This is a genomic window from Azospirillum brasilense, assembly GCF_007827815.1.
GTDB lineage: Bacteria > Pseudomonadota > Alphaproteobacteria > Azospirillales > Azospirillaceae > Azospirillum > Azospirillum brasilense_C.
The window spans coordinates 172,236-228,349 of record NZ_VITH01000006.1 but is presented as its reverse complement, the minus strand read 5'-3'; the positions used below and the strand labels follow the sequence as shown (position 1 = coordinate 228,349).

General features: G+C 69.0%; 53 protein-coding genes (2 of these 53 cut by a window edge). 38 read left to right on the top strand and 15 right to left on the bottom strand.

The window, feature by feature from the left end:
* The 4 genes from FBZ83_RS14200 to FBZ83_RS14180 form a co-directional block, all read left to right on the top strand.
* On the top strand, positions 1-1,429 hold the 3' portion of the coding sequence (locus tag FBZ83_RS14200) for a DUF4347 domain-containing protein (RefSeq protein ID WP_145683883.1). Its footprint begins 6,677 nt before the window's first position; the window shows 1,429 of its 8,106 coding nt (coding positions 6,678-8,106); its start codon lies beyond the left edge, outside the window; the stop codon is at positions 1,427-1,429.
* 520 nt (positions 1,430-1,949) lie between these two features.
* Positions 1,950-2,888: a hypothetical protein gene (locus FBZ83_RS14190; RefSeq protein ID WP_145683879.1), complete on the top strand. Its 939-nt coding sequence runs from the start codon at positions 1,950-1,952 to the stop codon at positions 2,886-2,888.
* Between the two features lie 114 nt (positions 2,889-3,002).
* Positions 3,003-4,229, top strand: coding sequence for a LysR family transcriptional regulator (locus FBZ83_RS14185; protein WP_145683877.1), 1,227 nt, complete (start codon positions 3,003-3,005; stop codon positions 4,227-4,229).
* A gap of 142 nt (positions 4,230-4,371) precedes the next feature.
* Positions 4,372-5,292 (top strand): NAD(P)-dependent oxidoreductase, encoded by a 921-nt coding sequence (locus FBZ83_RS14180; RefSeq protein ID WP_145683875.1) that lies wholly within the window; start codon positions 4,372-4,374, stop codon positions 5,290-5,292.
* 13 nt (positions 5,293-5,305) lie between these two features.
* On the opposite strand, the gene FBZ83_RS14175 is transcribed toward FBZ83_RS14180, so the two are convergent.
* Positions 5,306-6,223 carry a helix-turn-helix domain-containing protein gene (locus FBZ83_RS14175; protein ID WP_145683873.1) on the bottom strand — a complete coding sequence of 306 codons (918 nt, stop codon included), beginning with the start codon at positions 6,221-6,223 and terminating at the stop codon, positions 5,306-5,308.
* Between the two features lie 181 nt (positions 6,224-6,404).
* Here FBZ83_RS14175 and FBZ83_RS14170 point away from each other — a divergent pair, with 181 nt between their 5' ends.
* The 3 genes from FBZ83_RS14170 (at position 6,405) to FBZ83_RS14160 (ending at position 9,220) form a co-directional block, all read left to right on the top strand.
* Entirely contained in the window at positions 6,405-7,568 is a 1,164-nt protein-coding gene (locus FBZ83_RS14170) for a cytochrome P450 (RefSeq protein ID WP_145683871.1), read from the top strand.
* A gap of 84 nt (positions 7,569-7,652) precedes the next feature.
* On the top strand, positions 7,653-7,976 hold the full coding sequence (locus FBZ83_RS14165; RefSeq protein WP_145683869.1) for a 2Fe-2S iron-sulfur cluster-binding protein: 324 nt from the start codon (positions 7,653-7,655) through the stop codon (positions 7,974-7,976).
* 38 nt (positions 7,977-8,014) lie between these two features.
* Positions 8,015-9,220, top strand: coding sequence for an NAD(P)/FAD-dependent oxidoreductase (locus FBZ83_RS14160; protein WP_145683867.1), 1,206 nt, complete (start codon positions 8,015-8,017; stop codon positions 9,218-9,220).
* Between the two features lie 118 nt (positions 9,221-9,338).
* Here FBZ83_RS14160 and FBZ83_RS14155 read toward each other — a convergent pair whose 3' ends face one another.
* The 6 genes from FBZ83_RS14155 to FBZ83_RS14130 are packed head-to-tail and all read right to left on the bottom strand — an operon-like array spanning position 9,339 to position 13,931.
* Positions 9,339-10,181: a class III extradiol dioxygenase family protein gene (locus FBZ83_RS14155; protein WP_145683865.1), complete on the bottom strand. Its 843-nt coding sequence runs from the start codon at positions 10,179-10,181 to the stop codon at positions 9,339-9,341.
* 4 nt (positions 10,182-10,185) lie between these two features.
* Positions 10,186-10,533 carry a protocatechuate 4,5-dioxygenase subunit alpha gene (locus FBZ83_RS14150; protein WP_114857163.1) on the bottom strand — a complete coding sequence of 116 codons (348 nt, stop codon included), beginning with the start codon at positions 10,531-10,533 and terminating at the stop codon, positions 10,186-10,188.
* A 41-nt stretch (positions 10,534-10,574) separates the two neighbouring features.
* Positions 10,575-11,450 (bottom strand): amidohydrolase family protein, encoded by an 876-nt coding sequence (locus tag FBZ83_RS14145; RefSeq protein WP_145683863.1) that lies wholly within the window; start codon positions 11,448-11,450, stop codon positions 10,575-10,577.
* 24 nt (positions 11,451-11,474) lie between these two features.
* Positions 11,475-12,533, bottom strand: coding sequence for a 4-oxalomesaconate tautomerase (locus FBZ83_RS14140; RefSeq protein WP_145683861.1), 1,059 nt, complete (start codon positions 12,531-12,533; stop codon positions 11,475-11,477).
* Entirely contained in the window at positions 12,526-13,197 is a 672-nt protein-coding gene (locus FBZ83_RS14135; RefSeq protein ID WP_145683859.1) for a 4-carboxy-4-hydroxy-2-oxoadipate aldolase/oxaloacetate decarboxylase, read from the bottom strand. Before FBZ83_RS14135 ends, FBZ83_RS14140 begins: the two co-directional genes overlap by 8 nt.
* Positions 13,197-13,931, bottom strand: a complete 735-nt coding sequence (locus FBZ83_RS14130) for a PIG-L deacetylase family protein (protein WP_145683857.1) — start codon at positions 13,929-13,931, stop codon at positions 13,197-13,199. Before FBZ83_RS14130 ends, FBZ83_RS14135 begins: the two co-directional genes overlap by 1 nt.
* Positions 13,932-14,404: 473 nt before the next feature.
* Between FBZ83_RS14130 and FBZ83_RS14125 the strand changes: the two genes are divergently transcribed.
* The 7 genes from FBZ83_RS14125 (at position 14,405) to FBZ83_RS14090 (ending at position 21,693) form a co-directional block, all read left to right on the top strand.
* A complete protein-coding gene (locus FBZ83_RS14125; RefSeq protein WP_145683855.1) occupies positions 14,405-15,352 on the top strand; it encodes a Gfo/Idh/MocA family oxidoreductase in 948 nt (315 codons plus the stop codon).
* A gap of 94 nt (positions 15,353-15,446) precedes the next feature.
* On the top strand, positions 15,447-16,811 hold the full coding sequence (locus tag FBZ83_RS14120) for an MFS transporter (RefSeq protein ID WP_145683852.1): 1,365 nt from the start codon (positions 15,447-15,449) through the stop codon (positions 16,809-16,811).
* Between the two features lie 293 nt (positions 16,812-17,104).
* A complete protein-coding gene (locus FBZ83_RS14110; RefSeq protein WP_145683850.1) occupies positions 17,105-18,301 on the top strand; it encodes an ABC transporter substrate-binding protein in 1,197 nt (398 codons plus the stop codon).
* Between the two features lie 57 nt (positions 18,302-18,358).
* A complete protein-coding gene (locus FBZ83_RS14105) occupies positions 18,359-19,228 on the top strand; it encodes a branched-chain amino acid ABC transporter permease (protein WP_014198978.1) in 870 nt (289 codons plus the stop codon).
* Positions 19,228-20,241, top strand: coding sequence for a branched-chain amino acid ABC transporter permease (locus tag FBZ83_RS14100; RefSeq protein ID WP_145683848.1), 1,014 nt, complete (start codon positions 19,228-19,230; stop codon positions 20,239-20,241). Before FBZ83_RS14105 ends, FBZ83_RS14100 begins: the two co-directional genes overlap by 1 nt.
* A complete protein-coding gene (locus FBZ83_RS14095; RefSeq protein WP_145683846.1) occupies positions 20,238-20,996 on the top strand; it encodes an ABC transporter ATP-binding protein in 759 nt (252 codons plus the stop codon). The genes FBZ83_RS14100 and FBZ83_RS14095 overlap by 4 nt, the downstream gene beginning before the upstream one ends.
* A complete protein-coding gene (locus tag FBZ83_RS14090; protein WP_145683844.1) occupies positions 20,983-21,693 on the top strand; it encodes an ABC transporter ATP-binding protein in 711 nt (236 codons plus the stop codon). Before FBZ83_RS14095 ends, FBZ83_RS14090 begins: the two co-directional genes overlap by 14 nt.
* A 13-nt stretch (positions 21,694-21,706) precedes the next feature.
* Here the strand turns inward: FBZ83_RS14090 and FBZ83_RS32330 are convergent, their stop codons facing one another.
* Both FBZ83_RS32330 and FBZ83_RS14080 read right to left on the bottom strand, forming a co-directional pair.
* Positions 21,707-22,774, bottom strand: coding sequence for a metal-dependent hydrolase (locus FBZ83_RS32330; protein WP_145683843.1), 1,068 nt, complete (start codon positions 22,772-22,774; stop codon positions 21,707-21,709).
* 31 nt (positions 22,775-22,805) lie between these two features.
* Positions 22,806-23,192, bottom strand: coding sequence for a response regulator (locus FBZ83_RS14080; protein WP_145683841.1), 387 nt, complete (start codon positions 23,190-23,192; stop codon positions 22,806-22,808).
* Between the two features lie 164 nt (positions 23,193-23,356).
* Here FBZ83_RS14080 and FBZ83_RS14075 point away from each other — a divergent pair, with 164 nt between their 5' ends.
* From FBZ83_RS14075 to FBZ83_RS14055, 6 genes are all read left to right on the top strand, one after another.
* A complete protein-coding gene (locus tag FBZ83_RS14075) occupies positions 23,357-25,165 on the top strand; it encodes a sensor histidine kinase (RefSeq protein WP_247888300.1) in 1,809 nt (602 codons plus the stop codon).
* Between the two features lie 313 nt (positions 25,166-25,478).
* On the top strand, positions 25,479-25,631 hold the full coding sequence (locus FBZ83_RS31440; protein WP_186464827.1) for a hypothetical protein: 153 nt from the start codon (positions 25,479-25,481) through the stop codon (positions 25,629-25,631).
* Between the two features lie 57 nt (positions 25,632-25,688).
* Complete coding sequence (gene rpsU / locus FBZ83_RS14070) at positions 25,689-25,892, top strand: 30S ribosomal protein S21 (RefSeq protein WP_035673681.1); 204 nt, start codon at positions 25,689-25,691, stop codon at positions 25,890-25,892.
* 92 nt (positions 25,893-25,984) lie between these two features.
* Positions 25,985-26,518: a translation initiation factor IF-3 gene (gene infC, locus FBZ83_RS14065; RefSeq protein ID WP_145675403.1), complete on the top strand. Its 534-nt coding sequence runs from the start codon at positions 25,985-25,987 to the stop codon at positions 26,516-26,518.
* A gap of 228 nt (positions 26,519-26,746) precedes the next feature.
* Positions 26,747-27,889, top strand: coding sequence for an efflux RND transporter periplasmic adaptor subunit (locus tag FBZ83_RS14060; protein ID WP_145683839.1), 1,143 nt, complete (start codon positions 26,747-26,749; stop codon positions 27,887-27,889).
* Between the two features lie 6 nt (positions 27,890-27,895).
* Positions 27,896-31,039 carry an efflux RND transporter permease subunit gene (locus tag FBZ83_RS14055; RefSeq protein WP_145683836.1) on the top strand — a complete coding sequence of 1,048 codons (3,144 nt, stop codon included), beginning with the start codon at positions 27,896-27,898 and terminating at the stop codon, positions 31,037-31,039.
* A gap of 28 nt (positions 31,040-31,067) precedes the next feature.
* Here the strand turns inward: FBZ83_RS14055 and FBZ83_RS14050 are convergent, their stop codons facing one another.
* Complete coding sequence (locus FBZ83_RS14050) at positions 31,068-32,495, bottom strand: sigma-54 interaction domain-containing protein (RefSeq protein WP_145683834.1); 1,428 nt, start codon at positions 32,493-32,495, stop codon at positions 31,068-31,070.
* A gap of 275 nt (positions 32,496-32,770) precedes the next feature.
* On the opposite strand from FBZ83_RS14050, the gene FBZ83_RS14045 reads away from it, so the two are divergent.
* From FBZ83_RS14045 to FBZ83_RS14010, 8 genes are all read left to right on the top strand, one after another.
* On the top strand, positions 32,771-33,682 hold the full coding sequence (locus tag FBZ83_RS14045) for a 3-hydroxyacyl-CoA dehydrogenase family protein (protein ID WP_145683832.1): 912 nt from the start codon (positions 32,771-32,773) through the stop codon (positions 33,680-33,682).
* 57 nt (positions 33,683-33,739) lie between these two features.
* Positions 33,740-34,690, top strand: a complete 951-nt coding sequence (locus FBZ83_RS14040; protein ID WP_145683829.1) for a 3-keto-5-aminohexanoate cleavage protein — start codon at positions 33,740-33,742, stop codon at positions 34,688-34,690.
* 46 nt (positions 34,691-34,736) lie between these two features.
* Positions 34,737-35,531, top strand: coding sequence for a 3-hydroxybutyrate dehydrogenase (locus tag FBZ83_RS14035; protein WP_145683827.1), 795 nt, complete (start codon positions 34,737-34,739; stop codon positions 35,529-35,531).
* A 41-nt stretch (positions 35,532-35,572) separates the two neighbouring features.
* Entirely contained in the window at positions 35,573-36,787 is a 1,215-nt protein-coding gene (locus FBZ83_RS14030) for an ABC transporter substrate-binding protein (RefSeq protein ID WP_145683825.1), read from the top strand.
* A gap of 365 nt (positions 36,788-37,152) precedes the next feature.
* Positions 37,153-38,439, top strand: a complete 1,287-nt coding sequence (locus FBZ83_RS14025; RefSeq protein ID WP_145683823.1) for an ABC transporter substrate-binding protein — start codon at positions 37,153-37,155, stop codon at positions 38,437-38,439.
* A 3-nt stretch (positions 38,440-38,442) separates the two neighbouring features.
* Positions 38,443-39,876, top strand: a complete 1,434-nt coding sequence (locus FBZ83_RS14020; RefSeq protein ID WP_145683821.1) for a di-heme oxidoredictase family protein — start codon at positions 38,443-38,445, stop codon at positions 39,874-39,876.
* Positions 39,877-39,915: 39 nt separating this feature from the next.
* The gene (locus FBZ83_RS14015; protein WP_247888299.1) at positions 39,916-42,009 is read left to right on the top strand and encodes a TonB-dependent receptor plug domain-containing protein; all 2,094 of its coding nucleotides are present in this window, start codon (positions 39,916-39,918) and stop codon (positions 42,007-42,009) included.
* A 35-nt stretch (positions 42,010-42,044) separates the two neighbouring features.
* On the top strand, positions 42,045-42,911 hold the full coding sequence (locus FBZ83_RS14010; protein ID WP_145683819.1) for a TonB family protein: 867 nt from the start codon (positions 42,045-42,047) through the stop codon (positions 42,909-42,911).
* Here FBZ83_RS14010 and FBZ83_RS14005 read toward each other — a convergent pair.
* From FBZ83_RS14005 to FBZ83_RS13990, 4 genes are read right to left on the bottom strand one after another with little or no spacing between them, the layout of a single operon-like run.
* Positions 42,904-43,272, bottom strand: coding sequence for a helix-turn-helix domain-containing protein (locus FBZ83_RS14005; protein WP_145683817.1), 369 nt, complete (start codon positions 43,270-43,272; stop codon positions 42,904-42,906). The two genes, FBZ83_RS14010 and FBZ83_RS14005, sit on opposite strands and share 8 nt — an antisense overlap.
* Positions 43,265-43,519, bottom strand: coding sequence for a type II toxin-antitoxin system RelE family toxin (locus FBZ83_RS14000; protein ID WP_145683815.1), 255 nt, complete (start codon positions 43,517-43,519; stop codon positions 43,265-43,267). The genes FBZ83_RS14005 and FBZ83_RS14000 overlap by 8 nt, the downstream gene beginning before the upstream one ends.
* A 50-nt stretch (positions 43,520-43,569) precedes the next feature.
* Positions 43,570-44,262 (bottom strand): helix-turn-helix domain-containing protein, encoded by a 693-nt coding sequence (locus FBZ83_RS13995; protein WP_145683812.1) that lies wholly within the window; start codon positions 44,260-44,262, stop codon positions 43,570-43,572.
* A complete protein-coding gene (locus FBZ83_RS13990; RefSeq protein ID WP_145683810.1) occupies positions 44,259-45,695 on the bottom strand; it encodes an FAD-binding oxidoreductase in 1,437 nt (478 codons plus the stop codon). The genes FBZ83_RS13995 and FBZ83_RS13990 overlap by 4 nt, the downstream gene beginning before the upstream one ends.
* Positions 45,696-45,947: 252 nt before the next feature.
* Between FBZ83_RS13990 and FBZ83_RS13985 the strand changes: the two genes are divergently transcribed.
* The 5 genes from FBZ83_RS13985 to FBZ83_RS13965 all read left to right on the top strand — a co-directional run bounded on the left by FBZ83_RS13985 (position 45,948) and on the right by FBZ83_RS13965 (position 50,977).
* A complete protein-coding gene (locus FBZ83_RS13985; protein ID WP_211101661.1) occupies positions 45,948-47,096 on the top strand; it encodes an alpha-hydroxy acid oxidase in 1,149 nt (382 codons plus the stop codon).
* 393 nt (positions 47,097-47,489) lie between these two features.
* Positions 47,490-48,389 carry a 4-hydroxy-tetrahydrodipicolinate synthase gene (gene dapA / locus FBZ83_RS13980; RefSeq protein ID WP_145683808.1) on the top strand — a complete coding sequence of 300 codons (900 nt, stop codon included), beginning with the start codon at positions 47,490-47,492 and terminating at the stop codon, positions 48,387-48,389.
* A 145-nt stretch (positions 48,390-48,534) separates the two neighbouring features.
* Positions 48,535-49,389 (top strand): transporter substrate-binding domain-containing protein, encoded by an 855-nt coding sequence (locus FBZ83_RS13975; protein WP_145683806.1) that lies wholly within the window; start codon positions 48,535-48,537, stop codon positions 49,387-49,389.
* A gap of 108 nt (positions 49,390-49,497) precedes the next feature.
* On the top strand, positions 49,498-50,160 hold the full coding sequence (locus FBZ83_RS13970; RefSeq protein WP_137106964.1) for an amino acid ABC transporter permease: 663 nt from the start codon (positions 49,498-49,500) through the stop codon (positions 50,158-50,160).
* A 52-nt stretch (positions 50,161-50,212) separates the two neighbouring features.
* Positions 50,213-50,977, top strand: coding sequence for an amino acid ABC transporter ATP-binding protein (locus FBZ83_RS13965; protein WP_145683805.1), 765 nt, complete (start codon positions 50,213-50,215; stop codon positions 50,975-50,977).
* 20 nt (positions 50,978-50,997) lie between these two features.
* On the opposite strand, the gene FBZ83_RS13960 is transcribed toward FBZ83_RS13965, so the two are convergent.
* Positions 50,998-51,903: a LysR substrate-binding domain-containing protein gene (locus FBZ83_RS13960; RefSeq protein ID WP_114857196.1), complete on the bottom strand. Its 906-nt coding sequence runs from the start codon at positions 51,901-51,903 to the stop codon at positions 50,998-51,000.
* A 167-nt stretch (positions 51,904-52,070) separates the two neighbouring features.
* Here FBZ83_RS13960 and FBZ83_RS13955 point away from each other — a divergent pair, with 167 nt between their 5' ends.
* From FBZ83_RS13955 to FBZ83_RS13935, 5 genes are all read left to right on the top strand, one after another.
* The gene (locus FBZ83_RS13955; RefSeq protein ID WP_145683803.1) at positions 52,071-53,105 is read left to right on the top strand and encodes an ABC transporter substrate-binding protein; all 1,035 of its coding nucleotides are present in this window, start codon (positions 52,071-52,073) and stop codon (positions 53,103-53,105) included.
* 67 nt (positions 53,106-53,172) lie between these two features.
* Positions 53,173-54,216: an ABC transporter ATP-binding protein gene (locus FBZ83_RS13950; protein ID WP_145683801.1), complete on the top strand. Its 1,044-nt coding sequence runs from the start codon at positions 53,173-53,175 to the stop codon at positions 54,214-54,216.
* Positions 54,213-55,145, top strand: a complete 933-nt coding sequence (locus FBZ83_RS13945) for an ABC transporter permease (protein WP_145683799.1) — start codon at positions 54,213-54,215, stop codon at positions 55,143-55,145. Before FBZ83_RS13950 ends, FBZ83_RS13945 begins: the two co-directional genes overlap by 4 nt.
* Positions 55,142-55,942: an ABC transporter permease gene (locus tag FBZ83_RS13940; protein WP_040137502.1), complete on the top strand. Its 801-nt coding sequence runs from the start codon at positions 55,142-55,144 to the stop codon at positions 55,940-55,942. The genes FBZ83_RS13945 and FBZ83_RS13940 overlap by 4 nt, the downstream gene beginning before the upstream one ends.
* Before the next feature lie 8 nt (positions 55,943-55,950).
* A protein-coding gene (locus FBZ83_RS13935; protein WP_145683797.1) for an NAD(P)/FAD-dependent oxidoreductase crosses the window boundary here: on the top strand, positions 55,951-56,114 show its 5' end (the start). Its footprint extends 970 nt past the window's final position; 164 of the gene's 1,134 nt are visible here — the first part of the coding sequence; its start codon is at positions 55,951-55,953; its stop codon lies off the right edge, out of view.

The window sequence follows — 56,114 nt, the reverse complement described above, 5'->3', positions numbered from 1 at the left end:
CGGCAACGAGCGGGTGGACGTCGAGGCGGTGTCGGAACAGGCCGGTGGGTTCGCCGAGGTGGTGCTGACCGACCAGACCGAGGACGACGGCGAACCCATGCTGACGGCCAGCGTGTCGGCGGGCACCCGGCTGGTCGCCAGCGGCCCGGCGGCGCAGCAGAGCAGCGCGGTGGCCGGCCAGACGCTCAGCAGCAGCCTGCTGACGCTCGCCGCCGGCGCCGACGAGACCGAAAAGGCCGCGCTGCAGCAGCTCGCCTCGCGGATGCCGGCGGCCACCAGCGCTCTCGGCTCTGCGACGCCGGTCACGGTGCGCCAGATCGTGGTGACCGCCAGCTCCGGCGGCGCGACCACCGGTCCGGTGACCATCCGCGGCACGGCGGACCAGGGCGACGGCGTCGCGGCGGTCGTGCTGGACACCCGGCAGGCCGCGGGACGCACCGAGGTCAACCTGGACAACGTCAGCGTCGCGGTCATCTTGGGCGAGGCGCGGATCGGCGGCGGCGCGGGCAACAACGCGGCCTACGGCGACTCCAGCGCCCAGTTCATGCGGATGGGGCCCGGCGATGACACACTGTCGGGCGGCGGCGGCAACGACACCATCGCCTCCACCACCGGCAACGACCTGCTGTCCGGCGACGACGGCGACGACCTGGTGCATGGCGGCGAGGACAACGACACCGTGCTCGGCGGTGCCGGCAACGACACGGTCGGCGGTGGCACCGGCGACGACTATGTGTTCGGCGGCACCGGCGACGACCTGCTGTTCGGCGAGGACGGCGACGACTGGGTGATCGGCGGTGATGGCCGTGACATCCTGTCCGGCGGAGCCGGCAACGACCTGCTGTTCGGCGAGGACGGCAACGACACCGTCTTCGGCGGGGCCGGCAACGACGTCGCCTTCGGTCAGGAGGGGGACGACATCCTGTCGCTGGAGGCCGGCAACGACATTGCGGACGGCGGCGACGGCAGCGACACCCTGTTCGGCGGCGATGGCGACGATACCCTCTTCGGCGGGGCCGGTGCGGACCTGCTGTCGCTGGATGCCGGCAACGACATCGCGGACGGCGGGGAGGGCAACGACACGCTGTTCGGCGGGGCCGGCAACGACACTCTCTTCGGCGGGGCCGGTGCGGATCTCATCGACGGCGGGGAGGGCAACGACGTGATCTTCCTCATCGACGGGGCCGACACCGTGTGGGGCGGAGCCGGAAGCGATCTCTTCGCGCTCGGCACCGGGGGCGGCGGATCGGTGGTGATGGACTTCACCGCGGGCACCGACCGGTTGGCCCTGACCGACGCCTCGATCAATCTTGCTGGTGTGATCGCCTCGGCGCGGGTCGTCGGCGGCAGCACGGTGCTTGACCTGCGGCCCGGCAGCAGCGTCACCATCCAGGGCCAGACCGGGGATGTCGCGCGCTGGTTTGCCTGATCGGACGGTTGCGCGGCCCCCGCACCCCGGGGGTCGTCCACCTGTAAGCCGGAGACCGTCGCAAACCTGGGGGAGAATGATACGGCGGGCTCGTGTTGCGGCGAGCCGGGGGCACGATGAAGCGGCGGGTCATGGTGGAGGTGACGGGCGAGGACGGCGCGGCGTTGCGGCACCTGATTTCCGAGGTGGAACGCACCGGAGAAGGCCACGTCGGTCGGTACCGCTCGTTGGTCTTGGGCGAGTGGCAGTGCGGGCAGCGCATCGGTCACCTCTGGCACGGAGGCGATCCTCTACGGCCCCGCCGTACCGCCGGCAGGATGGTGCGAAACCTGCCGGAACCCACCTGACGGCGGGGAGCGGTCGAGCACGATGGTTGCTTGACCTGCGGCCCGGCAACGGCGTTACCTTGACCGGGATAGGACCGGGCGCGGACCAGATCAGGGATGCCGCGCTCCGGTCCGCCCGAGTTGGCCTTGCGGACCGAATGGACGGTTGCCGCTTTCCCGGAGACCGCCCACCCGTGAGTCACACCGCTTCCGTCCGTCCGCCGATTGGCACCGAGACCCCGTTGGACCGCCAGTTGCGGCTCTGGCAGGCCCACCGCCGGCTGGTTCCGCCCGACGAGGGGATGCGCGCCCTGACGGAGCGGTGGCTCGGCCCCCATCTTGCGGCCCTGGAATCGCTGATGCTGGAGCTGCGCCACGGCGTCGACCGGGATCGGGACGAGGGCCGGCTGACCTTCCCGAAGCGCCGCAATCCTTACCCCAAGGGGTTCTGCCGCGAGATCAGCGACGCCGTCTTCGAGCGGTTGCGCCGCCGGATCGCCGCGCCGGACACGCCGGTCGCGCAGGCCCTGGCGGCTTTCGTCCGCGAGGGCGGCCACCTGTCGCCGATCTGGGGGGCGCTGCGCGGCAGCTACTTCCAGAACGCCATGCAGATCGGCGCGCTGTATGTCGATGCGGCCAACGACACCGTGACCGTCACCAAGCCCAAGGTCGAGATTTTGCCGCTGGAGGCGAGCGGGCTCGAAGCCGTCGTCGAGGTGGCCCATTTCGCCCGGATCGCCCAGGTCTACTGGGGTGGCACCCTGTGGGCAAACACGCTGTTTCCGCGGCTCGCGCCGGTCTTTCCCATCCTCTACATCGACCCGGATGGACGTCCCCGCCTGCATCCGGACAGCCTCGGGGTCTTCGCCGAGAACATGGCCGGCGGCTGCCGGTCGGCCCTGGCCTTCCTGGAGCAGGAACGCGACGGCGGGCGCGTTCTGCCGGCCGACGTCGCGGCGGCGCTCGCCCCATGGCGGAGCCATGGCCCCTGGTTCGAGGAGATGTGCCCGACGCCGGACTGGAACCGGCTCCACGCCTGTTTCGCCCAGGCGGCCGATCCACAGGGGCCGTACCGCACGCCCCAGGGCTTTCAGGGGATGATGGAGGCGGTCAAGCGTGCGGCGGCGGTGTAACCAACACTCTCCACGCCCCGGCCTCTTTACGGAGCGGTGCCCCGACGATAAGCTGGAGCCATTGAGTTTTGCTATGGCCGCTCCGGCAGCGGTGCTGTGGAGCAGGACGGTCCGATGAACGGCATTCCCAACATCCGGCATTTGCGGGCCTTCCGCGAGGTGGCGCGGCGCGGCAGCATCAGTCAGGCGGCGGAGCATGTGCATCTGTCCCAGCCGGCCATCACCCAGGCCATCGCCAAGCTGGAGGAGGAGGTCGGCACCCCTCTGTTCGAGCGGCGGCCGGACGGCATGGCGGTGTCCGCCATGGGCGTGCTGTTCCTCGACCGGGTAGAGCGCGCGCTGGACCGCCTGCGCACCGGCACGCGCGAGGCCGTCCGCATCGGCGGGCGCAAGGGCGGCCTGCGCGGTGTGGCGGATTTCGACCAGCTGCTGACCGCGGCGCAGATCCGCGCGCTGGCCGCGGTCGCCGACGCCGGCAATTTCAGCCTCGCAGCGCGCACCGTCGGCATCTCGCAACCGACCCTGCACCGCGCCGCCCGCGATCTGGAACGGCTGTCGGGCATGCCGCTGTTCGCGCGGACCGCCGCCGGCATCGCGCTGACCCCGGCCGCCAAGGCGCTGGTCCAGCATGTCAAGCTGGCGATCACCGAGCTGGAGCAGGGCTTTGCCGAGGTCGGCGAGGGGCTGGGCGGCGACACCGCCCGCATCGTCGTCGGCAGCATGCCGCTGTCGCGCCCCTTCATCCTGCCGACCGCCGTCAACGCGCTGGTGCGCGAGCGTCCGGACGTCCAGTTCGACGTGCTCGACGGCCCGTACGACGACCTGTTGCACGGGCTGCGCCACGGCGAGATCGACGTGCTGATCGGCGCGCTGCGCGACCCGCTGCCCATCGACGACGTCGTGCAGGAGCCCTTGTTCGAGGACCCGCTGGTCGTGGTGGCGCGCGCCTTCCATCCGCTGTCCCGCCGGCCCAGGCTGACGCTGGAGGAGCTGGCGGGGTGCCAATGGGTGGTTCCGCGCCGTGGCACGCCGACCCGCGACCGGTTCGAGGCGCTGTTCGCCGACGCCCCGCCACGCGGGCTGGTCGAGACCAGCTCCCAGATCCTGGTGCGCGGCCTGCTGCTGGGCAGCGACCGGTTGACGCTGATCTCGGCGCACCAGATCCGGCATGAGCACGAGCTGGGCCTGCTGGTCATCCTCCCGGTGGAGCTGGCCAACACCGAGCGCACCATCGGCCTCACCGTGCGCCGGGGGTGGCGCCCGACCGCGACGCAGGCGCATTTCCTCGACCTGCTGCGCGCGGCCGGGACGCAGGCCGTCTCGCCGGTTCCCCGCCCGTGACCGGCCATTCAAAACACCGTCGAGACGCTATTCAAAAATTGGATAGGAAGGTCCGTCATTGAATGGCGCCGGGGGTGTGTCGGCGTGTTAGTCCTGCCCAGTCGAGGGGAGGTGGACTCCCGGCGCACGGACGGAGGCGGCGATGACGGTGCAGGATCGGCGGACGGCCAAGGTGGCCTTCATCGGGTTCGGGGAGGCGGCGTCGGCCTTCTGCTCCGGCTGGCGGGGCGCCGGGCTGGCCGACACGGTCGCCGCCTTCGACGTCAAGACCGGGTCCGCCGACGCTGTGGTGCGCGCCCGCAAATGGGCGGACTATGTGGCGGCGGGTGTGACCGGCGCCGAGCGGGCAGAGGACGCCTTGGCCGGGGCCGCGCTGGTCTTCTCGCTGGTCACCGCCGATCAGGCGCAGGCCGCCGCCCGCGACGCCGCCGCCCATCTCGCGCCCGGCGCGCTGTTCTTCGACGGCAACTCCTGCGCGCCCGGCACCAAACGGGAGGCGGCGCAGGCGGTCGAGGCGGCGGGCGGGCGCTACGTCGATCTGGCGGTGATGGCGCCGGTCCATCCGAAGCTCCACAAGACGCCGCTTCTGGTCGCCGGCCCGCACGCCGCCGAGGCCCTGGCCGCCCTGTCGGCCCTGGAGATGAACGCCAAAGAGGCGGCGGGACCGGTGGGCACCGCCTCCTCGATCAAGATGATCCGCAGCGTCATGATGAAGGGGCTGGAGGCGCTGTTCCTCGAATGCGTTCTGGCCGGGCGCAAGGCCGGGGTGGACAAGGTGGTGCTGGAGTCCCTGGACGTCACCTATCCCGGTTTCGGCTTCAAGGAGCGCGCCGCCTACATGCAGGAGCGCGTCATGACCCACGGCGTCCGCCGCGCCGCCGAGATGCGCGAGGTCGCGCGCACCGTCGATGAACTGGGTTTGGCCGGCGGCATGGTCCGCGCCGCCGTCGACTGGCAGCAGCGCGTCGGCGACCTCAAACTGGACGCCCGCGCCATCGGGGAGGGCGATTACCGGGCGCTCGCCGACGCCATTCTGGCGCGGCTCGATCCGGTCGAGCGCTGAGAAGCAGCCCCCGTTACCCGGCCCGCGCCGCGCGCCGGAAGGCGGCTGGCGTCTTCCCGGTCAGCCTCTTGAAGACGCGGTTGAAATATCCAGGGTCCTGGAAGCCCAGCTCGTAGGCGATCATCGCCACCGGTGCGGCGATGTAGACCAGACGGCGCTTCGCTTCGAGCAGCAGGCGGTCCTGCACCACCTCGAAGGCGGAGCGGCCGGCGAGATGCCGGCACAAGCGGTTCAGCCGCGATTCCGTGATCCCCAGCGCGTCCGCGTAGCGCGGGATCGTCCAATGTTCGGTGAAATGGTCCTCGACCAGCGCGCGGAAGCGGGCGAACAGCTCGGTGCGCACGCGCTCCGCCGGGTCGGCGCCGGCCGCCGCCGCGCGCTGGCGCTCCAGCAGCAACAGGACGCCGCGCAGCAGCCACTCGCACATCGCCGACCGGCCGAGCTGCGGCCAGCGGAACTCCGTCATCAGTTGATCGAGCAGCGCGGCGACGCGCCCCGCCGCCGCCGGGGCGTCGGTGAAATCGATCAGGCAGGGGCGCAGGAACAGCGCCTCGAACAGCGGCCGGCTCTGCGCGCTGGCCCCGTCGAACAGCATCACCTCGGCCACCGTCAGCACATAGCCGTGGCTGCCCGGCTGGAACTGGAAGGAATGCACCACCGCCGGCGGAACGACGATCACGCAGGGCGCCGCGACCTCCGCCACCCGGTCGTCGATCTGCACGCGCGCCCCGCCGTCGAGCACCGCCACCAGCTGGAACAGCCCGCGGTGGGTGTGGGAGCCGATGCCCCAGTCGTAGAGGCGGCTGCGGCTTTCGATGTCCTCGATGTGGATGAATTCGGCGTCGGTGAGCCGGGCCTCCTCGCCGTAGAGCGCGAACAGCGGCACCGCGTCGGAGCGTGTCTGCGCCATCCCCTCCGCCGCCGGTTCCATGCCGTCCTCCCGCGCCACCGTTTGTCGGAAAAGTACAATTTTCCTTCGGCTTCGTCCATTCCGCGGAAAGGGGAAACCCGTTTAGGATGCAATTGTTCGCGACCAGAACGGTTCGCGTCAATCCAAACCAAAAACCGCCAATTGGCCGCCCGCCGCCGCGGGCGTCGGAGGACTGCGCCCGATGTTTCGCTTCGATCCCTACTCACCGGCCGTCGATGCCGACCCGTTTCCTTTCTACAAGACCTTGCGCGATGATCATCCCTGCTTCTGGAGCGAGGAAGCCAACATGTGGGTGCTGTCGCGTTACGACGACATCGTCACCGCGCTGAACGACTGGGAAACCTATTCTTCGGCCAAGGGCAATCTGATGGACGAGATGCCCAACCGCGCCGGCAACACGCTGGGCACCACCGATCCGCCCCGCCACGACCGCCTGCGCAGCATCGTCCAGTTCGCCTTCACCAAGAAGGCGGTGGAAGGATTGACCGAGCCGGTGCGCGCCTCGGCCAACCGGGCGCTCGATGCCGTTCAAGGGGAGAAGACCTTCGACTTCGTCAGCGACGTCTCCAGCAAGGTCACGGTGGACGTGCTGTTCGGCCTGTTCAACCTGCCGCGCGAGAACGAGCGGATGGTGCGTGACAAGGCCGTGCTGATGGTGCAGTCCGATCCCCGCACCCGCCAGAAGGGGCCGGAGCACCTCGCCGCCTTCCAGTGGATGAGCGAATACGCCAAGGAGCTGGTGGAGCTGCGCAAGCGCGAACCCGGCGACGACCTGATCACCGCCCTGATCCAGGCCGAGGTCGCCGGCGAGAAGTTGGCCGACCGCGAGGTGCAGATGACCATCACCACGCTGATCATGGCCGGCATCGAATCCCTGTCGGGCTTCCTCGCGATGTTCGCCCTGAACCTCGCCGACCATGCCGACGCGCGCCGGCGGCTCGCCGCCAACCCGGCGCTGATCCCCGACGCCATTGAGGAATCGCTGCGCTTCAACACCTCGGCCCAGCGCTTCCGCCGCTGCCTGCAGAAGGACGTCGAGCTGCACGGCCAGACGATGCGCGCCGGCGATTTCGTCTGCCTCGCCTACGGGTCGGGGAACCGCGACGAGCGGCGCTTCGCCAACGCGCATCTCTACGACATCGACCGCAAGCCGAAGGGCCATCTCGGCTTTGGCGGCGGTGTCCACGCCTGCCTCGGCACGGCCTTCGCCCGTCTGGCCGCCCGCGTCGCCTGCGAGGAGTTCCTGAAGCGCGTGCCGGAGTTCGTCCGGGTGCAGGACCAACTGCCCTGGATGCCCTCCACCACCTTCCGCAGCCCGACCCGCCTCGAACTGGCGGTCGGCTGAACATCTGGGACGACGGCGCGGCCGGGGGAGACTTCGGCCGCGCCGTCGTCCCGGAACACGCTTTTTTAAAAGGAAGTTTCGGTCATGGCGAAGGTCACCTTCATCGAGCACGACGGCCTGGAGCAGGTTGTGGACATCCCGACGGGCTGGACCCTGATGCAGGGCGCGGTGCAAAGCGGCGTCGCCGGCATCGAGGGCGAATGCGGCGGTTCCTGCGCCTGCGCGACCTGCCACTGCTACGTGGACGAGGCGCTCGTCGACTCCCTGCCGCCGCCCAGCGAGACGGAGGAGGAAATGCTCGGCTGCACGGCGTCGGAGCGGCGCAGCAACAGCCGCCTGTCCTGCCAGATCCGGGTGAGCGACGCGCTGGACGGCATCGTCGTGCGCCTGCCGGAGACCCAGAGCTGATGGGCGGCCCGGCGCAAGCGGAGCCCACGGATGCCGGAATGGTCATCGTCGGGGCGGGGCAGGGCGGTTTGCAGGTCGCCGAATCCCTGCGCGCCGAGGGCTATGACGGTCCCGTCACGCTGATCGGGGAGGAGGCGTCGGCCCCCTATCACCGGCCGCCGCTGTCCAAGGCGATTCTCGCCGGCACGATGGAGGAGGCGCAACTCGCCATCCGCGGCGCCGAAGTCTTCGAACGGCAGCGCATCGCCCTGCTGACCGGCACCCGCGTCGCCGCCATCGACCGCTCCGCCCGCCACGTACGCCTGGAGGACGGGCGCCGCCTGGACTATCGCGGGCTGGCGCTCGCCACGGGTGCGCGGGTGCGCCGTCTGCCGATCACCGGTGACGGGTTGGACGGCGTTCTGGGCCTGCGGTCGCTGGACGACGCGCGGCGGATTCGCGCGGCGCTCGACCGGGCGGCGCGGGTGGTGGTGATCGGCGGCGGCTACATCGGGCTGGAGGTCGCGGCGGCGGCGCGCAAGCGCGGCCTGGAGGTGACCATCCTGGAGGCGGCCGACCGGCTGCTCGCCCGCTCGGCGACGCCGTTCCTGGCCGGCTTCTACGCCGACCTGCACCGCGGGCAGGGCGTGATGGTCGAGCTGGGGGCCAAGGTGATCGGGCTGGACGGGCAGGGGGGCCGCGTCACCGCCGTGCGCACCGCCGACGGGCGCTCGCACCCGGCGGATCTGGTGGTGGTCGGTGTCGGAATCGTCCCCGACACGGCGTTGGCCGAGGGCTGCGGGCTGGCGTGCGACGGCGGCGTCCTGGTGGACGATTGCGCCCGCACCGACGATCCGTCCATCGTTGCGGTCGGCGACTGCACGGCCCGGCGCACCGGCATGGGGACCCTGCTGCGGCTGGAGTCGGTGCAGAACGCCGTCGAGCAGGGCAAGTCGGCCGCCGCCGCGCTGCTGGGGCGGGAGCGTCCCTTCACGGCGGCGCCCTGGTTCTGGTCCGATCAATATGACGTAAAGCTGCAGATCGTCGGCCTGTCGGCCGACCGTGACCGGATGGTGCTGCGCGGCGCGCCGGAGGACCGCCGCTTCTCGGCCTTCTATTTCCGGGAGGGCGCCCTGGTCGCCATCGACTCCGTCAACCGCCCGGCGGACCACATGGTCGGCCGCAAGCTGCTGGACCGCAAGGCCGCGCTGACGCCGGACCAAGCCGCCGACGAGACCTTCCCGCTGGCATCGCTGACGCGGTAATCGTTGGATCGTGACGCAAAGAAACAGGCCGGTGCAGCGCGCGCTGCACCGGCCTGTTCTGCATGATCCCCGTCCGCCGGGAAACGCGGCGGCGGATGGGGACCAACGGGAGGCCCGATCAGGCCGCGCTTTCCAGGACCAGCAGGCCGGCCCCGGTGTTGGAGATCGGGATGTGGTAGTTGCTGTGGACCTTCGAGACCTTCCGGCCCAGCGCACCGCGCATGATCAGCCAGAGGATCAGCTCTGCCCCCTGGGCGCCGGCCAGCCGGACCAGATCGTGGATGGAGTATTTCGCCAGCGCCTCCGGCTCGTCGACGATCTTCTCAAGGCACATCAGGTCGAAGTCCTTGTTGATGAAGCCCGCCCGCTCGCCGTCGAGCTGGTGCGACAGGCCGCCGGTGCCCAGCACGACCACCTTCAAATCCTTGGGGTAGGACGCCACCGCGCGGCCGATGGCCTCGCCCAGCTTCAGACAGCGCGCCGGGGTCGGTAGGGGGTGCTGCACCGTGTTGACGGCTACCGGGATGGTGTGGACGGGCCGCTGGGTCTGGTCGGGCCACAGCAGGGCCATCGGCACGGTGAAGCCATGGTCCACCGCCATCTCCTGGCAGGAGCAGATGTCGAACTCGTCGTTCACCAGCGATTCGATGATGTGCCAGGACAGCTCCGGATCGCCGGGGTAGGGCGGCAGCGGCTTCAGACCCCAGCCCTCGTCCTTGTTCTGGTACTCGGGAGCCGCGCCGATGGAGAAGGTCGGCATCTTGTCGAGGAAGAAGTTCAGCCCGTGGTCGTTGTAGACCACGATGGCTACGTCCGGCTTGACCTCGGCCAGCCACTCGCGGGCCTTGGGATAGCCGTCGAAGAACGGCTTCCAATAGGGGTCCTCGAAGAGTTCGTTGGCGATGGCGTTGCCGATCGCGGGAATGTGGGAGGTGGTGACGCCACCGACGATCTTGGCCATGGTCTCAGTTCCCCGCCGCCTTGAGCTTTGCCTTGAATTCCTCGACCGTCATGCCGGTCTGCTGCGCGCCGATGTCCTGGACGTTCAGGCCGAGCATGCCGATGAACTTGGCGAGGTAGTAGATGTTGCCGCCGGCCGCGAGCAGGGCCAGCGCGTTGCGCTCCCGGATGGCCGTCTTCTGCTCGTCGGTCAGGCCGAACTTGGCGCAGTAGGCGTCCTCGTCGGCCAGGAACTCCTGCCGGGCCGCCGCCTCGTTGAACGAGTAGCACATCTTGTTGAGCGGATAGCCCTTCATGGCCATCCGGCCGTCGAAGATGGTGGTGCCGGGGATCGGCTCGTGGGGTGCGGTCACGGGTGTTTCCTCCTTTTCGTTTCTGTCGCTCGTTTTTGGGCTTATTCGGACCAGTAAAGCCGCATCGGGTTGTCGACGAGAAGCGCCGTCCGCTTGGCCTCGTCGGTGGCGATGCGGGGGATGACGTCGACCAGATGCCCGTCGTCGGGCATGTGCGAGGTCATGTTCGGGTGCGGCCAGTCGGTGCCCCACAGCACGCGGTCGGTGAAGCGGTCGACCAGCAGGCGGGCGAAGGGCACCACGTCGTCGTAGGACGGCGGACCCTGGACGCTCAGCCGCTCGGGGCAGCTGACCTTGCTCCAGACCTTGGGGTTCTCGGCCATCAGGGCGACGAATTTCTGGAACTGCGGGTGGTCCACGCCCTTGGCGATGTCCGGGCGGCCCATATGATCCACGACGATGGTGGTCGGCAGCTCGCGCAGGAAGGGCGTGAGGTCGTCCAGGTCCGGCGCCTCGAAATAGACCACGATGTGCCAGCCGAACTTGGCGATCTTGTCGGCGATGCCGAGGAAGACCTCCTTGGGCGTGGTGTCCACCAGACGCTTGACGAAGTTGAAGCGCACGCCGCGCACCCCGGCCTCGTGCAGCTCGGCCAGTTCACCCTCGGTGATCGACGGGCCGACCGAGGCGACTCCGCGCGCCAGACCGTTGGAGGCCCTCAGCGCGTCGACCAGCGCCCGGTTGTCCTTGCCGTGGCAGGTCGCCTGGACGATGACGTTGCGCGCGAAGCCCAGCTCGTCGCGCAGGGCGAACAGTTTTTCCTTCGGCGCGTCGCAGGGGGTGTATTTGCGCTCCGGCGCGTAGGGGAAGCGGTCGGCCGGGCCGAAGACGTGGCAGTGGGCGTCCACCGCGCCGGGCGGCGGCGTGTAGGCCGGCTTGCTCGGATTCGGGTGGAAGGGACGGTAGTCGGCGTCCATGGAAGGCTCCCTTCGGGGAAAAGATCAGTCGGCGTAGACGGCGCCGTCGAACAGCTTGCGGGCGGTGCGCAGCAGGGCGGCGCGGGTCACCGTTCCGGCCTCGTCCAGGTCGAGAACCACGGTCATCTCGCCGGTCGGGTGCTCGACGCTCAGCGTCCGGGTGGTGCCGTCGGGGACCACGGCGAGCGACGCGGCGGGGGAGCCCTCCAGCGCGCAGGCGGTGGCGACGCTGACCGCGCCGAGCACGCCGATGGAGGCGTGGCAGCGGTGCGGGATGAAGGTCCGGGTGGACACCGCCCCGCCGTTGGCAGGCGCGCTGACCAGGGTCATCTTCGGCACCGACTTGTCCGTCACGTCGCCCAGATTCATTCGCGGCCCGGCCTGCAGCCGGATCGATTCCAGTCGCGCCTTCAGCGCCGCGTCGGCGTCCAATTCCTCCCGCGTCTCGTCGCCGCGCACGCCGAGGTCGGCGGCGCGCAGCACCACCACCGGCATGCCGTTGTCGATGCAGGTGACCGGAACGCCGTCGATGACGTCCACCACGTTCCCCGTCGGCAGCAGCGCCCCGCAGGAGGAGCCGGCGGTGTCGCGGAATTCGATGGGAATCGCCGCCGCCGTACCGGGCACGCCGTCGATGCGCGCCTCGCCCCGGTAGGTGACCGCCCCGCCCGGCGTCGGCACGGAGGCCACCGCCACCTGCCCGGTGTTCTCCATGTGGATGGTCACCGGCGTCACGCCGTCGCGGGTGGGGACGAGGCCGCGCTCGATGGCGAAGGGGCCGACGCCGGCCAGGATGTTGCCGCAGTTCTGCGCGTCGGTGACGATGGCCTTGTCCACGAACACCTGGAGGAACAGGTAGTCCACGTCCACGCCCGGCCGTTCCGACCGGCGCACCACCGCCACCTTGGAGGTCAGCGGGTCGGCGCCGCCCATCCCGTCGATCTGGCGCGGGTCGGGCGAGCCCATCACCCGCAGCAGGAAGGCGTCGCGCGCCGCCGTGCCGGACGGCAGGTCGTCGGCCAGGAAATACCCGCCCTTGGAGGTCCCGCCGCGCATCCACAGGCAGCGCACGCCGTCAGACATAGCGCAGCCCCTTCGCGGTGAGCGGGCCGCGCATGCCGTAGATGTCGAGGCCGAGTTCGCCGGCGGCGAGCCGCGCCCGCTTCTCCTCCTCCTTGGCCAGCCGGTCCTGCGCCTTCGCCAGCACGTCGGCGGCCTCCTCGCGGCGGACCACGCAGACGCCGTCGTCGTCCGCGACGATCACGTCGCCGGGATTCACCAGCGCGCCCGCGCAGACCACCGGCACGTTGACCGAGCCCAGCGTCTCCTTCACCGTGCCCTGGGCGCAGACCGCGCGGGACCAGACCGGGAAGCCCATGTCGGTCAGTGTCCGGACGTCGCGCACCCCGGCGTCGATGACCAGACCCGCGCAGCCGCGCGCCTGGGCCGAGGTCGCCAGGAGGTCGCCGAAATAGCCGGCGTCCGACGGCGAGGTGGTGGCGAGCACCAGGATGTCGCCGGGCTTCACCTGCTCGATGGCGACGTGGAGCATCCAGTTGTCGGCCGGCGGGGCGAGGACGGTCACCGCCGAGGCGGCGAGCTGGGCGCCCGGATAGATCGGGCGCAGGGCGGAGGCCAGCAGGCCCTTGCGGCCCTGCGCCTCGTGCACGGTGGCGACGCCGCAGTCGGCGAGACCGGCGATCACCGCCGGGTCGGCCCGCTCAATGCTTTGGACGACGACGTTCATCACAGCTCATCCACGGTGCGGGGATAGACCGACTGGAAGCCTTCGGCGTAGCGGGCGTTGCGCCCGCCGGCCTGCCCGCCGGAGTTGCGGCGGAAGTGGTTGCCGCGGTTCTGCGCCAGGTTGGTGTAATAATCCCAGAGATGCTCCTGCCCGGCCATGCATTCGATGGCGGCGCGCTTGTTGTCCCACACCTCGGTGATGTCGAGGAAGACGTCCGGCTTCCAGCCCATCTGCTCGGTCTGGTGCGGCTCGAACAGGTAGAGCTGCGGGGCGCCGAGCACCTTCTGGCCGGGATTGTGGCCCCAGGCCTGGGCGATCATCCGGCATTCCATCAGGACTCTGGTCGCGTAGGAATGGTCGGTGTTGTAGGGATCGTAGTGCGAGTGGCTCATCAGGAAGGCCGGCTGCACCTTGCGGATCACGTCGACCAGACGGAACTTGGCCTCGCGGTCGATCTCCAGCGGGTAGTCGCCCAGGTCGAAGAACTGGATGTCGTGGGCGTTCAGCGCCTTGGCGGCGGCCTCGGCCTCCTTGCGGCGCTCCGTCTTCACATGGTCCAGCGTGCAGCCGTCCTGCTTCCACAGCTTGGCGGACTCGCCGCGCTCGCCGTAGGACAGGCAGACGATGGTGACCTCGTAACCCTTCTTCTGATGCAGCGCGATGGCGCCGCCGGCGCGCCACACGAAGTCCGCCGAGTGGGCGCTGAGCACCAGCGCTCTTTTGTTCTGTGCCATGAATGTCCGCTCCCAGTCTGGGCATTCCAATTCCGATGGCCCATCATCCGCCGGTCCGGTGGCAAATCCTATTTCGAACTCCCTTCCTTACCATTTGGTTTTGCTATAGGCGCGCTTTTTTGTCCGGCCTCGCCATGGGGTGTCGGGCGCGGGAATGTCTCCGGGGCGATACGAAGATGTCGCGTCGGGCGTAATCTCATGTCGAATCATGGGGATGCAACATACGGGGCTGTGCTCAAAGGCGCGTTGGCGGGTAAGGAAAGGGCTGTCTTGCCGCTGCCTCGGCGGGGCTCCTTCCCTGCCGGTCGGACTTCTCGCTATTCAAAAAACAAATGGGCTCTTCGATGAACGAATTTCCTCGGCGGCGGGCGGGATGATACCCATTCGATCATGAGGGATTAAGGGGCGAGGAGCCGGACCCGCCGCTGCGGGAGGCTCCCCAGCCCGAGCAAGGGATTTCGGGAGAGGACGCGATGAGGATTTGTGTGGCGGGGGCCGCGGGCGCCTTCGGCGTGAAGCATCTGGAGGCGGTCGCCGCCATCGACGGCGTCGAGGTGGTGTCGGTGGTCGGCGGCGAACCGGACGACATCGAGGGCTTCGCCAAGGCGCGCGGCATCCCGCATTGGACCAAGGATCTGGCCGAGAGCCTGGAGCGGACCGACGTGGAGGCGGTGATCCTCGCCACCCCGACGCCGGTGCACGCCACCCAGGCGATCCAGTGCCTGGAGGCCGGCAAGCATGTGCTGGTGGAAATCCCCATGGCCGACAGTCTGGCCGACGCGGAGCGGCTGGTCGCGGCGCAGCGGGCCAGCGGCCTCGTCGCCATGGCCGGGCACACGCGGCGCTTCAACCCCAGCCACCAGTGGATCCGCAACCGGGTCCAGGCCGGCGAGCTGGCGATCCAGCAGATGGACGTCCAGACCTACTTCTTCCGCCGCTCCAACATGAACGCGCTGGGCAAGCCGCGCACCTGGACCGACCATCTGCTGTGGCACCACGCCTGCCACACGGTGGACCTGTTCCAGTACCAGACCGGCGAGGTCGCCAGCCAGGTGCACGCCCTGCAGGGGCCGGCGCACCCGCAGCTCGGCATCGCCATGGACATGAGCATCGGCATGAAGGTGCCGTCCGGGGCGATCTGCACCCTGTCGCTGTCCTTCAACAACGACGGGCCGCTGGGGACCTTCTTCCGCTACATCTGCGATCATGGGACCTACATCGCCCGCTACGACGATCTGTACGACGGCAAGGACAACAAGATCGACCTCAGCGGCCTCACCGTGTCGACCAACGGCATCGAGCTGATCGACCGCGAGTTCTTCGCCGCCATCCGCGACGGGCGCGAGCCCAACGCCAGCGTGGCGCAGTGCCTGCCGGCCATGCGGACGCTCGACCGGCTGGAGAAGTCGCTGAGCACCTGAGCAGGGACAGCGTGAGGCCACAAATCTCAAAAACCAAGATGACGGGACGCAAAACAAAAATCGCCCCGTGACGAGTCCCCCGAGGAGGAAACCCATGCCAACCGCGCGCAGCGTCGACGTCCAAGCCTTTCTCAACGAGCACCCCTTTTCGCGATACCAGTGGCTGGTGTTCGCGCTGTGCTTCTTCATCGTCCTTCTGGACGGCTTCGACACGGCGGCCATTGGCTACATCGCCCCGTCGCTGACGACGGAATGGGGCATCGCGCGGCCGGCGCTGGCGCCGGTGCTGAGCGCGGCGCTGTTCGGGCTGGCCTTCGGCGCCCTGTCCGCCGGGCCCCTGGCCGACCGCTTCGGCCGCAAGGCGATCCTGATCGGCTCGGTTCTGGTCATCGGCACCGCCTGTCTGGCCTCCGCCTTCTCGGGCAACCTGGACCAGCTCGTCATGCTGCGCTTCGTCACCGGGCTCGGACTGGGGGCGGCGATGCCCAACGCCGTCACGCTGATGAGCGAATATTGCCCCGAGGGGCGGCGCGCCATGGTCACCAACGCCATGTTCTGCGGCTTTCCGCTCGGCGCGGCCTTCGGCGGCTTCCTCGCCGCCTGGATGATCCCGCTGTGGGGCTGGCGCAGCGTGCTGGTGCTGGGCGGGATCGCGCCGCTGGTCCTGGCGGCGGCGCTGCTGGTCCTGCTGCCGGAATCGGTCCGCTACATGGTCGCCCACAACCACCCGGTGGAGCGCATCCGCGCCGTGCTGCGCCGCATTTCCGAGACGGCGGCCGGGGCGGCCAGCTTCGTGATGACCGAGAAGGCCCCGGCGACCAAGACGCGGAACGGCATCGCGGTCGTGCTGTCCCGCGGCTATCTGGTCGGCTCGGTGATGCTGTGGGTCGCCTATTTCATGGGGCTGGTGATCTTCTACGCGCTCATCAACTGGATGCCGATCCTGTTCAAGGACGCCGGGCTGGCGCCGCGCGACGCCGCGCTGATCGCCGCGCTGTTCCCGCTGGGCGGCGTCGGGGCCATCCTGTCGGGCTGGCTGATGGACCGCTTCAACGCCAACCGGATCATCGCCTTCGGCTTCGTGCTGACCTACGGCGCCGTCTACGCCATCGGGCAGGTGGCCGGGAATGTCGGGCTTCTGGTGGTCACGGTCTTCGCGGCGGGCACCATCATGAACACCGCCCAGACCTCTCTGCCGGCGCTGGCCGCCAGCTTCTACCCGACCCACGGGCGGGCCACCGGCGTGGCGTGGATGCTGGGGCTGGGCCGCTTCGGCGGGATCGGCGGCTCGTTCCTGGTGGCCGAGCTGGCCCGCCAACAGCTCGACTTCACCAGCATCTTCGCCATCGTCGCCGTTCCGGGTCTGGTCGCCGCCCTGGCCCTGCTGGTCAAGCAGTTCGTCCATCCCGAGGACCGGTCGAGCGGCACGGGTCGGACCGTCGAAGCCCTGGGGCATTGAGTTTTACTATAGACAATTCCTAGGCTTTGCGGCTTGGCACCGTCGATCATCGGTTCAGGTGCCCATGCTGCAGTGCAATGGCGCCCCGAACGTTATTCAAAAAACGAATGGGGCCTTCGCCCAACGAATGAGCGCAGCGCTGCGATCACTGATATCCCTGCTGTGGTGACGGTATCGGCGGCCTGCGCGACCGGCCCGGGCGAACGCCAAGACGCCCCGAAGCAACGCCTTCAAAGCAATGCCCCCCAATCAACGACGAAAAAGCACGGGGGCTTTCAAAACGAGGAGGAAACATGTCCGGAACATTTCGCAAGGCCCTGCTGGGCACGGCTTTCCTGTGCGCCCTCGCGGTTGATGGCGGCGCCGGTTCCGCCTGGGCCGACACGATCAAGGTCGGGGTGATCGCGCCGTTCTCCGGCCCCTTCGCCACGGTCGGCCAGACCTTCAAGCAGGCCATCGAGGTCTATCAGGCCCAGCATGGCAAGACGGTCGCCGGCAACACGGTGGAGTTCGTCTACAAGGACCTCGACCAGGCCAACCCGGCGCAGAGCAAGGCCCTGGCTCAGGAACTGGTGGTCAAGGAGAAGGTCGGATACCTCGCCGGCTTCTTCTTCACGCCGGACGCGCTGGCCGTCGCCCCGCTGATCGACGAGGCGAACATTCCCTGCGTGATCTTCAACGCCGCGACCTCGGCCATCACCGAGAAGTCGCCGCGCTACGTCCGCACCTCCTTCACCCTGTGGCAGAACACCGTGCCGCTGGCCGAGCATGTCGCCAAGCAAGGCATCCGCAAGGTGGCCACCGCGGTCAGCGACTACGGCCCCGGCATCGACGGCGAGACCGCCTTCAAGCAGACCTTCGAGAAGTCCGGCGGCAAGGTGGTCGACAGCATCCGCATGCCGCTGAAGTCCACCGATTTCGCCCCCTTCATGCAGCGCATCAAGGATTCCGGGGCGGAGGCGATCTACGCCTTCCTGCCCGCCGGCCCGACGACGCTGGGCTTCGCCCGGGCCTTCAGCGACACCGGCCTGAAGGCCGCGGGGATCAAGTTCTTCGGCCCCGGCGACATCACGCAGGAGCCGGACCTGCCGGTGCTCGGCGACGCGGCGGTCGGCATCACCACGACCTTCAACTACAGCCAGGCCCACGAGTCCGACCTGAACCGCCAGTTCCTCGCCAAGCACAAGGAGCTGTTCGGCTCGTCCGACATCGTCACCTTCACCTCGGTCGGCGCCTATGACGGCGCGCACGTCATCTACCGCATGGTCGAGGCGACGGGCGGCAAGAGCGACGGGGCGAAGGCGGTGGAGGCGGTCAAGGGCATGGCCTGGGAAAGCCCGCGCGGGCCGGTGCGGATCGACCCCGAGTCCCGCCACGTCACCCAGACCATCTACCTGCGCGTGACCGAGCGCAAGGACGGCAAATTGCAGAACACCGAGGTCGCCGGGTTCCCCGACCAGCCCGATTACGGCTTCAAGGCCGGCAAGTAGGACCATCGACGGCCCCCGTCCCCGACGGGAGGGGGCCTGTCCGCGCTGGAGTTCCTGATGGAAACGCTTTTCGGCATCGTGGTGGACGGGGTCGCCTACGGGATGATCCTGTTCATCATCTCGGTCGGCCTGTCGGTCACGCTCGGCCTGATGCGCGTGGTCAACCTCGCGCACGGCGCCTTCGCCATGGTCGCCGGCTACGTCGCCTCCTACGCCGCGCAGGGGCTGGGCCTGCCCTACGCCGTGGGACTGGTGGCGGCGATCCTGTTCACCGTGCTCGCCACGCTGCCGCTGGAGAAGCTGCTGTACCGGCGCATCTATGGCTCGGCCAACGAGCTGGCCCAGGTGCTGCTGACCATCGGCCTGACCTTCGTCATCGTCGCCGGGATCAACTACCTGTTCGGCCCGACGCTGAAGCGCATCCCGCTGCCGGACGCTCTGCTCGGCACCGTGGCGATCGGGCCGAAGTCGATCCCGGTGCACCGCGCCTTCGTCATCGCCATGGGAGCGGCGACCGTGCTGGGCCTGTGGTGGCTGCTGGAGCGCACCGATTTCGGCATCAAGCTGCGCGCCGCCGTGGACGACCCGAACATGGCCGCGGCGCTGGGCATCCGGACGGAGCGCCTCTACACCGCGACCTTCGCGCTGGGCACCGGGCTGGCGGCGCTGGGCGGGGTGCTGGGGGCGGAGCTGCTGCCGCTGGAGCCCTATTACGCCATCCGCTACATCGTCCTGTTCCTGGCGGTGGTCGCCGTCGGCGGGGCGGGCAACATCCTGGGCTCGGCCGCCGCCGCCCTGGCGCTCGGCATCGTCGACACCGCGGGCAAATACCTGATTCCCAGCTTCGGCGAGTTCTTCTTCTACGCCGCGCTGATCCTGATCCTGTTCCGCTGGCCGCACGGCTTCTTCCAGGGGAGGGCCGCCTGATGAGCGGACGTCACACGGGCGCGGTGGTCATCGATCCGTCTCCGCCGGTCGCGGCGCACGAGCCCCGGTTCCGCCGGGCGTTGGGCGGGGCCGCGGTTCCGCTGCTCGCCGCCGCCGGGCTGGCCGCCTTCTGGCTGTTTCCCAACGATCTCGGCCTGATGACGCGGATCGCCGCGACGGCGCTCTACGTCCTGTCGCTCGACCTCGTGCTCGGCTTCGGCGGCATCGCCACGCTGGGGCATGCGGCGATGTTCGGCACCGGGGCCTACGCCGCCGGAATCGCCGCCGTGCATCTGGTGAGCGACCCGCTCGTCCTGCTCGCCGTCGGTGGTCTGGCCGGCGGTCTGGTCGCCCTGGTCACCGGCGCGCTGATCCTGCACGCGCGCGGCCTGACGCTGCTGATGCTGACCATCGCCGTGGTGCAGATCGTCCAGGAGGTGGTCAACAAGGCGCGCGACCTCACCGGGGGCAGCGACGGCCTGTCGGGCATCGAGCCCAGCCCGCTGTTCGGCCTGTTCCGCTTCGACATGTTCGGGCGCACCTCCTACCTGTTCGCGCTGGCGGTGCTTCTGGTCGGCTTCCTGGTGGCGCGGCGCATCGTCCGTTCGCCCTTCGGGCTGGCCTGCCGGGGGGTGAAGGAGGACCCGCTGCGCGTCGCCGCGCTGGGCGGTTCGCCGCGCCGCTATCTGGTCACGCTCTACGCCGTCGCCGGGGTGTTCGCCGGTGTGGCCGGGGCGCTGACCGCGGTGACCAGCGGCATCGTCGGGCTGGACAGCGTCAGCTTCTCCTGGTCGGCGGAGGCGCTGGTCATGCTGGTGCTCGGCGGCGCCGGGCGGCTCGTCGGCGCCGTCATCGGCACGGTGGCCTTCATGACGATCCATCACGTGATGGCCGCGATCGATCCCTTCCACTGGATGCTGTTCATCGGCCTGTTCCTGATGGGCACGGTGCTGTTCCTGCCGGGGGGGATCGCCTCGCTCGCCGACCGTCTCATCAAGGGGAACCGGGCATGACCGCGCTTCTCGACGTACAGGGGCTGAGCAAGAACTTCGACGGCTTGCAGGTGTCGGCCGACATCACGCTGGCGCTCCATCCGGGCGAGCGCTGCGCGCTGATCGGGCCGAACGGGGCGGGCAAGACGACCTTCGTCAATCTGGTGACTGGCGTGCTGGCGCCCAGTTCCGGCACCATCCGGCTGGCCGGGCAGGACGTCACCCGCCTGTCGGCCCAGGCGCGGGTGCGCCTCGGGCTGATCCGCTCCTTCCAGGTGGCGCGGCTGTTCCGGTCGATGACGGTGCGCGAGCATCTGGAGCTGGCCGTTCTGGAGCGCGAGCGGAAAACCTTCCGCCTCTTCGCCTCGGTCCGGCGCACGCCGGGACTGGCCGACGAGGTGGCCGGCCTGCTCGACGGCATGGGGCTGGTCCCGGTGGCGGACACCGCCGTCGGAGCGCTGGCCTACGGGCAGCAGCGTCTTCTGGAGATCGCGCTGGCGCTCGCGTTGAAACCGAAACTCCTGATCCTCGACGAGCCGGCGGCCGGCGTGCCGCATTCGGAAAGCCACCGCATCCTCGATGCGCTGGACCGCCTGCCGGCCGATCTGGCCGTGCTGATGATCGAGCACGACATGGATCTGGTCTTCCGCTTCGCCAAGCGCATCGTCGTGCTGGCGCAGGGCCGCCTGCTGTGCAGCGGCACGGCGCAGGAGATCACCACCGATCCGCGCGTCCGCGAGGTTTATCTGGGGAGCCGGGCCAATGCGCCGCACTGAAGGGACGCTGGAGATCACCGGCCTGACCGCCGGCTATGGCGAGACCCGAATCATCGAAGGGCTGACCTTCACCGTGCCGGCCGGTGGGCGGCTGGCCCTGCTGGGCCGCAACGGCATGGGCAAGACGACGACGCTGGCCACCCTGGTCGGGCAGACGACGCGGCACGCCGGCAGCATCCGGCTGGACGGCGTCGAACTGACCGGCCTTAACTCCTCCGCACGGGCGGCGGCCGGGCTGGGCTATGTGCCGCAGACCCGCGACATCTTCCGCTCGCTGACGGTGGAGGAGAATCTGGTCACCGGGCTGAAGGGCCGGCCGCGCTCCGCCCTGGAGGAGGCCTATGCGCTGTTCCCCCGCCTGAAGGAACGGCGGGGCAACGGCGGGGGCGCGCTCTCCGGCGGCGAGCAGCAGATGCTGTCGGTCGCCCGCGCGCTGCTCGGCCGGCCGACGGTGCTGCTGCTGGATGAGCCGCTGGAGGGCCTGGCTCCGGTGATCTGCGACCAGCTGATGCAGGCGCTGGCGCAGCTGACCGTCACCCTGATCCTGGTGGAGCAGCAGGTGGACCGCGCCCTGGACTTCGCGCAGAGCGCGGTGATCCTCGAACGCGGGCAGGTGGTGCATGAGGGGGCGGCCGCCGCTCTGCGGGACGACCACGCCCTCATGGAACGGCACCTCGGGGTGGCGCTCGCCGGATAAGGGGGCCGTGGGATCAGTCGGCGCGAACCGTCCGGTCCGCCGGACCCGTGCCGACGATGCGCACCCACAGGTCCTGCCACGCCGCACGGGAGGCGTCACGGGGGGTCTGGAAGGTCTCCACCGGACCCACCAGCCTCCCCGCCGGATCGACGACCGCCCGAATGCCCCAGAAGCCCAGCGCCGAGACGCCGGGCATGCCATAGCGATGGTCGAGCGCCTGGACCAGGGTGCGGCCGGAGTCCAGCGGCTGTTCGCGCCAGATCAGATTGTCCATCGAGAACCAGCGGAAGACCTCGGCCTCCGGGGTCGCCGCGACCGCCTCGATGGCCGGCGAGCGGTGCCGCTCGAACCGTTCCCACTGGATCTTCCCCTCGCTCAGCACGGAGTGGAAGCCGACCAGCACCGCGTCCGGCGTTTCCGCCACCACCCGGCGCAGCACCGGCTGGAACAGGGTCGGGTAGGCCGTCACTTCCGTGGTCACGCCGACCTGGGCCTTGGCAAGCGCCTCGACGCGGTTGTTGATGGCCCAACCGCCGAGCGTGTAGGCCGTCACCAGGATCAGCGCCGCGCCCGCGATGTCCTGCGCCAGGGACGCCCGCTTGCGAAGCGCGATGCCGGCCACCAGCGAGACCACCAGGATCAGGCTGTAGATCGGGTCGATGATCGGCATCGCGTTGATCGCGAAGCGCGTGGTGGTGAGCGGATAGAGCCACTGCGTGCCGTAGGACGTGAAGACGTCGATCACCGGGTGGGTCATCAGCGCCAGGATGGCCAGCCAGATCCAGGCGCGCCTCGCCTCGCCGTCGCCCGATGGGCTGTCCGGACCATGGCGCCGGCGCTGCCAGCGCCAGACCAGCCAGCCAAGCAGCAGGCCGGCGACCGGGCCGAAGAAAATCGAATGGGTCAGGCCGCGGTGATGAACCCAGTTGGCGAAGGGGCCGCCGATCCAGCCGGCGGCGACGTCCAGGTCGGGGATCAGCGCGATGCCCGCGCCGACGGCCAGCGCGCGGCGGCCCAGCCGGCGGCGGAAGCCGGCCTGTGCGACCGTGGCCCCGAGAAGCATTTGGGTGACGGTGTCCATGGTCCTCGGTTATGCGCGTGATGCGCCGGGGTCAGGCGCCGGGGGCGATCGCCAGCATCCGCTTCAGCGCGTCCGAAATCTCCTCGACGCGCACCGGCTTCGGCATGATCGCGATGGGGTCCGAAAAGCTCACCTTCAGCTTTTCGGAAATCTCGCCGGTGGCGTAGCCGCTGACCACCACCACGGGCAGGCCGGGCTCCTCGCTCCGCAGGTTGCGGATCAGCTCGTCGCCGGCCATCACCGGCATCCTGAGGTCGGTGACCAGGGCATCGAAGGAGTCGCCCTGCCAGAGCTTCAAGGCCTCCTGGCCATTGAAGGCCGTGGTGACCCGGAACCCCTCGTCCATCAGGCCATGCTCCAGCGCCATGATCGCGATGGCTTCATCGTCGACCAGCAGGATGTGGCGGGGTTCGGTCATGGCGGCTCACCGTACAGAGAAAACACAGTCCTGGGTGCGGGACGATGTGGTCCAGCTCCAGGTACGATTGTAACCGGCGACGCGATGAAAAACAAAGCTGAACGGGCTATGGTTGTTTCCCCGGCCATTTCGGGGGGCTTCTAGCCCTTGTTCGTTCCGCGGGGATGTGTGCATTCTTCCTGCTGGGAACCGGCATGGCGACGCCGGGGGAAGCCTTCACCAAGGGAAGACCCGCGACCTTGAAAATCGGCCTGAGGACGATGCTGATCGCCTGTCTGGGAGGTGTCGGGCTGGCCTTCACGGCCGGCACCGCCGCGATTCTGCAGGTTGAAGCCGGGGATCGGCTCCAGCGCGTGATCGGCGAACAATTGCACCTTTACGCCGGGCAGGTGGCCGACAAGCTCGACCGGGGCATGTTCGAGCGTTACCGCGATCTTCTCGTCGTGACGAGCCTCGAGACCATCCGCGCGACCGACGCCTCCCGCGATTCGCGGCGCGCCGTTCTCCAGAAGCTCCAGGACAGCTATCCGGACTATGCCTGGATCGGCTTCATCCGGCCGACCGGCCTTCTGGAGGCGGCGACGGGCCGTGTCTATGAAGGCATGGACGTGAGCGCGCGCGGCTGGTGGAAGCAGGGGTTCGACCGGCCCTATGTCGGCGATGTGCACGACGCGGTGGTTCTGGGCAAGCTTCTCTACGCCAACCGGATGGAGGTTCCGCGTTTCGTCGATCTGGCGGCGCCGGTGCGCGACGAGCAGGGGACGCTGACCGGCGTCGTCGCCGCCCATCTGAGCTGGGATTGGGCGTCGGAGGTCGAACGCTCCGTGCTCGGCCAGATTTCCGAGGACGCCGAGGTCGAGGCGATGATCCTCTCCGCCGACGGCACGGTGATTCTGGGACCCAAACCCCTGGTGGGCAAGCCGCTGGCCTTCGCATCGGCGCCGGGGCGGCGCGCGTGGGTCGAATCCTGGCCGGACGGGCGCCGCTTCCTGACGAGCGTGGCGCGGACGAAGGGCTACCGGGATTATCCCGGGCTGGGCTGGAGCGTCGTGCTCCGCCAGCCGGTCGATCAGGCGATGGCGCCGGTCGCTGAGCTGCGGAACCGGGTGATCGCCTGGGGAATCGCCGCCAGTCTGCTGGCGGTCCTCGTCGGCCATGTCCTGGCGACCTGGTTGTCGGCTCCCCTGCGCGCCATGTCCAGGGCCGTCGAAGCGGCGGGCCCGGACGGCGCGATGCCCGTCCTGCCGCTGACCGGCCGCTACACGGAGGCCGCCACGCTGTCCGGGGCGCTGCACACCTACGTGAGCGACCTGCAGGAGGCCGACCGGCGGCTCCGCGGCACCGTCGCCGAGAAGACGGTGCTGCTTCGCGAGGTCCATCACCGCGTGAAGAACAACCTGCAGGTGATCTATGGCCTGATGATGGTGGAGATGCGCCGTCTGCCCAAGGGGGACCTGTCGCGGGGCCGCATCGAGGCGCTGGCGGGGCGCGTCACCTCGATGGGGCGCCTGCACGAGCAGCTCTACACCTCCGGCGACCTGATGAACGTTGATTTCGGAACGCACCTGCGCCAGCTCTGCGATGCGCTTCAGGAGCTTCTCCCGAACGAGGCGATCACCATCCACCCCGACACGGACGACGTGTCCTGCTCCATCGAACTCGCCACACCGCTCGGCCTGATCGCCAACGAACTCGTCGTCAACGCGCTGAAGCACGCCTTTCCGGAGGGGAGCCGCGGGACGGTGACGGTCCGGCTGCGGCAAGCGGGCGACCGTCTGATGATGACGGTGGCCGACGACGGCATCGGCTGCCCGGACATGCCGCCCAAGGGGGGAATTGGCACGACGCTGGTCGACGCGCTGGTCCGGCAGGTCGGCGGCACCATAACCTTCGAGGCCCGGTCGGGTTGCACGGCCACCGTCAGCGTTCCGTTCACCGCCGACGCGAATCGTCCCGTCGCCGTTCACGCCTGATGTGATCCCGGCGTCGGGTGTGTGCCCAAATCATTTTTGGAAATCCGGACGTTACCGCTCAGTCTTCGCTTGTAAAAGCCGGCGGACCCTCCCATCTGGGACAGATCAAGATTGCTCAGGGGTTCGTTGTCTGCAGCCCCGGCCATCCGCTCTGGGCCGCTTTTTCCCAAAGTGTATTTGATGCCTTCCCGATGACGGGCAGGACAAGGTGTCGACCGAGGGTCTGCGTGCGCTTTGAGCGCGGCACACCCCGGATTTCAACACAAAACAACAAAGGCCGGCGGGCTTCGTCCTTGCCGGCAAGGGGATTCGCATGACCATCAAGCTTCCTTCGACCGGGACGGTCCAGGCCGCCCAGCCCCAGCATCAACGACCCGTTCCCGTGGTCGAGCCGGCGTGGGCGCCGGGCTGGCCCCGCCTGACGCCGCGCGAGATCCGCAAGATCGTTCTCGACACCTTGGGCTGAGCAGCGATTTCGTCGAAAAACCTTTTCCACACAAGCGGTTGGGAGGACAGCCACCCTATGCTCGTCCAGGTTCGCGACAACGATGTCGGGGGCGCTTTGCGCGTCCTGAAAAGAAAAATGCAGCGCGAAGGGCTTTTTCGTGAGATGAAGCTGCATCGGCGTTACGAGAAGCCCTCGGAGCGCCGGGCACGGCAGGCGGCGGAATCGGTCCGGCGGCGGCGAAAGCTGCTGCGCAAGCGTTTGCTGCGCGAGGGCTATTGACCGTGGCCACAGATGCCTTAATTTGAGGGACGGCGTCAGGGCCGTCAGCACCCATTCCGGTTCCTCGCCGGACAGACCGTTGGAGACAGGACATAGCTAAACTCTACGATGCGGACCCGGTCCGCGAAGGCCCGCGCATCAATCGGGAAATCACGGCACGCACGGTTCGCCTCGTCGGTGCCAATGGTGAGATGATCGGCGTGGTCTCGCTGCGCGACGCCTTCGACGCTGCGGTCGAGGCTGAACTCGACCTCGTTGAGGTGGCCCCCCAGGCGGAGCCGCCTGTCTGCAAGATCCTCGACTACGGCCGGTTCCGGTTCGAGGAGCAGAAGAAGGCCAACGAGGCGCGCAAGAAGCAGAAGATCATCGAGATCAAGGAGCTGAAGCTCCGGCCGAACATCGATGATCACGACTATGACGTGAAGATGCGGGCGGCGCGGCGCTTCCTCGAAGAGGGCGACAAGGTCAAGATGACCATGCGGTTCCGCGGGCGCGAAATGGCGCACCAGGACATCGGCATGAACGTGCTGATCCGCGTGCGCGACCAGTTCGAGGACATCGCCAAGGTTGAGCAGATGCCCCGGATGGAAGGGCGCATGATGGTCATGGTCATCGCCCCGCGCTGACCGGCCGACGCGTTCGACAGTCTGTTTGACGGCATGGGGACCGCCCTTCGTGGGGCGGTCCCCATGCGTTTCCAGCATCCGTTCCCGCGCCTGTCGCGACGATGGAGCGGTGCCCCCGGCGCCTTTCGCCAAAGGCCCCGCCATCACCCCAATTATTCACCGGCATCGCTGTACCCGATTGGCACCGGCCCGTGTTTACCAGGGCACGGCTGACCGGGAGTCCTCTCGATGCTGCGCCTTCGCCACAGCCTCGTCGCCTCGTGCCTGCCCGCCCTGCTCTTGTCGGGTGGGGTCCTGGCCCAGCAGCCGGCGAACGCGCCGCCCCCCACGGTCACGACCGAGGTGGTGCGCGACCGCGAGGTCACCCCGACCAGCGAATTCATCGGCCGCGTCCAGGCGATCCAGGACTTCGAGGCCCGTGCCCGTGTCGAGGGCTTCATCGAGCAGGTGGCCTTCCAGGAAGGGCGGAACGTCACCAAGGACACCCTGCTCTACGTCATCGAGCCGGCCCCCTACCAAGCCGCCGTGGACAGCGCCAAGGCCGACCTCGCCCGCGCCCAGGCGACCCTGCGCGAGGCCCAGCGCGCCTTCCAGCGCGCGCAGGAACTGCGGACCCGCGGCAATATTTCGCAGGCCGACGTCGATCAGGCCCAGGCGGGGCAGGAGACCGCGGAAGCCGACATCATGCAGACGCAGGCCAAGCTGCGGCAGGCGGAGCTGAACCTCGGCTACACGCGGATCACCTCGCCCATCGAGGGGCGGGTCGGCGCCACCGCGATGACGGTGGGCGACCTCGTTAGCCCATCCAGCGGCCCGCTCGCCACCGTCGTCCAGCTCGATCCCATCCGGGTCGTCTTCTCGGTCAGCGACCGCGACCTTCTGGAGGTTCGGCGCGCCGACCCCGACCTCGCCTCCGCCGACGCGGTGAACCGCTTCGTGCCGGCCCTGCGGCTGGCCGACGGCTCCGAGTACGGGCAGACGGGCAAGGTGTCCTTCGCCAGCAACCGCATCGACCCGCAGACCGGGACGATCCCCGTCTACGCCGATTTCGCGAACCCGAAGGCGCTCCTGCTGCCCGGCCAGTACGTCACCGTTCTGATCCGCCCGGCGCAGACCGAGCGGCAGCCGGTGGTCCCCGTGTCGGCCATCCAGCAGGACCAGCAGGGCAGCTACGTCCTGGTGCTCGACCAGCAGAACCGGGCGCAGCGCCGCCCCATCGAGCCCGGACCGCAGCTCGACCAGGTGATCGCCGTGCCCAAGGGCGTGCAGGCCGGCGAGACCGTCATCGTCGGCGGCGCCCAGAAGGTCCGCCCCGGCATGGCCGTGCAGCCCGAGCGAGCGCCGCAGACCGCCGAACAGCCGCGAGGATAAGCGCCCATGTTCTCCGGCCTGTTCATCCGGCGCCCGAACCTCGCCATCGTCATCGCGCTGGTCGTGACCATCGCGGGGGCGCTGGCCATCCTGGCCATCCCGGTGGCGCAGTTCCCGCCGATTACCCCGCCCTCGGTGCAGGTCTCCGCCACCTATCCCGGCGCCAACGCCCAGGTCGTCGCCGACAGCGTCGCCGCCCCGATCGAGGCGCAGGTGAACGGGGTGGAGGGCATGCTCTACATGTCCTCGACCAGCACCGACACCGGCGCCTACACGCTGTCGGTCACCTTCGCGCAGGGCACCGACCCGGATCTGGCGCAGATCAACGTGCAGAACCGCCTGTCGCTCGCCACGCCGACCCTGCCGTCGGAGGTGTCGCGCCAGGGCGTCACGGTGCGCAAGCAGTCGTCGAACATGCTGATGGCCGTCAACGTCTTCTCGCCCGGCGGCCAGTTCGACCCGATCTTCATCTCCAACTACGCCAGCATCAATCTGCGCGACGCCATCGCGCGGGTGCCCGGCGTCGGCGACGCGCAGGTGATGGGGGCGCTGACCTACGCCATGCGCGTCTGGATGGACCCAAACCGCATGACGGCGCTGGGCATCACCGCGGCGGACGTGGTCGCGGCGATCCAGAACCAGAATCTCCAGGCCTCGGCGGGGCAGATCGGCGCTCCACCCGTCCCCGACGGGCAGCAACAGCAATTGACCATCCTCGCCCGCGGCCGGTTGGACGATCCCAAGCAGTTCGCCAACATCATCGTGCGCACCAACGCGGACGGCGGCGTGGTGCGGCTGGGCGACATCGGTCGGGTGGAGCTGGGGGCGCAGAGCTACAGCTCCACCGCCAAGCTGGACGGCAACCCGGCGGCGACCCTGGTCGTCTACCAGTCGCCGGACGCCAACGCGCTGGACGTGGCCAAGGCGGTGCGGGCCGAGCTGGAGCGGCTGTCCGGCCGTTTCCCGGAGGGGCTGGACTACGCCGTCGTCTTCGACACCACCAGCTTCGTCAGCGCGACGATCGAGGAGATCGTGCTGACGCTGGGCATCACCTTCCTGCTGGTGGTGGTGGTCATCTACGTCTTCCTGCAGGACTGGCGGGCGACGCTGATCCCGACCCTGGCGATCCCGGTGTCGATCATCGGCGTCTTCGCGGTGCTGCTGGTGCTGGGCTACAGCGCCAACACCATCACCCTGTTCGCGCTGGTGCTGGCGATCGGGCTGGTCGTCGACGACGCCATCGTGGTGGTCGAGAATGTCCGCCGGGTGATGGAGGAGCATCCCGACCAGCCCGCCCCCTCGGCCAGCCGCATCGCCATGGAGCAGGTGACCGGCGCCATCGTCGCCTCCACCCTGGTGCTGGCCGCGGTGTTCGTGCCGGTGGCCTTCCTGCCGGGCATCACCGGCCAGCTCTACCGGCAGTTCGCGGTCACCATCACCACGTCCTTCCTGATTTCCGGCATGGTGTCGCTGACGCTGACCCCGGCGCTGTGCGGTCTGCTGCTGCGCCCGCCGGGCCGGCCCTGGCGTCCGCTGGCCGCCTTCAACCGCGGGCTGGACGGAGTGCGCGACCGCTACGGCGGCCTCGTCGGCTGGCTGTCGCGCAAGCTGGTGATCGGGATCGCCGTCTTCGCCCTGCTGACCGCCGGGGCCGTCCTGCTGCTGCGAAGCCTGCCCACCGCCTTCCTGCCGTCGGAGGACCAAGGGTACTTCTTCGTCAACGTTCAGTTGCCGAGCGCCGCGTCGCTGAGCCGGACGGAGGCGGTGATGAACGACGTCAACGAGCGCCTGCGCGCAACGCCGGGTGTCGCCCACGTGATCTCCATCGCCGGCTACAGCATCCTCAGCGGGGCCGCTTCCAACGTCGGTCTGCAGATCGCCGTGCTGAAGCCCTGGGGGGAACGGGGGGCCGACGAGACGGTGGACGCGCTGCTGGGCCGGCTGCGCCCGCAACTCGCGGCGGTGCCGCAGGCGACCATCGCCGCCTTCAACCCGCCCTCCATCCCCGGTCTCGGCAGCACCGGCGGCTTCCAGCTCCAGGTCCAGGCGCTGGGCGGGCAATCCGCGCAGCAGCTGGGCGCGGTGCTGCGCGGCCTGCTGGTCGCCGCCAACCAGGACGCCCGGCTGTCGGCGGTCTTCAGCACCTTCAGCCCTGACGTGCCGCACCTGTTCGTCGACCTCGACCGCACCAAGGCGGCGCTGCTCGGCGTCTCGCCGGGCGACGTCTTCACCACGCTGCAGGCCCATCTCGGCTCACAGTACGTCAACGATTTCAACCTCTACGGCCGGGTCTTCCAGGTCCAGGTGCAGGACGCCGCGGAGCACCGCGACGAGGTGGCGGCCATCGACCAGCTCTATGTGCGGAGTTCGTCGGGGGACATGGTGCCGCTGCGCAGCATTGTGACCATCCGCAACACGCTCGCCCCCGACAGCCTCGTCCGCTACGACCAGTTCCTCTCCGCCTCGGTCAACGGCAACCCGGCCCCCGGCGGCAGCTCCGGACAGGCTCTGGCGGCGATGCAGGAGGTGGCGGGCCGCACCCTGCCGGCGGGCTACGCCACGGAATGGACCGGCCTGTCCTATCAGGAGAGCCGCATCGGCAACCAGACGGTCATCATCTTCGGGCTGGCGGTGATGTTCGGCTATCTGTTCCTGGTGGCGCAGTACGAGAACTGGCTGATCCCGCTGGCCGTTCTGCTGTCGGTGGCCATCGCGGCGCTGGGGGCGGGCATCGGCCTGAGCGTCGCCGGCATCGCCAACGACGTCTACGCGCAGATCGGCCTCGTACTGCTGGTCGGCCTCGCCGCCAAGAACGCCATCCTGATCGTCGAATTCGCGCGGGAGCAGCGCGCCGCCGGCCACCCCATCCTCGATTCCGCGGTGATGGGCGCCCGCCAGCGCTTCCGCGCGGTGCTGATGACGGCGCTGGCCTTCATCCTGGGGGCGGTGCCGCTGCTCGTCGCCACCGGCGCCGGCGCGGCGAGCCGGCGGTCGATCGGCACGACGGTCTTCAGCGGCATGACCGCGGCGACGCTGGTCGGCATCATCTTCGTGCCGGTCCTGTTCGTCGCCTTCCAGCGCCTGACCGAACGGCTCGTCCCGCACCGCGGCCCGGTGGACGTGCCTGCGAAGACCTCTCCGGCGGAGTGAGCCTGCCACAAGGGGGGCGGTGCGGCGCCTACGCGTCGGAGTCCGCCGTGATGCCGTGCTTGCGCAGCTTCGCGTAGAGGTTGGTGCGCGACAGGCCGAGGCTCCGCGCGGCTTCGAGCTTGTTGCCCTGCGCGTCTTCGAGCGCGGCGAGGATGAGCGAGCGTTCCAGCTCGTCCATGCTGTCGGCGAGGGGACGCTTGCGCGCCGGCAGTGCGGTTGGCCGGGTGGCGGCTCCGGGAAGGATGTCGGCGAAGTCGTCGGACAGGATGCGTTCGCCTTCGGTGCGCACATAGACCTGCTCGATGACGTTGGCCAGTTCACGAACGTTGCCCGGCCAGTCGTGTCCGCGCAGCGCGTCGAGCGCCCCAGGGGTGAGGTCGCGCATCGGCTGGTCGAGGCTGACCGCCATCCGTTCCGAGAACAGCGACGCGAGGATTTCCAGATCCTCCTTGTGGTCGCGCAGCGCCGGCAGCTGGATCGGGAAGACGTTGAGCCGGTAATAGAGGTCCGAGCGGAAGGTGCCGTTCCGCATCATCTCCGGCAACGGCCGGCTGGTCGCGGCGATGATGCGGACATCGACCTTGATGACCTGGTTGGACCCGAGCGGCTCGACCTCGCGCTCCTGAAGCACGCGCAGCAGCTTGGCCTGAAGCGGCAGCGGCATGTCGCCGATCTCGTCGAGGAACAGCGTGCCACCGTGCGCGAGCTGGAATTTTCCGGGCCGCGGCTGGCGCCCCGCGCCGGTGTAGGCGCCCGGCGCGACGCCGAAGAACTCCGCCTCCAACAGGTTCTCAGGCACCGCCGCGACGTTGACGCCGACGAAGGGACGGTCGGCGCGGTCCGAGGCGGCGTGGATCGCCTGCGCGACCAGCTCCTTTCCGGTCCCCGTCTCGCCCAGCACCAGCACCGCCGAGTTGATCTGGCCCGCCTTGCGCACCAGCCGCTTCACCTGGAGCATCGCCGGGCTGAAGCCGACGAGGTTCTCGACCGAGTATTTCGGCGCCCGGCTGGCGGCAAGCTCCTGTTCCATGCGCGCGAGGCGCGATTGCAGCTTGTTGAAGCGCTCGGCGATGGGGCGGAGGTAGGTCAGGCTGTTCTTCAGGGCGAAGGCGAGGGCGCCGATGATCTCCCCCTGTTCGTCGCGCAGGGGCAGGCGGCTGACCAGCAGCGTGTGCTCGCCGTAGCGCATGATGTCGAGCGGGAAGGAGCGGCCGGTCTCCACCACGTCGCGCATCTGGCTGTGCGGGATGACCCGCTCGACGGGCTGCCCCACCACCTCGGCCAGGGAGCGGATGCCCAGCAGCGCCTTGCGCTTGTCATCGAACCAGACGTGCTTATCATTGGACCAGACGATTCGCGCGTCCTTGTCGACGAGGATGGCGCCGTCGATCATCTCGTCGATCATCACCATCAGGGCGCGCGCCGCCGCGAAGTGTTCATCTGGTCCCGCCGTCATGGCCCGCCTCCCGCCGCGTCGTTTCTGTCAATATTCTGAACACTGTTTGTCAAAATTCAGCACACGACGGAACCCCTGATTGCCGGGGCTTCAGCGGACGGGTGATCCGATCCCCAGGCAATCCGCCCACCTGCTTGGCCCAACCCGTTTCCTGGCAACGCTTCCCATCATTGGCACGCCCCTTGCTTTGATTGCTCCAAGAAAATATGGGCGCAGCGAACAATTGGCCGAACGGCCGTCGCAGCGCCATCAGGCAGGGGGGAAGCGGCAAAGGCATGACGCAGCAGCGTGTTGGAATCATCGGTGCCGGGTTGATGGGGCATGGGATTGCCCAGGCGTTCGCCGTCGCCGGGCACCCCGTCGCCATCCAGGAGCCCGATCCCGGCCGGCGGGCGGGCATCGTCGGGCGGGTCCGCGGCAACCTTGAAACTCTGGGAATGGACGGCAGCGCCGCGGAGCGGATCCGGCCCTGCGACTCCCTGGAGGACGCCGTCGGCGACGCGGACGTCGTCATCGAAGCGGTTCCGGAGGATCTGCCCCTCAAGCAGCGGATCTTCCTGGCGGTCGAGGCCGCCGCTCCGCCCCATGCGCTTCTGGCGAGCAACACGTCGGTGATCCCGATCACCCGGATCATGGAACCGCTCCGCGACAAGAGCCGTGCGCTTGGCACCCACTGGTGGAACCCGCCGTACCAGATTCCGCTCGTCGAGGTCATCCAGACCGCCGACACCGCCGACACGGCGGTCGCCGCGATGATCGGGCTGCTGACCGCGATCGGCAAGACGCCGGTGCATGTCCGCAAGGACGTTCCCGGTTTCATCGGCAACCGGTTGCAGCACGCGCTCTGGCGCGAGGCGATCGCGCTCGTCCAGAACGGCGTGTGCGACGCCGAGACGGTGGACGCCGTGGTCAAGGCCAGCTTCGGCCGCCGCCTCGCCGTGCTGGGGCCGCTGGAGAACGCCGACCTCGTCGGCACCGACCTGACCCTGGCGGTGCACGAGCATGTCCTGCCCGACCTCGACCGGACGCCGGAACCGTTGCCCCTGCTGCGCGAGCTCGTCGCGTCCGGGCGGCTGGGCATGAAATCCGGCGCCGGTTTCCGGAGCTGGACGGAGGCGCAGCGGACCGAGACCCACGCCCGTCTGGCGGCCCACCTCCAGCGGCTGGACGGCGTCGAGCGCGGATGACCGCGCGCCGTTCACCGCCCCTTTCCTTTCGAATTGAACCCACACAGGGAACGTTCCATGGCCGCACCACAGAAGGCACCACAGAAGAAGGTCATCATCAGCTGCGCCTTGACGGGGTCGATCCACACCCCGACCATGTCGGACGCGCTGCCGGTGACGCCCGATGAGATCGTCGAGCAGGGCGTCGGCGCCGCCGAGGCCGGGGCCGCGATCCTCCACCTGCACGCCCGCGACCCCCGCACCGGGCAGCCGACGCCGGACCCGGCGGTGTTCATGCAGTTCCTGCCGCGCCTCAAGCAGTCCACCGACGCGGTGCTCAACATCACCACCGGCGGCTCGCTCAACATGACGGTGCAGGAGCGCCTCGCCGCCCCGCTCCAGGCCCGGCCGGAGATGTGCTCGCTCAACATGGGCTCGATGAACTTCGGCATCTTCCCGCTGGCCGACCGTTACCAGGGCTGGAAGCACGACTGGGAGGAGCCCTATCTGCGCAGCACCGACGACTTCATCTTCCGCAACACCTTCCGCGACATCGCCACCATCCTGGAGCATCTGGGCGAGGGCTGCGGAACGCGCTTCGAATTCGAGTGCTACGACGTCGGGCACCTTTACAACCTCGCGCATTTCGTCGATCGGGGGCTGGTGAAGCCGCCCTTCTTCGTCCAGACGATCTTCGGCATTCTCGGCGGGATCGGCGCGGAGCAACGCAACCTCGTCTTCATGCGCGAGACCGCCGACCGGCTGTTCGGGACGGATTACGAATGGTCGGTGCTGGCCGCCGGGCGTCACCAGATCCCCTTCACGACCATGGCCGCGGTCATGGGCGGCAACGTCCGGGTCGGGCTGGAGGACAGCCTGTATCTCAGCAAGGGCCGGCTGGCCCGGAACAGCGCGGAGCAGGTGGCGAAGATTCGCCGGATTCTCGAAGAGCTGTCGCTGGAGGTCGCCACCCCCGCCGAGGCGCGCGCCATGCTCGCGCTGAAGGGCGCCGATCAGGTGGCTTTCTGACCGGCAGGACGCCTCAGACTCCAAGACGCCCGAAAGAAAGACAGAGATGCGAAACAGGAACGCCGCCCCCAGGAACGCTGTCGTCACCGGCTCCACCACCGGCATCGGGCTGGCGACCGCCCGCGAACTTGCCCGCCAGGGCTGCCATGTGATGCTTAACGGCTTCGGCGACCGCACGGAGATCGACCGGCTGTGCGCGGACATCGCGGCGCAGAGCGGCACACAGATCATTTATTCGGGGGCCGACCTCAGCCGGCCGGAGGAGGCCCGCGCGATGATGGCGGAGGCCGCGGCGGCGCTCGGCCCCATCGACATCCTGGTGAACAACGCCGGGGTGCAGCATGTGGCGGCGGTGCACGAGTTCCCCGACGACAAATGGGACCTGCTGCTCGCCGTCAACCTCAGCGCCGCCTTCCACACCATCAAGGCGGCCCTTCCCGCGATGCGGGAGCGCCGCTGGGGACGCATCGTCAACACGGCGTCGGTCCTCGGCTTGGTCGGCGCCCCGCACAAGCCCGCCTATGTCGCGACCAAGCACGGCATCATCGGCCTGACGAAGTCGGTGGCGATCGAGGTGGCGGAGCACGGCATCACCTGCAACGCGGTGTGCCCCGGCACGGTGCTGACCCCGATCATCGAGAAACAGATCGCCCAGCAGGCGCAGGTCACCGGCCTGCCGGAGGAGCGGGTCCTTCAGGCGGTGTTCCTCGACCGCATGCCGACCGGCCGGCTGATTCCGCCGGAGGAGGTCGCCGCCGCCATCGCCTTCCTGTGCTCCGACGCCGCCGCGTCGATCACCGGCACCGCGATCCCCGTGGACGGCGGCTACACGACCCACTGACACCCAAACCACCAAGAAAACAACACCCTAGGGAGTGAACCATGCGCAGCACCCGTCTTGCCGGCCTTCTCGCCGGAGTCGCCTTCGCCGCCCTGGCGTCCGGCACAGCCCAGGCCCAGATGTCGGACAACGTCATCAAGATCGGCATGCTGTCCGACCGGTCCGGCATCTACGCCGACATCAACGGCGAGGGCTCGGCGGTCGCCGCGCGGCTGGCCGCCGAGGAGTTCGGCAACGCCATCAACGGCACCAAGATCGAGATCATCGTCGGCGACCACCAGAACAAGGCGGACATCGCCGCCAACCTCGCCCGCCAGTGGATCGACGTGGAGAAGGTCGACGTCGTCGCCGACGTGCCGAACTCCGCCGCTGCGCTGGCCGTGCAGGGCATCACCAAGGACAAGAAGCGCATCTTCCTGATGTCCGGCCCCGGCTCCACCGACCTGACGGGCAAGGATTGCAGCCCCTACGGCTTCCTGTGGACCTGGGACAACCACGCGGTGGCGTCCTCCACCGCCCGCGCGCTGGTCGAGCAGGGCAAGAAGAGCTGGTTCTTCATCACCGCGGACTACGCCTTCGGCCATTCGCTGGAAACGGAGGCGGCCAACACCGTCAAGACGCTCGGCGGCACCATCAAGGGCAGCGTCCGCCATCCCCTGGCGAGCTCGGACTTCTCGTCCTTCCTGTTGCAGGCCCAGGCCTCGGGCGCGGAGGTGGTCGCCTTCGCCAACGCCGGCGGAGACACCATCAACGCGGTCAAGCAGGCCGCCGAGTTCGGCATTCCCCAGGGCGGTCAGACGCTGGCCGGCCTGCTGCTGAACGTCAACGACATCCACGCGCTGGGCCTCGACACCGCGCAGGGGCTGATGCTGGCGAACTCCTTCTACTGGGACATGAACGACGAGACCCGCGCCTGGTCGAAGAAATTCGAGGAGCGGACCGGGCGCAAGCCGTCGATGAACCAGGCGGGCGTCTATTCGGCGGTCAAGCATTACCTGAAGGCCGTGCAGGAGGCCGGCACCGACGACGCGGACAAGGTCGCCGCCAAGATGCGTGCCACGCCCATCAGCGACATGATGATGAAGGACGCGAAGATCGCCGACAACGGCCGGATCTTCAACGACATGTATCTGGCGCAGATCAAGACGCCGGGCGAGTCGAAGGCGGCCTGGGACTACTTCAAGATCCTCAAGACCATCCCCGGCGAGCAGGCCTACATCAACCCGAAGGACAGCGGTTGCCCTCTCGTGAAGTGACGGGTTGATTGCATTTGAAGTCCCCTCTCCCCTCTGGGGAGAGGGTTAGGGTGAGGGGGTTGCGCTTTTGCAGGACGTATCGCCACGCGCACCCCCCTCACCGGCCCTTCGGGCCACCCTCTCCCCAGAAGGGAGAGGGTGATAAGGGTCAAATGCGATAGCTCTGGGAGTGACGGGGTAACGTGAGGCCGGCCGGGGAGCGGGCGCGCTCCCCGGCCAGCGGGTGCCGTTTCCATGTCCATATTTTCTTCACGGTTATATACTAAACGTATATAGCGGCCGTTGACAGACGCCGGTATGCGCTGTATCCAAACAAACATAGCGAATGGATACGGCTTTATCGGTCCCCTGTGACGGAGCCCGCGATGAGACTGCGTGCGTTGGTTGTGCTGGCGATGGGCATCCTTCCGGGTGCGCTGCATGCGGAGCCCCTGGAATCGAGCCTGCTCGTCCTGACCAGCTACCCCGACGAGCTGGTCGCGCGGTTCGAGGCGGCGTTCGAGCGGGCCAATCCCGGCACGGACCTGCGCGTTCTCTGGAAGACCGGGCGGGAGGCGATGCCGATCCTGCGCGGCGCCGACCAGGGGGGCGTGGACGTCTACTGGACCCCGGCGCTGCGCAACTTCCCGCTGCTGCGCGACGAGGGGCGGCTCCGCCCGCTGGACATCGCTTCACCGGAGTTTGACCGCGAGGCCCTGCCGGGCCGCATCGGGGCGCAGACCCTGTCCGACCCCTCGGGCCGCTTCGAGGCGTTCGAGGTCGCCGGTTACGGGATCGTGGTCAATCCGGCCTATCTGGCGGACCGCGGGTTGCCGACGCCGCGGCGCTGGGCCGACCTCGCCGACCCGGCGCTGGCCGGGCACGTCGCCTTCCCGGTGCCCTCGCGGGTCGGCTTCGCCCCGGTGCTGGTGGACATCATCCTCCAGGCCGAGGGCTGGACGGCGGGCTGGACGCTGCTGCAACGCATCGCCGCCGGCGCGGAGCTGGCCGACCGCGGGCCAGGGGTGGGCGACAGCGTGGCCTCGGGACGGCGCGGCGCCGGGCCGACCATCGACTTCCAGGCGCTGAACGCCCAGGCCGACGGCAAGCCGGTGGAAATCCTTTACCCGGAGCGCACCGCCTGGCTGCCCGCCCACATCGGCGTGACCGCCGCCGCTCCTCACCCGAAGGCCGCCGCCGCCTTCGTCGCCTTCGCCCTGTCGGAGGAGGGGCAGCGCATTCTCTTCCACCCGGACATCCGCCGCCACCCGGTCCGCCCCGCGGTCTACCGGGACGCCCCGGCGGGTACCGGCAACCCCTTCGCCGCGGCGGGCGCCTTCGCCTACGAGACGGAGCGGGGCAGCCGTCGCGAACCGGCGGTCGCCGCCCTGTTCGACGCGCTGATCACCCGCCGTCAGGACGAACTGCGCGAACTGCTGGCTCTGCTGGACAAGGCGCGGCGGGCCGCCGCCCGCACGGGCGATCCCGCCCTCGCCGCGCAAGCGGAGGAGGCGCTGGCCCTCGCCACCGCGGTGCCGGTGACGGAGGAGGAGGCCGCCGGCTTGGCGGTCACGCCGGCGCTCGACCAGCACTGGGCGGAGCGCATCGGCAAGGCCCGCGCCGCCGCCGCGGACACCGCCCGCGCCGTGTTGGCCGCCGCCAAGGAGCCCTGACCCGTGCGCCGGACCCTCCACGCGCTTCTCGGCCTGTCGGTCGCCCTGTCCGCGACGGCGGGAGCGGCGGTTCAGGCCGCCGCCCCGTCCAACCCGACGCGCTCCGCCTTGGACCAGACCCTGCCGCCGACCGACGAGGCGCAGCGCGTCCAGTTCACCATCGGGCGCATCCTGTTCAACCATGTCTGGACGCCGGGCGGCCCGGACCCGGAGGCCGGGACCGGCGTCGGCCGCGCCCAGGCCGGCGGACGGGCGCTGGTGCAGAACGGCTTCGCGGGGGAGGGCGGGTTCCACGGGCTGGGGCCGACCTACAACCGGCTGTCCTGCGCCGCCTGCCACATCAAGAACGGGCGGGGCGAGCCGCCGCAGGGGCCTGATGACGCGCTGCGCGCCATGCTGGTCCGCCTGTCGGTGCCCGGCGAGGACGCGCGTGGCAGACCGAAGCCGCACCCCGCCTACGGCGACCAGATCAACGACCAGTCGGTGCCCGGCGTTCCGGCGGAGGCGCGCGTCTTCTTCACATGGCACGAGCGGGTGGAGCGTCTGGCCGACGGCACCGAGGTGCCGCTGCGCGCGCCCGAGATCCGCATCACCGATCCGGCCTTCGGGCCGCTCGGCAGCGATGTTATGACCTCGCCGCGCATGGGGCCGCCGGTCTTCGGGCTGGGCCTGCTGGAGGCGGTGCCGGAGCGCGTCATTCTGGCGCTGGCCGAGACGCAGGCGCGCGAGGGCGTGGTCTCCGGCCAACCCAACCGCGTCTGGGACCGCGAGGCCGGGGTGGAGGCGCTCGGCCGCTTCGGGCTGAAGGCCAACCAACCGACCGTGCGCCAGCAGATCGCCGGGGCCTTCGTCGGCGACCTCGGCATCACCACGCGCCTCTATCCGGAGCCCAACTGTCCGGAGGCGCAGGACGCCTGCGCCGCTTATGCCGCCAAGGACGAGGGGCCGCAGCCGGAACTGTCCGAGGCGATGCTCGACACCATCCATCTCTACACGCTGGCGCTCCAGCCGCCGCCCCGGCGCAACGCGGGCGACCCGGCGGTGCGCCGCGGCGAGGCCGTCTTCGCGGAGGCCGGCTGCGCCCGCTGCCATGCCCCCAGCCTGGAGACGGCGGAGCACCCGCGCCTGCCTGGGTTGGGCGGAGAGACGATCCATCCCTACAGCGACCTGCTGCTGCACGACCTGGGCGACGGGCTGGCCGATGGGCGGCCCGACCACCGGGCCGGCGGGCGGCAGTGGCGCACGACGCCGCTGTGGGGGCTGGGCCTCGTCCCGCTGATCGCCGATCACCCCGCCTATCTGCACGACGGCCGCGCCCGCAACCCGCTGGAGGCCGTGCTGTGGCACGGCGGCGAGGCCCAGGGCAGCGCCGACGCCGTGCGTGCCCTGCCCACCGCCGACCGCGCGGCGCTGCTGTCCTTCCTCGCCTCGCTCTGATCCACACCTTCCGCTGACGCCCTTCCCCTCAGGAGTCCGATGAGACGATTGCTGCTTGCCGCTGCGTCGTCGGCCGTGATGGCCGCCGCGCAGAACGCCCCCGCCTTGGCTCAATCCACCGCCCAAACAGCCGGTCAAACTCCCGCTCAAACGGCCGCGCCCGACGAGCCGGTCTACCGGCTGGGCCAGATCAACGCGACGGCCCAGGCGGCCGGCGGCACTCCGGTCGGCGGCTCCGTCCTGTCGTCGGAGGACATCGCCCGCTTCAACCGCGAGCGGCTGGACCGCGCGCTCGACCTGCTGCCGGGCGTCAGCATCGCCACCACCCGCGGCCCGCGCAACGAGCGCTACGTCACGGTGCGCGGCTACGACCGGTTCCAGGTGCCGCTCTATCTGGACGGCGTGCAGCTCTATCTGCCGGCGGACAACCGATTCGACCTCGGCCGGTTCCTGACCGGCGATCTGGCCGAGATCCAGGTGGCCAAGGGCTACGCGTCGGTTCTCGACGGGCCGGGCGGGCTCGGCGGCTCGATCAACCTCGTCAGCCGCAAGCCGACGCGCGAATTGGAAGGGGAATTGCGCACCGGCATCAACCTCGACGCCACCGGCGCCTTCTCCGGCTATCTGACCAGCGCCAGCGCCGGGACGAAGCAGGAGCGCTTCTACATTCAGGGCGGCATCGCCAAGGTCGAGCAGAACTTCTTCCGCCTGTCCGATGACTACACGCCCACCGCCAACGAGAATGGCGGCCGGCGCGAGGGGTCGGACAGCCGCGACTGGCGGGTGAACGCCAAGTTCGGCATCACGCCCAACGACACCGACGAATACTCCTTCAACGTGCTGAAGCAGAACGGCTCGAAGGGCGCCCCGCTGCACACCGACGACCCGGCCAGCAGCCAGACCATGCGCTATTGGAAATGGCCGGAATGGGCGGTGCAGAACCTGTCCTTCAATTCGCGCACACAGCTTGGCGACAAGTCCTACGTCAAGACGCGGCTGTTCCATTCGACCTTCGACAACAAGCTGGATTCCTACGACGACCGCCGCTACGTCCGGCAGAGCACGTCGCGGGCCTTCACCAGCATCTATGACGACCGCGCCTATGGCGGCGGCGTGGAACTGGGCACCGACCTGATTCCGCGCAACACTTTGAAGGGCGCTATCCACGTCCGCCGCGACGAGCACGAGGAGTTCCAGACCCTCTACGCGCCGCGCTTCCGCGAACCGAACCAGACGAGCGTCGAGGACACCTATTCGGTCGCGCTGGAGAACACTTTCCACGCCACCGGGGCGGTGGATGTGGTGACCGGCGCCAGCTACGACTGGCGCGACCTGCGCAAGGCCCAGGACTGGGACGGCACCAACACTGGCCGTTTCGTGAATTACCCGACGAAGGGCATGGACGCCTTCAATTGGCAGGGCGCGGTGATCTGGCGCACCAGCGCCACCGGCGAGACCCACGCCAGCGTGTCCAGCCGCACCCGCTTCCCGACGCTGTTCGAGCGCTTCAGCTCGCGCTTCGGCGGTGCCGTGTCGAATCCGGGGCTGAAGCCGGAACGCGCCATCAATTACGAGATCGGCGCGTCCGAGCAGGTCTTCGGCAACACCCGCCTGGAAGGGGCGGTGTTCGTCAACGACCTGACCGACGCCATCCAGCCGGTGAACATCCTCTACAACGGCCAGTTGGTGACGCAGAACCGCAACGTCGGGTCCGGCTTCGACCGCGGGTTCGAGCTGTCGGCGCGCACGCTGCTGTCCGAATGGCTGGAGATCGGCGGCAATTACACGCTGCTGGTCCGCACGCTCGACGCCGTGGGCACCCCGGAGCCCAAGCCGACCGGCACGCCGACGCACAAGCTGTTCGCCTACGCCGATGTCCAGCCCGTCGAGGCGCTGCACGTCGTGCCGTCGCTGGAGGTCTCCTCGACCCGCTGGACCAGCAACTCCGCGCAGACCGCCTATTACCGCACCGGCGCCTACGCGCTGGCGAACCTCAAGGTCTCCTACGAGATCGTCAAGGGTGTGGAGGCGGAGGCCGTGGTCCGCAACATCACCGACCGCAACTACCAGCTCATGGACGGCTATCCGGAGGAGGGGCGCAGCTTCTATCTCGGCGCGCGCTACCAGTTCTGACGCGGAAGACGGCGGGCTGACCACAGGGTCTGAGCATGGACGGCATGCGTGTCGGCGATACGGTGAGTCTTGGGGAGGGGGATGGGCCATGGGCACCCTGGGCTTTCGCCCTGTCCGCCCTGGCCCATGCCGCCTTGCTGGGCCTGCTGATCGCCACGGTCGAGACACCGACTGTGCCGGTCCCAGAGGCGGTCAGCGTCGATATCGTGCTGGGAAGCGGCGTGGAAACGGCCGGCGAAGCGGGGGGAGGCCCGGACGGTCGCGGAGAGCCCGACGCGGAGCCGCCGCTGGCCGCCGCCGAACCGGCGCCGGACCCAGAACCGCGACGGGTCGAGGCCGTTCCGCTTCCCGACCCGTCGCCCCCCGACGTTCCGGACTCCGTTGCGCCGGTTCCGGCCCGTAAGCCGACGGTGAAACCGGTGATGGCGACCACCCGCGTTCCGTTACCAGCTATCCCCTCACCGGCGATCCCAGCACCGGCCACTCCGGTAAAAGACATGGCCGGGAATCGTGATGGGGCCGCCGCCGGGTCAGCGGCCGGAACGGCGATGGGCAGCGGGATGAACGGCTCCGCTGTGGCGGATGCCGGTGCCGGCGTCGGTAGCGGTGGCGCGGACGCCATGCGCGTCTATCTGGAGGAGGTGCGTCGCCGCCTTCAGGCCCGCCTTGCGGTGCCGGCGGAGGCGCGGCGGTTGCGGCTGGGCGGGACGGTGCTGGTGCGCTTCACGGTGCAGGGCGACGGCAGCGTTCCGGGCGAGTCCATGGCCGTCCTGTCCGGCCCCGGCGTCGCGGTGCTGGAGCGGGCGGCGCTGGAGACGGTCGCCCGGACCGCACCCTTTCCACCCCCGCCCAAGCCGGCCACCGTCGAGGTGCCGGTGCTGTTCGCCGTGTCGGTCAGGTGAGGTCGTCGAGTTCCACCCGAAGGGCGTCGGCGATCCGCTTGAGCACATCCACGGAACCACCCCGCGTGCCGGCCTCGATCTGCGAGACATAAGCTTGCTTGAGGCCGGTGGCCTCGGCGAGCTGAGCCTGTGTCATGCCGCGGTGGTCGCGGAAGACCTTCACCGGATGCTCGCCACCCAGCAGCCGCTCGGCCACCTCATCGGGGAAGGTTTCCGGTTGCGTGGCCTTGTAGACATCGAAGGCGCGGGTCGCGGTTGCCTCGTCGGCGGCTTCCAGCAATCGTTCATATTCGGCGATGGGCAGAACCGCGAAGGCCGGATTGCCGTTGCCATCCCGGATGATCTGCGCGGAATCAGTCATAGATGCCTCCTCTCGGGCCGATTTCGATGACGATCAGCACCAGCGCACCGGATTCGAGGTCATAAACGATCCGCCAGTCTCCGACGCGGAGCCGGTAGCCGTCCCGGCCCTTCAGCTTCTTCACGTTCCGCGCGTTCGCCGGGTCGGCAGCCACCTCCTGCAGCTTCAGGCGGATCAGCTCCGCCGTGTTGCGCGGCATTCGGCGAAGCGTCTTCAGAGCTGCCGCGGTATAGCGGATCGTGTGCATCGCATAAATATAGCGTTCCGCTATTTATCCATCAACCGGATCGTTATGTGTCATTGATATTTGGCGTAGACCCAGAGCACGCGGGCGTTCTCGTCCCCCTCCGAGACCCAGAGATGGGGGGTGCTGGCGTCGTAATACATGGAATCGCCGGCATCCAGCCGCAGCGGCTCGTAGATCTGGCTGTGCACGATCAGGGTGCCGGAGACGACGTGGAGGAACAGCTCTGCGTCGTACTTGGCCCATTCCGGGTAGGCGTCGATTGAGCGGGCGACGACGGTGGTCATGATCGGGGTCATGACCTTGTTCGTCAGGTCCGGGCAGAGCCAGGCGTTGTTGCAGGTGCCGGTCGGGAAGGGACGGCCTTCGCCCGCCCGCGTCACCGAGCGGCGGCCGGCGACGCGCAGCGCCGGGGTCGCCCCGCCGATGATCGCCGCGGCGTCCATCTCGAAGCCGGCGGCGATCTTCAGAAGGGTGGTGACCGTCGGCGACAGCTCGTTCCGCTCGATCTTGGACAGGGTGGACAACCCCACCCCGGTGCGGTCGGCCGCCTGCTGGAGCGTCAGCCCCAGGCGCTTGCGCAGATTCTTCAGCCGGACGCCGAGGTCCAGCTCGCCGTCCGTCCCGTTCTGGGAAGACGCCGCGGTGGCCGCGTCGGGCCGCTCGATCACATCCATGGTGTCGTCCGCCGCCTGTCGTGTCGCGATTCGTCGTACATGCTTGGTCGTCAGGGCGGGCCGCTTCATTGAGGGTCCTCGAACACCAGAACCTTTCCAGGATTCATCATATGGTCAGGGTCCAGCAACGCTTTGATCTGCGTCATCAGCCGGTAGCGCGCCGGATCGATGGAGCGGGACAGCCGTTTGCGGTTGCTGAGGCCGATCCCGTGCTCCGCGCTGATCGAACCATCGCAGGCGAGCGTCGCGCTGTCGACGATCTCGTTGATCCGCTCCGCCGTCGCCTCGAAATCGTCGCGGGACGGGAAGGCGTCGTGGTCGAAATGGATCACCGCGTGCAGGTTGCCGTCGCCGACATGGCCGACGAACAGCAGCCGCGCCTGCGGGAAGGCTGTGCGCACGCCGCGCTCCGTCTCCGCCGCGAAGTCGCCCAGCCGGTCGAGCGGCACCACCGTGTCGTAGGAGACACTGATTCCGGCGACCTTGTTCGCCTCCGACACCGAATGGCGCAGGCGCCACAGCGCCTCGCGCTGCGCGCCGCTCCTGGGGATCACGGCGTCGGCGACGAGACCGCGCTCCAGGGCGTCGGCAAGGCAACCCTCAAGAATTGAGGAGAGATCCATGGCGGCGAAGCTGTCCTCCGCCTCGATCAGCACGTACCAGGGGTGCGGCTCCGCGAAGGGCAGGGTGCAGCCGGGAATGTGGTCGAGGACGAGCTGCATCTGCGAGTGCGACATCACCTCGTAGGCGCTGACCCGGTCACCGAGGCGGGCGCGGACGGAGGCCAGAAGCTCCAGCGCCTGGGCGAGATGGCCGGCGCCGGCCATGGCGGTGGCGCTCGTCTGCGGCTGCGGGAACAGCTTCAGCACCGCCGCCGTGATGATCCCCAGCGTGCCCTCCGCCCCGATGAACAGCTGGCGCACGGCGTAGCCGCTGTTGTCCTTGCGCAGGCGCTTCAGGTCGTTCATCACCGAGCCGTCGGGAAGCACCACCTCCAGCCCCAGCACCATGTCGCGCATCGGGCCGTAGCGCAGAACGGCCGTGCCGCCGGCGTTGGTCGCGATGTTGCCACCGATCTGGCAGCTCCCCTCCGCCCCCAGGCTGAGCGGGAAGAGGCGCCCGGCCTCCTGCGCGCGGGCCTGCAGATCGGCCAGGATGCAGCCGGCCTCCACCGTCATGGTGTTGTCCAGCGGGCTGACCTGACGGACCCGGTTCAGACGGTCGAGCCGAAGCACCACCGTGTCGTCGGAGAAGGGCGTGGCGCCGCCGCACATCCCGGTGTTGCCGCCCTGCGGGACGATCCTGCCGCCATGCTCGCGCACCAGCAGGACGGTCGCCGCCACCTGCTCGGTGTCCGCCGGATAGACGGCGCACAGCGCCGTGCCCTGGTAGCGGCCCCGCCAGTCGCGGGTCAGCGGCTCCAGATCCGTGGCCTGCGCGACCACATGGCGCTCCCCGAGGAGCGTGCGCAACGACGTCAGCAGAGCCTGTGGATCACGCATCGGGCAGGTCCTTGTGGCTTTGAGTCCGGAGTGGCTTCGGGTGCGGAGAACGGCGGGAGCGGGTGCCGGGGCGGACATCGGCGAGGCGAACAATCGGCCGGCGTGATCGGACGTTGACGATATTGTTGCACAATGTCTAGCATACGAAAAAATCTTCCTGAAAAGATAATTTTCGCCGGAGCGACCCCCGATGGGCATACCCAACGAACCGCGCAAGCCGCGCGTCCTCTCCCGCCAAGCGGGGAGACGGCGGTGACGGCGCCGCTCAACATCGCCGAGGCCCGGCGGCGGGCGCGGTCCCGGCTTCCGCGTGGCCTGTTCGAGTACATCGACCGCGGCGCCGAGGATGAAACGGGCATCGCGACGAGCAAAACGGCGCTCGACAGCCTCGTCTTCAAGCCGCGCGTTCTGGTGGACGTGTCGAAACGCGACACCACCACCCGCCTGTTCGGGGTGAGCCAGCCCATGCCACTGGTGGTAGCGCCCACCGCCGTGGCCGGGCTGGTCTGGTACGACGGCGAGGTGGAACTGGCCAAGGCCGCCGCCGCGGTCGGCATTCCCTTCTGCGTCTCCACCCAGTCCATCACCTCGATCGAGCGGATCGCCGGGGAATCCGGGGCGCGGCTGTGGTTCCAGCTCTATGTCTGGCGCAGCCGCGAGCGCACCCGCGAGTTGGTGCGGCGCGCCGACCGGGCCGGGGCGGAGGCCCTCGTCCTGACCGTCGACACGGCGGTGACGCCCAACCGCGAATACAACATCCGCAACGGCTTCGGGATTCCGATCAAGCCCTCGCTGCGCGCCGGGCTGGACTGTCTCGCCCATCCGCGCTGGTTCGCCGGGGTCTTCGCCAAGTACCTGAGCAACGGCGGCGTGCCGACCTACGCCCACTATCCCGACGAGTTCCGCACCGCGCTGGGGCGGGTCGCCGTCGGGGACGAGATCAGCCTCGCCCAGGACGTGGGATGGGACGACGTGCGGAGCCTGCGGGACGCCTGGAAGGGCAAGCTGATCGTGAAGGGCGTGCTGCGCGCCGACGACGCGGAGAAGGCGGCCGAGCTGGGGGTGGACGGAATCGTCGTTTCCAACCACGGCGCGCGCAACCTGGACCACGCCATCCACCCCGTGCGCTGCCTCGCGGACATCGCCGAGCGGGTCGGCGACCGGATGACCGTCCTGGCCGACAGCGGGGTGCGGCGCGGCAGCCATGCCGCCGGCTATCTGGGGCTCGGAGCCCAGGGCGTGCTGCTCGGCCGCGCCGTCCTTTATGGGCTGGCCACCGGCGGTGCCGCGGGGGCGCAGGCGGTGCTGGAGATGGTCCGGCGCGAGCTTCTCACCACCATGGGCTTCCTCGGCGCCCCGACCGTGGCCGACATCGCGGGGACCGTGGAACGGCCACGTTGACGTGTGCTGACGTGCCATTTTTATCGTATCGTACTTTTTTGTCCATGATACGATTTGTTGTTGCAGCGAAGTGAAAAATGATGTGACATCTTGGTCATCGGATGTGAACGGGGCCGGTCTGAAGGTCCCATAAGCGACGCTTCCATCGCTCCGTTCGCTCCGGCACGGCCCAGCATGGTGATGAGACGCGTCACGCAGGGTGTGGGTTCAGGCACGGATTTCCGGCGGCGCGCCGGTCTTTGTCGATTTCATCGAACTCTTTTCGTCGCGCTTTTTTCCGATCGTCCCAATCCGGCTTCCCGCATCGCGGGGGCAAGGCCGCCCTGCGGCCGCGCCGACCCGCTGCAAACGCCACACGATTCAAACGCCACGCTTGAGAAATCCGAGGACCCCATGGCACTCACCCATTCGGAGATCGGCGGCCTGTTCAGCGCCATCGTCACGCCGTTGGCGGCCGACGGCTCCGTCGACATCGCCGGCCTGAAGCGGCTGGTGCGCCACCAGCTCGACGCCGGGGCGTCCGGCGTCGTGCCGATCGGCGGCACCGGCGAGTATCCCGCCCTGTCGCGGGACGAGCGCAAGCGCGTCGTGGCCGCCTGCGTGGAGGAGGCCGGCGGCAAGCCGGTGATCCCCGGCGTGCTGTCCACCGGCTTCCAGGACGCGGTCGAGGCCGGGCGCGACTTCGCCGCCGCCGGGGCCGCCGCGGTGATGACCGTCACCCCCTATTACGCCGCCGGCACCCAGGAGGGCATGCGCGCCTATTTCCGCGCCTACCGCGACGCGGTGGACCTGCCGGTCATGCTGTACCAGATCCCGCGCCGCACCACCGTGGCGGTCACCGCCGAGGGCGTGCAGGCGATGGCGGAGGACGGCTCCATCATCGGCATGAAGTTCTCCTCCTACGACATGCCGGAATTCATCAAGACGATGAAGTACGCCGGCGACAGGATCTCGGTGCTGAGCGGCGAGGAGCCTTTGTTCGCCACCCACGTCGCGCTGGGCGCGCGGGGCGGCGTGCTGGCCTCGGCGACCATCTACCCGAGGATCTGGCTGCGCATCTTCGAACTGGCGCGCGCCGGCAAGCTCAACGAGGCGCTGGCCGAGCAGACCCGGATCGACCCGGTGGTGAATTCCATCTTCCTGGAAACCAACCCCGGCCCGCTGAAGGCCTTCATGGCGATGGCCGGCATGCCGGTCGGCGGGGTACGGCTGCCGCTGACCGCGCCGACCACCGAGACCACCGAGAAGCTCCAGGCCGTCGCCCGGCACGCGCGCGAGATCGCGCTCGCCTGACGGCCGAGGGAAGGGGCCGGGCGCCCGACCTCCCCCGGGGAGCGCCCCAACAACGCGAAGCCGCAGCAGCGGCCGGTCAACGAACACGGAATGGCCTGAAGACACGTCCGGTCGGACAGCCCGACGGACCACAAGGGAGACGGACATGGTGAATCGCAGGGAACTGGCTGGGTTTCTGGGCGCCGGCGCGGCCGTCGGCGCTTTCGGGGCCACCATGGCGGCGGGCATCGCCCCGGCCGCGGCGCAGGACGGCGGCAGCTCCTTCGACCGCGTCCTGAAGGCCAAGAAGCTGCGCATCGGCGGCGTGGCGACCGGCGCCCCCTGGATCATGAAGGACCAGACGACCGGCCAGTGGTCGGGCCAGTTCTGGGACATCGGCTCGGCGCTCGCCGCCGACATGGACGTCGGCATCGAGGTGGTCGAGACCACCTGGGGCAACGCCATCCTCGATCTCCAGGCCAACAAGATCGACGTCATGTTCGGCATGAACCCGACGCCCAAACGCGCCCTGGCCGTCGACTTCACGGTCCCGGTCTACAACAGCGCCCTGGTCGTCATCGCCAAGCCGGGCTTCGAGCCGAAGAGCTGGGCCGACATGAACAAGCCGGAGGTGAAGATTGCGGTAGACGTCGGTTCCGCCCACGATCAGGTGGCCAGCCGCCTCTGCCCGAACGCCCAGATCATCCGCTTCAAGTCGCTGGACGAGGCGACGCTGGCCGTGCGCAGCGGCCGGGCCGACGCCCAGTCGATCTTCTGGATGGGCGGCGTGCGCGCGGTGAAGCGCGACCCGTCGCTGGGCAAGGTGGTGGTGCCGCGCCCGGTCTTCGGTTCCACCTCCAACGCGGCGGTGCGGCGCGAGCCGGACAAGACCCTGCGCGACTTCGTGAACACCTGGATCGTCTACGCCCAGGGCCTGGGCCTGATCCGCGAGGCGGTGGTGAACAGCCTCGCCAAGGTGGACATCGCCATGAGCGACATCCCGGAAGGCATCACCTTCTAAAGCGAACGTCCGTTCGCTTCCGCCGACGGACCTGGGTTCCGATGACGCACGGCGGCCGGCCCCACCGGGATTCGGCCGCCGTTCCGAAGTTTTGCAAGCAGGCCCGCCATGTACACCTTCAACTTCGAGATGCTCTGGGGATACCGCTGGCTGTTCCTGAACGGCACGCTGGTCACCATCGGCCTGACGGCCGCCGTCGTCGTGCTGGGCCTGCTGCTGGGGCTGGTCGGCGGGCTGGCCCAGCTCTCGCGCTTCGCGGTGCTGCGCTGGATCTCCTGGGCCTACATCGAGCTGTTCCGCTGCACGCCGCTGCTGGTGCAGCTCCTCTGGTTCTACTACGCGCTGCCGATGCTGACCGGCATCCAGATCGACGCGATCACCGCCTCCGTCCTCACCCTGTCGCTCTACGGCGGCTCCTTCTACGCGGAGGTGATCCGCGGCGGCGTGGTCTCCATCGAGGCGGGCCAGACGGAGGCCGGGCTGGCGCTCGGCCTGACGCCGGCCAAGGTGATGCGGCGCATCGTGCTGCCCCAGGCGGTCAAGCGCATGATCCCGCCGCTGATGAACCAGTCGATCATCCAGTTCAAGAACACCTCGCTGGTCTCGGTGGTGGCGGTGCCCGATCTTCTCTACCAGGGGCAGGTCGCCGCGACGGACACCTTCCGCCCGCTGGAGGTCTACACCATCGTCGCGCTGATCTACTTCGTCGTGCTGGTCCCCCTGACGGCCATCGTGAAGCGGGGCGAGAAGCAGCTCCAGACCGGCCATTGAGGTCCGGGTCATTGATGCTCCCCCGGCGATCCAAGGCGAGAGGCCCCGTTCCATGAGCATTCCCAAAATCGAAGTCGCCGGGCTGAGGAAACAGTTTGGCGAGCTGGTCGTCCTGCGCGACATCACCCTGAAGGTCGACCCCGGCGCCGTGGTGGCGCTGATCGGCCCCTCGGGGTCGGGCAAGTCCACGCTGCTGCGCTGCCTGAATCTGCTGGTGGTGCCCAACGGCGGCCGCATCCGCATCGGCGACGACGCCTTCGACTTCGAGACGGGCAAGGCGCTGCCGAAGCCCAAGGCGCAGGCGAAGTTCCGCTCCAACACCGGGATGGTGTTCCAGCACTTCAACCTGTTCCCGCACATGACCGTGCTGGGCAACGTGATGGAGGGGCCGGTCTCCGCCAAGAAGATGCCGAAGGCGCAGGCCGAGGCGATCGGGCGCCGGCTGCTCGCCAAGGTCGGGCTGGCCGACAAGGCCGACGCCTACCCGGACCGGCTGTCCGGCGGGCAGAAGCAGCGCGTCGCCATCGCCCGCGCGCTGGCCATGGAGCCGGAGGTGATGCTGTTCGACGAGGCGACCTCCGCCCTCGACCCCGAGCTGGTGTCGGAGGTGTTGGGGGTGATGCGCGACCTCGCCGCCGAGGGCATGACGATGATCATCGTGACCCACGAAATCGCCTTCGCCCGCGAGGTCGCCGACCGCGTGATCTTCATGCGCGACGGCGTGATCGTGGAGGAGGGGCCGGCGCGCGACGTCATCGACCGGCCGCAGCAGGAGGCCACCCGCGCCTTCCTCAGCCACTTCCACACACGCGGCTGAACCCGGGGGCTGACCCGGCGTTATTCCTGTTCGGGCAGTCGGAAGGCGGCGACGGCGTCGCGGAACCCTCCGAGGAAATCCTGCGCGAGGGTGGACAGCGACCGCTGCGCCGAATGCAGCACCGCCATTTCGAAGGTGATGGCCGGCTCGAAGGGGCGGATGGCGACGCCGCGCCCCGCATACTCCTGCGCCGTGAAGGGATCGACGATGGAGATTCCCGCCCCGGCGGCGACCATGGCGCAGGCGATCATGGTGAGCTGGGTCTCCACCCGCATGGTCCGAGCGACACCGTGCTCGGCGAACATCGCGTCGATGGAATAGCGCATCAGCGTGGCGGCGCCGAGCGCGATGAAGGCCTCGCCCGCGAAGTCCTCCGGGACCAGCCGCTTGCGCGCGGCCAGGGGATGGTTGCTCGGCACCACGGCGACCGCCCGCACCCGCGGCATCCGCTCGCACAGCACCGTCGCGTGCTCCACCGCCGACTGGCCGAAGCCCAGCTCGCACTGGCCGGCGGCCACCCAATCGAGCACCTGCGGGGAGCTGCTGCCCCACAGCGACACGTCCACCCGCGGCCGCTCCTCAAGGAAACGGGCGACGAAGCGCGGCAGGAAGCCGATGGCCATCGCCGGCATGGCCGCCACCCGCAGCGTGCCCGCCCGCCGCTCCTGGAGGTCGCGCGCCGCCTGCTCGATCCGTTCCAGCCCGACGAAGGACCGCTCCACCTCCTGGTACAGCGACATCGCCTCGCTGGTCGGCGCGATGCGCGAGCCGCGCCGCTCGAACAGTGTCAGCTTCAGCGCGTATTGCAGATCGGCGATCAGGCGGCTGACCGCCGGCTGGGAGATGTTCAGAAGCTCCGCCGCCGCGGTGATCCCGCCGGTCAGCATGACGGCGCGGAACGCCTCGATCTGGCGGGGATTCAGCATTCCGGGGCGGTCCAAGCGTGTCAGATGCGTTGCAGCATAACATTCGTTTATAGACACCGCCAACAATTCGATTTGACGATTATGCCAGCGGGACGCGACGCTCCTGGGGTGCGACAAAACGCGCAACCGCTGGGAAACGAACCGGAACCGGAACAGGAGAGGGACAGATGCGAGCGTTGGTGTACGGCCTGATGGCAACCGCCGCCCTGGGATGCGGCGCCGCGCAGGCGCAGCAGAAGACCCTGTATGTCGCCGCCTACGGCGGGTCCTTCGAACAGACGATGCGCAAGGACATCATCCCGGCCTTCGAGAGCAAGACGGGCGTGAAGGTCGAGTATGTCGCCGGCAACTCCACCGACAACCTCGCCAAGCTCCAGGCCCAGAAGGGCAACCAGCAGATCGACGTGGTGATCCTGGACGACGGTCCGATGTACCAGGCGGTGGCGCTGGGCTTCTGCGCCGACATCGCCAAGGCGCCGGTCTACGACGACCTCTACGATCTGGCGAAGATCCCCTCGGGCAAGGCGGTCAGCGTCGGCGCGGTCGGCACCGGCATCGTCTACAACAAGAAGGTCTTCGACGAGAACGGCTGGGCCGCCCCCGCCTCCTGGAAGGACATCGAGGACGCCAAGTTCCGCAAGAAGCTGGTCGTCCCGCCGATCAACAACAGCTACGGCCTGCACGCGCTGGTGATGATGGCGCGGCTCGACGGCGGTGGCGAGAAGAACATCGATCCCGGCTTCAAGGCCTTCAAGGACAAGGTGAACCCGAACGTGCTCGCCTACGAGCCGTCGCCGGGCAAGATGACCGAGCTGTTCCAGAGCGGACAGGCCACCATCGCCGTCTGGGGCTCGGGCCGCGCCAAGGCGCTGGCCGACACCGGCTTCCCGGCCGCCTTTGTCTACCCCAAGGAGGGCGGCGTCGTGCTGGCCTCGGCCGCCTGCGCCATCACCGGCAGCAAGCAGGCGGCGGAGGCCCAGCAGTTCATCCAGCACATGCTGTCGCCGGAGGTGCAGACCGTGATGGCAACCGGCGCCGGCTTCGGCCCGGTCAACAAGACGGTCACCCTGACCGCCGAGCAGCAGGTGGGCATCCCCTACGGCCCCGAGCAGATGGGCAAGCTGCTGGTGGTCGACTGGGACACCATCAACGCCAACCGCGAGGCCTGGAACAAGCGCTGGACCCGCGAGATCGAGCGCTGACCGCCGCGTCCGGCCCGCACCCGCGGCGGGCCGGAATTTTCCAGGCTCCTTGGTGGGAGACGATGCCATGCCTTACCTTGTCCTCGACCGGCTGACCAAGCGGTTCGGCCCCTGGGTCGCCGTCGACAATATGTCCCTGACGGTGGAGAAGGGGGAGCTGGTCTCGCTGCTCGGCCCGTCGGGCTGCGGCAAGACCACGACGCTCCAGATGATCGCCGGCTTCCTCGATCCCAGCGCCGGGCGCGTCACGCTGGACGGCGCCGACCTGCTGGCGAAGAAGCCCAACGAGCGCGGGCTCGGCATCGTCTTCCAGAGCTACGCCCTGTTTCCTCACATGACGGCGGCGGAGAACGTCGCCTTCGGGCTGGAGATGCGCGGCATCCCGCGCGCCGACCGCGACCGGATGGTGCGCGACGCGCTCCAGCTCGTCGGGCTGGGGGCCTTCGGCGACCGCTACCCGCGGCGCATGTCCGGCGGCCAGCAGCAGCGCGTGGCGCTGGCTCGCGCCATGGTCATCAAGCCGAGCCTGCTGCTGCTCGACGAGCCGCTGTCCAACCTCGACGCCAAGATGCGCGAGGAGATGCAGATCGAGCTTCGGCGCATCCAGCGCAGCGTCGGCACCACCATGATCCTCGTCACCCACGATCAGGCGGAGGCCATGGCCCTGTCCGACCGGGTGGTCATCATGAACAAGGGCCGGGTCGAGCAGGTCGCCGCCCCGCAGGACGCCTACGACAACCCGGCCAGCGCCTTCGTCGCCAACTTCCTCGGCCGCACCAACCTGCTCCAGGGCGTGGTGCGCCGCGACGGCGCCGGGCGGCGCATCGACGTGGCCGGCACGGCGTGGCCGGTCGCGGCGGAACTGCCGGACGGCCCCGGCCTGCTGACCGTGCGGCCGGAGAAGGTCCGCTTCGTGGACGGCGGCGGCGTGCCGGGGCTCGTCCGGGCGCGGGTCTTCCAGGGAACCCAATGGCTGTTCGAAATCCGCACGGAAGCCGGCGACCTGACGGTGATCCGCCAGCACGACGGCCAGACCCTGCCGGCCGAGAACGAGCCGGTCATGCTCGGCTGGCGGGCGGAGGACATGCGCGTGATGGCGGGTGAGGCATGACCGCCGTGGACGCTCACAAATCATTGATCGATTCTCCAGACGCAGCGGCCGATTCCGCACCGCCGCCGCGGCCGGAGCGCCGCCCGCTGGCGCCCTATCTGCTCAGCCTGCCGGCGCTGGCGCTGTTCGCGGTGCTGCTTCTGGTGCCGCTGGTCATGACCGGGCTCCTGTCGCTGAACAGCTTCGGATTCTACACGGGCATCCAGGACGTTTGGCAGCTCGGCAACTACATCGACATCGTCACCGACGACTATTTCCACGAAATCTTCCTGCGCACCTTCCGCATCGCCGTGGTGGTGACCCTGCTCTGCGCCGTGCTCGGCGCGCCGGAGGCCTACATCCTGCGCCGCATGCGGTCGCCCTGGCGCGGCCTGTGCCTGCTGATCGTCCTGGGGCCGCTGCTGATCTCGGTGGTGTCGCGCACGCTCGGCTGGGCGCTGCTGTTCGGCTCCACCGGCATCATCAACACGGCGCTGATGGCGGTCGGGCTGATCGCGACGCCGATCGAGTTCATGTACACCGAAACCGGCGTCATCATCGCCCTGACCCACGTGCTGGTGCCCTTCATGGTGCTGTCGGTCTGGGCGTCGCTGCAGCGCCTCGACCCGCAGGTGGAGAACGCCGCGCTGTCGCTGGGGGCCAAGCCCTTCACCGTGCTGCGCCGGGTGGTGCTGCCGCAGGTGGTGCCGGGCATCCTGTCGGGCTCGATCATCGTCTTCGCGCTGGCCGCCAGCGCCTTCGCCACCCCGGCGATCATCGGCGGGCGGCGGCTGAAGGTGGCGGCGACGCTGGCCTACGACGAGTTCCTGAACACGCTGAACTGGCCGCTGGGCGCCGCCATCGCGATCCTCCTGCTGCTCGCCAACATCGTCATCATCGTCGGCTGCAACCGGCTGGTCGAACGTCGCTACAAGCAGGTGTTCGAATGAACCGCAACGGCCCCGTCGCCCTGGTCTTCCACACGCTGTTCCTGGCCTTCCTGCTGGCGCCGATCCTGGTCGTCTGCGTGGTCGCCTTCACCTCGCAGGGCTATCTGTCGCTGCCGACCGAGGGGCTGTCGCTGCGCTGGTTCAAGGCCATCGGCGACAATCCGGAATTCGCGCGGGCCTTCCGCGACAGCCTGCTGCTGGGGGCGGTCAGCTCCACCATCGCGGTGGCCTTCTCGGTCCCGGCGGCGCTGGCCATCGCCCGCCACCAGTTCCGCGGGCGCGAGGCGATCACGGCGCTGTTCCTGTCGCCGCTGATGGTGCCGCACATCGTGTTGGGCATCGCCTTCCTGCGCTTCTTCACGCAGATCGGGCTGGGCGGGACCTTCGCCGGGCTGGTGCTGAGCCATGTGGTCATCATCCTGCCCTTCGCGCTGCGGCTGATCCTGGCGGCCTCCACCGGCATGGACCGCTCCATCGAGAACGCCGCGGCCTCGCTCGGCGCCACCTCCTGGACGACCTTCCGGCGGGTGACGTTGCCGCTGATCCTGCCGGGCGTGGCGAGCGGCTGGGTGCTGGCCTTCATCAACAGCTTCGACGAGGTGACGATGACCGTCTTCATCGCCTCGCCCGAGACGACGACACTGCCGGTGCGTCTCTTCCTCTACATCCAGGACAACATCGACCCCCTGGTCGCCGCGGTGTCCGCCTCGCTGATCTTCATGACGGTGGCGGCGATGCTGGTGCTCGACCGGCTCTACGGGCTTGAGCGGCTGCTGGTCGGCCGCGGACAGGAGTGAGCGTCACCATGACCGAGTTAACGAGGTCCGACTGCGACGTCGCCGTGATCGGCGGCGGGCTGGTCGGGTCGGCCATCGCCTGGGGTCTCGCCCAGCAGGGGCAGACGGTCGCCGTCCTCGACGAGGGGGACGTGGCCGTCCGCCCGTCGCGCGGCAACTTCGCCCTGGTCTG

Excerpts from the sequence above, each read along its gene's own strand:
- rpsU (WP_035673681.1), top strand. The coding sequence starts at position 25,689 with ATGCTCGTCCAGGTTCGCGACAACGATGTCGGGGGCGCTTTGCGCGTC.
- FBZ83_RS14145 (WP_145683863.1), bottom strand. The coding sequence starts at position 11,450 with ATGGACGCCGACTACCGTCCCTTCCACCCGAATCCGAGCAAGCCGGCC.
- FBZ83_RS14000 (WP_145683815.1), bottom strand. The coding sequence starts at position 43,519 with ATGCACACGATCCGCTATACCGCGGCAGCTCTGAAGACGCTTCGCCGA.
- FBZ83_RS14075 (WP_247888300.1), top strand. The coding sequence starts at position 23,357 with ATGTGTGCATTCTTCCTGCTGGGAACCGGCATGGCGACGCCGGGGGAA.
- FBZ83_RS14095 (WP_145683846.1), top strand. The coding sequence starts at position 20,238 with ATGACCGCGCTTCTCGACGTACAGGGGCTGAGCAAGAACTTCGACGGC.
- FBZ83_RS14180 (WP_145683875.1), top strand. The coding sequence starts at position 4,372 with ATGACGGTGCAGGATCGGCGGACGGCCAAGGTGGCCTTCATCGGGTTC.
- FBZ83_RS14170 (WP_145683871.1), top strand. The coding sequence starts at position 6,405 with ATGTTTCGCTTCGATCCCTACTCACCGGCCGTCGATGCCGACCCGTTT.
- FBZ83_RS14015 (WP_247888299.1), top strand. The coding sequence starts at position 39,916 with ATGAGACGATTGCTGCTTGCCGCTGCGTCGTCGGCCGTGATGGCCGCC.
- FBZ83_RS13955 (WP_145683803.1), top strand. The coding sequence starts at position 52,071 with ATGCGAGCGTTGGTGTACGGCCTGATGGCAACCGCCGCCCTGGGATGC.
- FBZ83_RS14155 (WP_145683865.1), bottom strand. The coding sequence starts at position 10,181 with ATGGCCAAGATCGTCGGTGGCGTCACCACCTCCCACATTCCCGCGATC.
- FBZ83_RS14045 (WP_145683832.1), top strand. The coding sequence starts at position 32,771 with ATGACGCAGCAGCGTGTTGGAATCATCGGTGCCGGGTTGATGGGGCAT.
- FBZ83_RS14130 (WP_145683857.1), bottom strand. The coding sequence starts at position 13,931 with ATGGCACAGAACAAAAGAGCGCTGGTGCTCAGCGCCCACTCGGCGGAC.
- FBZ83_RS14030 (WP_145683825.1), top strand. The coding sequence starts at position 35,573 with ATGCGCAGCACCCGTCTTGCCGGCCTTCTCGCCGGAGTCGCCTTCGCC.
- FBZ83_RS14135 (WP_145683859.1), bottom strand. The coding sequence starts at position 13,197 with ATGAACGTCGTCGTCCAAAGCATTGAGCGGGCCGACCCGGCGGTGATC.
- FBZ83_RS14100 (WP_145683848.1), top strand. The coding sequence starts at position 19,228 with ATGAGCGGACGTCACACGGGCGCGGTGGTCATCGATCCGTCTCCGCCG.
- FBZ83_RS14165 (WP_145683869.1), top strand. The coding sequence starts at position 7,653 with ATGGCGAAGGTCACCTTCATCGAGCACGACGGCCTGGAGCAGGTTGTG.
- FBZ83_RS14005 (WP_145683817.1), bottom strand. The coding sequence starts at position 43,272 with ATGACTGATTCCGCGCAGATCATCCGGGATGGCAACGGCAATCCGGCC.
- FBZ83_RS14125 (WP_145683855.1), top strand. The coding sequence starts at position 14,405 with ATGAGGATTTGTGTGGCGGGGGCCGCGGGCGCCTTCGGCGTGAAGCAT.
- FBZ83_RS13950 (WP_145683801.1), top strand. The coding sequence starts at position 53,173 with ATGCCTTACCTTGTCCTCGACCGGCTGACCAAGCGGTTCGGCCCCTGG.
- FBZ83_RS14105 (WP_014198978.1), top strand. The coding sequence starts at position 18,359 with ATGGAAACGCTTTTCGGCATCGTGGTGGACGGGGTCGCCTACGGGATG.
- FBZ83_RS31440 (WP_186464827.1), top strand. The coding sequence starts at position 25,479 with ATGACCATCAAGCTTCCTTCGACCGGGACGGTCCAGGCCGCCCAGCCC.
- FBZ83_RS14060 (WP_145683839.1), top strand. The coding sequence starts at position 26,747 with ATGCTGCGCCTTCGCCACAGCCTCGTCGCCTCGTGCCTGCCCGCCCTG.
- FBZ83_RS14160 (WP_145683867.1), top strand. The coding sequence starts at position 8,015 with ATGGTCATCGTCGGGGCGGGGCAGGGCGGTTTGCAGGTCGCCGAATCC.
- FBZ83_RS14010 (WP_145683819.1), top strand. The coding sequence starts at position 42,045 with ATGGACGGCATGCGTGTCGGCGATACGGTGAGTCTTGGGGAGGGGGAT.
- FBZ83_RS14175 (WP_145683873.1), bottom strand. The coding sequence starts at position 6,223 with ATGGAACCGGCGGCGGAGGGGATGGCGCAGACACGCTCCGACGCGGTG.
- FBZ83_RS13945 (WP_145683799.1), top strand. The coding sequence starts at position 54,213 with ATGACCGCCGTGGACGCTCACAAATCATTGATCGATTCTCCAGACGCA.
- FBZ83_RS13960 (WP_114857196.1), bottom strand. The coding sequence starts at position 51,903 with ATGCTGAATCCCCGCCAGATCGAGGCGTTCCGCGCCGTCATGCTGACC.
- FBZ83_RS14080 (WP_145683841.1), bottom strand. The coding sequence starts at position 23,192 with ATGACCGAACCCCGCCACATCCTGCTGGTCGACGATGAAGCCATCGCG.
- FBZ83_RS14035 (WP_145683827.1), top strand. The coding sequence starts at position 34,737 with ATGCGAAACAGGAACGCCGCCCCCAGGAACGCTGTCGTCACCGGCTCC.
- FBZ83_RS14120 (WP_145683852.1), top strand. The coding sequence starts at position 15,447 with ATGCCAACCGCGCGCAGCGTCGACGTCCAAGCCTTTCTCAACGAGCAC.
- FBZ83_RS14110 (WP_145683850.1), top strand. The coding sequence starts at position 17,105 with ATGTCCGGAACATTTCGCAAGGCCCTGCTGGGCACGGCTTTCCTGTGC.
- FBZ83_RS14090 (WP_145683844.1), top strand. The coding sequence starts at position 20,983 with ATGCGCCGCACTGAAGGGACGCTGGAGATCACCGGCCTGACCGCCGGC.
- FBZ83_RS14185 (WP_145683877.1), top strand. The coding sequence starts at position 3,003 with ATGAACGGCATTCCCAACATCCGGCATTTGCGGGCCTTCCGCGAGGTG.
- FBZ83_RS13970 (WP_137106964.1), top strand. The coding sequence starts at position 49,498 with ATGTACACCTTCAACTTCGAGATGCTCTGGGGATACCGCTGGCTGTTC.
- FBZ83_RS14055 (WP_145683836.1), top strand. The coding sequence starts at position 27,896 with ATGTTCTCCGGCCTGTTCATCCGGCGCCCGAACCTCGCCATCGTCATC.
- dapA (WP_145683808.1), top strand. The coding sequence starts at position 47,490 with ATGGCACTCACCCATTCGGAGATCGGCGGCCTGTTCAGCGCCATCGTC.
- FBZ83_RS14025 (WP_145683823.1), top strand. The coding sequence starts at position 37,153 with ATGAGACTGCGTGCGTTGGTTGTGCTGGCGATGGGCATCCTTCCGGGT.
- FBZ83_RS13965 (WP_145683805.1), top strand. The coding sequence starts at position 50,213 with ATGAGCATTCCCAAAATCGAAGTCGCCGGGCTGAGGAAACAGTTTGGC.
- FBZ83_RS14040 (WP_145683829.1), top strand. The coding sequence starts at position 33,740 with ATGGCCGCACCACAGAAGGCACCACAGAAGAAGGTCATCATCAGCTGC.
- FBZ83_RS13940 (WP_040137502.1), top strand. The coding sequence starts at position 55,142 with ATGAACCGCAACGGCCCCGTCGCCCTGGTCTTCCACACGCTGTTCCTG.
- FBZ83_RS32330 (WP_145683843.1), bottom strand. The coding sequence starts at position 22,774 with ATGGACACCGTCACCCAAATGCTTCTCGGGGCCACGGTCGCACAGGCC.
- FBZ83_RS14050 (WP_145683834.1), bottom strand. The coding sequence starts at position 32,495 with ATGACGGCGGGACCAGATGAACACTTCGCGGCGGCGCGCGCCCTGATG.
- FBZ83_RS13990 (WP_145683810.1), bottom strand. The coding sequence starts at position 45,695 with ATGCGTGATCCACAGGCTCTGCTGACGTCGTTGCGCACGCTCCTCGGG.
- FBZ83_RS13995 (WP_145683812.1), bottom strand. The coding sequence starts at position 44,262 with ATGAAGCGGCCCGCCCTGACGACCAAGCATGTACGACGAATCGCGACA.
- FBZ83_RS14140 (WP_145683861.1), bottom strand. The coding sequence starts at position 12,533 with ATGTCTGACGGCGTGCGCTGCCTGTGGATGCGCGGCGGGACCTCCAAG.
- FBZ83_RS13975 (WP_145683806.1), top strand. The coding sequence starts at position 48,535 with ATGGTGAATCGCAGGGAACTGGCTGGGTTTCTGGGCGCCGGCGCGGCC.